The organism is Pseudomonas shirazensis (assembly GCF_014268785.2).
Taxonomy (GTDB): Bacteria; Pseudomonadota; Gammaproteobacteria; order Pseudomonadales; family Pseudomonadaceae; genus Aquipseudomonas; species Aquipseudomonas shirazensis.
Window position 1 is genome coordinate 115,343 of sequence record NZ_JABWRD020000003.1, and the last position, 55,723, is coordinate 171,065.

Genomic DNA, 55,723 nt, shown 5'->3' on the forward strand with positions numbered 1-55,723 from the left:
TGACATCCGGTTCCTGTTGATACAGCTGCGCGAGTATTTCGCGGGTAACAATTTGTTCGAGCAAGGCAGACCGTGGGCACGCTGCATGATCAAGCTGGATCTGCAGACCGGCAAGTTTGCGGCAGACTTCAAATACGAATGATTGGGGGCGGTCGGTACGTCATCTGCAAACGGATCAAGGGGGCTTAACCGGTGCGGGATGAGTTTTTCCAGTCAATGATCGACAACCTTGGTGAAGCCACCTCACGTCGCGAGGTGCCTGCCGCGAGCATCGACAAATACCAGTCAAGACTGCCCGCTGCATTGCTGGGTTACTGGCGCGAAGACGGCTGGTGTTCCTACGCTGATGGCTTGTTCTGGATCGTAGACCCAGATGCGTACAAGGCCACGCTGGATATGTGGCTGCAAGGCAGCGGCCTGGCCGAGATCGATAATTACCACGTGATTGCCAGGGATGCGTTCGGTTCGCTGTATGCCTGGGGCGAGCGTTATCAGCGCAAGATCACTGTATCGAGTTTGGCTGGCGGCATTGTCGCGCTGAAAAACCAGCTGCAAAAACCCAACCCACAACCAGACCGCAGCCTCGGTATCTTTCTCGGCGCTACCCAACGTGACAGCCTGGACTTTGACGACAACCAGGGCAAGCCGCTGTTCCAGCGTGCACTCGCCAAGCTGGGGCCGGTTGCCGAGGACGAGATGTATGCTTTCGAACCTGGGTTGTGCATTGGCGGCAAGGCTGACCTTGAGCATATGGTGAAGGTGAATATGGTTGAGCACCTGATGCATCTGGATCAGGCGCGTCGGTGAGGTGAGGGCTGGGAATACTGATACCAGATGATGCGCGGCCCCTGTAGGAGCACCTTGTGTCGCGAAAGGGCTGCACAGCGGCCTCAGATATCAGCTCCGCCGCTGATATCGCTGGGCCCGCTCTGCGGGCCTTTCGCGACACAAGGCCGCTCCTACAGGGGGGGCTTGGCGATAGATTTGCGGGTGTTTGCGTAAGACGTTTCCGAACCTGAAACCAAATGCTTCTAATCGGGGTAGCTTGGGAATTATCCTACGCGACTTGCGGAAGCAGCTCTGTTGTCGGGGAAATGTCTCAGGGATAAAGTCACGGGGTCGCCAGGTTTGGTGACCGGGTGTGAGAAACCCGACCAGTACTGTTAGGCAATGCTTCACGGCAGCCGTGCGCGGGCAGACTTCGGTCTGGCCGGGTTTCCAGTACCTCGGTTTTCTCACCCCGTGTACGGCTGCCACCCAAATCCGTGAGAAAGGTTCGAGTGGTCGCTTCCGTTTACGTACTGGAAATCGACTATGAAAAAGATCGTCCCCGACCCCCCAATCTCCTACTTCTCAGTCATCAGCGACCTGAGCCGCGAAGAGGCTCTCATCCAGGTTTCCAAGTTGATGGACTGCATGAACCGCACTCTCGAAGCTTACCTCGGCACCGAACCCATCGGCGTCGACAGTTACCTGCTGGAAAACGTCGAGATACTTAACCAGCTGATGCGCGCCTTGATCGCCCACGCCGTGGCCGGGGAGGCAACGCCATGACGGACGAAGCCACTCAATCCACCAACGCTGGTAGCGGGGGCTGCGGTCTGTGTAGGAGCGGCCTTGTGTCGCGAAAGGGTCGCGTAGCGGCCCCAGATTTCAGCTCCGCCGCTGATATCGCTGGGCCCGCTTCACGGGCCTTTCGCGACGCAAGGTCGCTCCTACAGGAGGGCGCGCAAGATCAATGTCTGGCGTTGTTTGCCGTGCAGGGCGATGTGCCGTTCGAGCAGGCTTTCTCGGAGTTGTCGGTCATGCTCGGTTGCATCCGCCATCTGACCACCGAGGCAGAGATGGAAAACGACCGGCAGGCGGGGAGTGCGGCGCGCATTCTCAGCGGTTTGGCCAAAACACTGATCGACGATATGGAGTTGGGAGTGCGCAAGGCTCTGGTCAGCCGCAAATAATCTGATTCTTGCCCAGACGCTTGGCCTGATACATCGCCGCGTCCGCGCGGGCGAACAGGCTGTCCAGGCTGAGGTCGTCGTCGCGCAGGCTGGTCAGGCCCTGGCTGATGGTCACGCCGAAACGTTCCTGACCATGGCTGAAGCTCAGGCGCTGGATCTCGCGCTGCAGGCGTTCGGCGATCTGCTCGGCGACCTCGGCCTCGCAGCCGGGGAACACTGCAGCAAACTCTTCACCACCAATCCGCCCGAACACATCGCCGCGGCGCAGTACGGCCTTGCCGCTGTCGGCGATGTGCTGCAGCACCTGGTCACCTTGCTGGTGGCCGTAGGTGTCGTTGATCAGTTTGAAGTCATCGATGTCCAGCAGCAGAAACGACAAAGGGGTGCCGTCTTCGCGGGCGGCGGTGAAGGCCTGGTTGGCACATTCGAAGAAGTGCCGGCGGTTGCTGCTCTGGGTCAGCACGTCGGTGGTGGCCAGACGCTGCAGTTCGCCTTCGAGCTGCTTCTTTTCGGTGATGTCTTCGGCGATGCCGACCACGATCACGCGGTCGCCGTCCTGCTGCTGGTTGATATAGCACTTGTCGCTCAGCCAGCGGATTTCGCCGGCGGCGTTGATGATGCGGTACTCGCGGTCTTCTACAGCGCCCTGCAGCAGCACCTGGGCCAGGCTGCGCTCGGCGTATTCGAGGTCGTCGGGGTAGATGCTGTCGCGCCATTCGTTGAAGTCAGCCAGCACCCGGCTGACCTGGCGGCCGAAGATGCGCTCGAAGGCGGGGCTGACATAGAGCACCTGGCGAGTTTTCCAGTCGAACGCCCAGAGCACTGCGTTGACGGTTTCGAGCAGGGAACTGAACAGCTGCTCGCGCTCGCTCAGGCGCGCCACTTCACCTTGCGCATGAAACAGCGCGAGCAGGGTTTGCGCAGCGGCAGGTGGCGGGTCGCGGGGCTGTATATGTTTGGCCATGTGCACGGAGCGATTCTCGGCTGAGGGCGTGCGGCCACGATCCGGCCCGCCACGCGGGCGATGTGCGGATTTGAGTAAGCAGGTGGGGTGAAGTTCCGCTCGGCACGCCCCAGAACAGGGCGTGCCGATCAACGGAGATCAGGCGGTTGGGCGCAGCGAGTAGGTTTTCAGCTGACTGGCAAAATCGCGCAGCGATTGGATGCCGCTGGCCTCGGCTTCGTGGACCCAGTCTTTCATGGCGGCGAGCATGTCGTGGCCATTGGCGCTGGTACGCGCCCAGATCTGCTGCAGCGCCAGGCGCTTCTCGTAGATGGTCTTGAGCGCCTGGCTGTGGGCGAGCATCGACTCGATCCGCACGTGGTGGCGGTCTTGCAGCAGGCTGGTTTCCCGCGAGAGCAGGCGCTTGGCGCGGCGGAAGCGGTGGCGCAGCGAGGCATCGACCACATCCAGCTCCTGCTTGACCAGTGGCGCGATGACCAGCTTGCGGTACTGGGCCATGATCTGGAAACGGTTGTTGAGGATCGCCATGGCCGTGTCCATGTCCAGGCTGGCTTTGCCCTCGACGCGGTGGGCAATCGGCGCGACCCGTTGCACCTTGGCCAGGCGCAGCAGGCTCAGCACCCGTATCCAGGCCCAGCCCATGTCGAACTCCCAGCGCTTGACCGACAGCTTGGCCGAGTTGGGGTAGGTATGGTGGTTGTTGTGCAGCTCTTCGCCGCCAATGATGATGCCCCACGGCACCAGGTTGGTGGCGGCGTCGCGGCACTCGAAGTTGCGGTAGCCAACGGCATGGCCAAGGCCGTTGACCACGCCTGCGGCCCAGAACGGGATCCACATCATCTGGATCGCCCAGATGGTGATGCCGATGGTGCCGAACAGCAGCAGGTCGAGCACTGCCATCAAGGCAATGCCGCCCAGCTTGTAGCGCGAATAGAGGTTGCGCTCGATCCAGTCATCCGGGCAGTTCTTGCCGTAGATGCGCAGGGTTTCGGGGTTTTGCGCCTCTTCGCGGTAAAGCTCGGCGCCTTTGCGCAATACGGTGCTCAGGCCTTTGATGACCGGGCTGTGCGGGTCATCGACGGTTTCGCACTTGGCGTGGTGTTTGCGGTGAATGGCGGTCCACTCGCGGGTGTTCTGCGCCGTGGTCAACCACAGCCAGAAGCGGAAGAAGTGTTTGAGGCCGGCGTTCAGCTCAAGCGAGCGGTGCGCCGAATAGCGATGCAGGTAGATCGTGACGCTGATGATGGTCACGTGGGTCATCAGCAGGGTGACCGCGACCAGTTGCCAGGCCGACAGGTCGAGTAAGCCGTAGTACCACATAAATGTAAAAGCCCTCGGAAACGCGGGGGGGAACTGCGCTTTGCATTATCCATTGACCGGGAAATAAAACCAGAGCGGGAATGCATCAAGACATGTTTCGGGCCCTATAATGCCCCAATTTTTTTTAAGGGCATTAGTACCCGACATGACTGGTTCTGTTCGCGACGCCTTGCGCATGGCCGCGCTGTACGTGGTGTTATCGATCCTGTGGCTGGTGCTCAGTGAGCAGCTGTTGCAACAGTTGTCCGATGATCCGCTCGCGTTGTACCTGGGGCGCTGCATCAATGTGCTGGTATGGGTGTTGCTCAGTGCGCTGGTGATTTTTATCTCACGGGCGCGCCTGCTCAACTTCATCGGTATCGGCGCGCGCCTGCGCAGTGAGGACCGCGAGCGCCTGCGCATGGCGGCGGCGGTGTTCGACAGCACTCTGGAGGGCGTGCTGGTGACGGACCGGCAGGGCCTGATCGTGCACGTTAACCGCGCGTTCATGCGTATTACCGGCTATCAGCAGGGCGAAGTGCTCGGCCAGCGCCCGAGCAAGTTCAAGTCGGGGCGCCATGGGGCGGACTTCTATCAGCAGATCTACGCCACCTTGCGCGAGCAGGGGCAGTGGAGCGGCGAGATCTGGAACCGGCGCAAAAGCGGCGAAATCTACCCGCAATGGCAGACGATTTGCGCCGTACGCGACGACAGCGGCGAGCTCAGCCATTATGTGGCAGTGTTCAGCGACATCAGTGCGATCAAGCATTCCGAGCAGGAGCTGGCTTACCTCGCCCACCACGACCCGCTGACCGGCTTGCCCAACCGGCTGCTGTTCAACGACCGCGCCGAGCAGGCCTTGGCGGCGGCGCAGAGCCACAAGCGCGGCTGTGCGCTTTTGCTGCTCGACCTGGATCATTTTCAAAGCATCAACGATGGCCTTGGCCACCCGGTTGGCGACCAATTGCTCAAATTGGTTGGCGAACGCCTGCGTGCGGCCCTGGGCAAGGGGCTGACTCTGGCCCGGCTCGGCGGCGACGAGTTCGCCGTGCTGCTGGAGAACTGCCAGCAGGTCGGCCAGGCGGCAACCCTGGCGCAGACGCTGATCGAGCAGATGCGCGAGCCGTTCAGTTGCGAGGGGCACAGCCTGTTCATTGGGGTGAGCGTCGGCATTAGCTTGTTCCCCAGCGATGCCCTCAGCGCCGCGCAGCTGCTGCGCAATGCCGATGCCGCGCTGTTCAAGGCCAAGAGCAACGGCCGCGGTGGTTATGCGTTGTACACCGAAGAGCTGACTGCGCATGCCCAGCAGCGGGTGGAAATTGCCACCGAGCTGCGCCGGGCACTGGAGCAGGAGGAACTGCGGCTGTTCTTCCAGCCGGTGCATTACCTGGCCAGCGGCGAGATGGTTGGGGTTGAAGCGCTGGTGCGCTGGCAGCACCCCGAGCGCGGGCTGGTGCCACCGGGCGAGTTCATCCCGATTGCCGAGGCCAGCGGGCTGATTGCCGAGATCGATGGCTGGGTGCTGCGCCAGGCGTGTCGGCAGATGGTCGAATGGCAGGCCGCGGGGCAGTTGCTCGAATTCATTGCGGTGAATATCTCCAGCCGGCTGTTTGCTCAGCGGGATTTGTATCTGCAGGTGGCCAAGGTGCTGCACGACACCGGCCTGAACCCGGCGCTGCTGGAGTTGGAAGTGACCGAAAGCGCGGTGATGGAAGACCCCGAGGTGGCGCTGGAGCAGCTGCATCGCTTGCGCGAGCTGGGCTTGCGCCTGGCCATCGATGATTTCGGTACGGGCTATTCGTCGCTGCTGCGACTCAAGCGCTTGCCGGTGCAGAAGCTCAAGATCGACAAGGGGTTCGTTTCAGGGTTGCCGCAGGATGAGGATGATGTGGCGATTGTACGGGTGATCATTGCCCTGGCCCGGAGCATGGGCATGCAGGTGCATGCCGAAGGAGTCGAGCAGGCGGAGCAGGCGCTGTTCTTGTTGGCGCAGGACTGCCAATTGGGGCAGGGCTACTGGTTTGGGCGGCCGGTGCCGGCTGCGGATCTGGGGTGGGGTTGAGATTTTTGGGCCCGCTTTGCGGGCCCAATCCGGTCAACGCTTGTTCAGCCCGCGGGCCAACCGATCCCCGCCCAACTGAATCACCGCGACCAATACCACCAGCATGGCGATCACAGTCAACATCACCTGGCTGTCAAACCGCTGATAGCCATATCGGTAGGCAATATCGCCCAAGCCGCCAGCACCAATCGCGCCTGCCATGGCCGACGAGTTGATCAACGCCACCACGGTAATGGTGAACCCGCCAACAATCCCCGGCAGCGCTTCGGGCAGCAACACATGCCAAACGATATGCCAGCGCCGGCACCCCATCGCCTGCGCCGCTTCGATCAAGCCATGGTCAACCTCGCGCAGACTGACCTCGGCAATCCGCGCAAAAAACGGTGTGGCGGCGATGGTCAGCGGCACCACGGCAGCCCACACGCCATAGGTGGTGCCGACCACCAGCCGGGTGAAGGGGATCAGCGCCACCATCAGAATCAGAAACGGGATCGAGCGGAACAGGTTAACGAAAGCGCCCACCACCCGGTTGAGCAACGGCGCCTGGTAAATCCCGCCCTTGTCGCTGGTGACCAGCAGCACCGCCATCGGAATACCCAGCAGCAACGCCACCAGCGATGACACGCCCACCATCAGCAAGGTGTCCCACAAGCCTTGCAGCAATCGCTCAGTCCACATAGCCCAACACCTCCACATCATCTGCCCAACGCCGTGCGCGCTCGAGCACGCCATGGGTGTCATGCGCTGAACCCCGCACTGACACGATCAATCGCCCCAGCGCATGTTCACCGATGGTTTCAACGCCGCCCTGGAGCAGGCTGACCTGACCGCCAAGGTCGGCGAACAAGCCAGATAACTGCGGCTCGCCAAACACCACCAATTTGAGCACCAGGGCCGCATCGCGGTTGCTTGCAGTCGGCAGCAAACTGCCTTGCAATGCTGCCGGCAACTTACCCTGCAACGGCGCGAGCAAGGTGCGGGTCACTGCATGCTGCGGGCTGCCGAACACCTGCCAGACTTTGCCTTGCTCGACTACCTGGCCGCGCTCCAGCACCACCACGCGCTGGCAGATATCGCGGATCACCGCCATTTCATGGGTGATCAGCACCACGGTCAGGCCGAGACGCTGGTTGATGTCGCGCAGCAGTTCGAGGATCGACGCGGTGGTTTCCGGGTCGAGGGCCGAGGTGGCTTCATCACAGAGTAGAATTTCCGGGTCATGCACCAGCGCCCGGGCGATCCCGACGCGCTGCTTCTGCCCGCCGGAGAGTTGCGCCGGGTACACCTGATGCTTGTCGGCCAGGCCGACCAGATCAAGCAGTGCGCGAACCTTTTGCTGGCGCTCGGCCTTGGCTACGCCGGCAACCTTGAGGGGCAGCTCGACGTTGTCCCACACGGTTTTCGCCGACATCAGGTTGAAGTGCTGAAAGATCATGCCGATGCGCCTACGCAGGGCCACCAGGCGGTCTTCGTCGAAAGGGGCGATGTCGACCTGATCGATCAGCACCCGGCCCTGGCTCGGCTGTTCCAGGCGGTTGATGGTTCGCAGCAGCGACGATTTGCCGGCGCCGCTGCGGCCAATGATGCCGAAGATTTCGCCCCGGCGGATGTTCAGGTCGATGCCTTGCAGGGCAGGCTGGGCCTGGCCTGGGTAGGTTTTGCCCAGGCCGATGAAGCGCACATGGGCCTGATTGACCTCGGGCCGCAACGCCTGCTCGCGGGCGGGCGCCGGGACGGCTGGGGCAGTGGGCACCCTGAGGGCGCTGGCGCTGCTCATGTCAGCCTTCCCAGCCGGCCTGGTAGAGGCTGCCGTGTGCCTTGTCCAGCGCAGCCTTTACCGCAGGCGAGTGCTGGTAGATGTCGACGAACCTGGCCAGGCGTGGGTCGTCCTTTTCCTGCGGGCGGATAACGAACTGGATCACGTATTCCTTGTTTTCCAGGCCGTCGAACAGCAGTGCCGAGGTGGCATCGAAGGTGTTCGCCAGGCGGATATAGGCCGGTTAGCCCTGGACCAGATCGGCATCGTCGTAGGCGCGCACCAGCTGCACTGCTTCAACCTGCAGAATCTTCAGTTTTTTCGGGTTGGCGACGATGTCGTCCTCGGTGGCCTTGTAGCCAACGCCGGGTTTGAGTGTGATCAGCCCGGCCTTGGCCAGCAGCTGCAAACCACGGCCGCTGTTGATCGGGTCGTTGGCGATGGCCACGCTGGCGCCGGTCGGAAGCTCGGCAAAGCTTTTGTACTTTTTCGAGTACAGGCCAACGTTATTGATGATCCCCGGCTTGTACGGCACCAGGTCAAAGCCGGCAGCGGCCTTGGCGTTTTCCAGGAACGGGATGTGCTGGAAGTAATTGACGTCGATGTCGCCGCTGTTGAGGCTGACGTTGGGCGCGATCCAGTCGCTGAACTCGATCAGCTTCACTTCCAGGCCTTGCTTGTGCGCCTCTTCGACAGCGGCTTCAAGGGGAATGGCAAAGGCTGCGGTGGTGCCGACTTTAAGCGGCTCGGCAGCGAACACGTTGGCGCTGATGGCCAGTGACAGTACGGCGGCCGCGACGGGCCGGCACAGTTTATCAAGCATGGTGCAGGGCTCCAGTCGGGGCAGGGGTTGGGGTCGTATTGCGGTAGCGGGCGCCGGGATGGTCGGCAGGCAGGTGCGGCAGGTCGCTGGCGAACAGCTTTTCGCGCAGGCTGCCGTCCTGGTAGGCGGTCTTGTAGCGACCGCGGCGTTGCAGTTCGGGGACGACCAGGTCGATGAAGTCTTCGAAGCTTTCCGGGGTCACGGTGCGGGTCAGGTTGAAGCCGTCGAGTCCGGTTTCGTCAATCCAGCCGATCAGCTCATCGGCGACCTGCGCGGCGGTGCCGATCAGGGTCACGTAGCGGCCGCCGAGGCTGTGCTGGTCGAGCAGGCGGCGGCGGGTCCAGGCGCTGTCCTGCAACTGGCGGGTCGCGGACTGGATGGCGTTGCCTTTGGCGAAGCCGATCGGCTCGTCCAGCTCGAAGGCGGCGAAGTCGATCCCGGTCGAGCTGGCGAAGTGGGCGACGCCGGCCTCAGGGCTGGCGTAGCGCACATATTCGGCATGCTTGGCCTGGGCTTCGGCTTCGCTGGCGGCGACGATTACGGTAATGCCCATGAATACCTTGATTGCCTGCGGATCACGCCCGGCCGCCTTGGCTGCGGCACGCACCTTGTCGACTTGAATACGGGTGGAGGCTTTGTCCTGGCCGCTGATGAATACGCATTCGGCGTGGTTGCCGGCAAAGCTCAGGCCGCGCGGTGAGCTGCCAGCCTGGAATAGCACCGGCGTGCGCTGCGGCGAGGGTTCGCAGAGGTGGTAGCCCTCGACCTTGTAGAACTCGCCGTGGTGCTCGACCTTGCGCACTTTGTCGGGGCGGGCGTAGACCCGCTGCTCGCGGTCGGCGACCACCGCGTCGTCATCCCAGCTGCCTTCGAGCAGCTTGTACAGCACTTGCAGGTATTCGTCGGCCTGGTCGTAACGGCGGTCGTGCTCGGGCTGTTGCTCCAGGCCCATGGCGCGGGCGGCGCTGTCGAGGTAGCCGGTGACGATGTTCCAGCCGACCCGGCCGTTGCTCAGGTGGTCAAGGGTCGACAGCCGGCGGGCGAACAGATACGGCGCCTCGTAGGTGAGGTTGGCGGTCAGGCCAAAACCCAGGTGGCGGGTGACGGCAGCCATGGCCGAGACCAGCAGCAGCGGGTCGTTGACCGGCAGCTGGATCGACTCCTTCAGCGTTACATCGACCGACTGGCCATAGACGTCGTAGGTGCCGACGATATCGGCGATGAACAGGCCATCGAACAACCCGCGCTCAAGCAGCTTGGCCAGGTTGGTCCAGTAGTCCAGCGTCTTGTACTGGGTCGAGGTGTCGCGTGGGTGGGTCCACAGGCCATGGTTGATGTGGCCGACGCAGTTCATGTTGAAGGCGTTGAGGAGGATTTGCTTGCTCATCAGATCGTCCCCCGCCGCGGTGGGTTGACGTCGTTGAGGTAGTAGTTGCCGATGGCGTGATACTTCCAGCGCACCGGGTCGTGAAGGGTGTGCACGCGGGCGTTGCGCCAGTGGCGGTCGAGGTTGTGTTCGGCCAGGGTGGCCTGGCTGCCGGCCAGCTCGAACAGCGTGGTGCTGGCGGCGAGGGCGATTTCGGTGCTGATGGCACGGGCCTCGGCGACGGCAATCGAGGCTGCGGCCACTCGCTCGGCGGCTGTCTCCGGCGTGGCTGCCGCGGCCTGGTCGAGGAATTCGCCAGCACGTTCCAGCAGTGCTTCGCTGGCATGCAGGCGGATCGACAGCTGGCCGAAGCTCTTCAGGGTCAGCGGGTCGTCGACGGCCTTGTCGTGGCCCGAATCGACCCATGGCCGGCTGCGGGTACGCACGAAGTGCAGCGCGTCTTCGAAGGCAGCGCGGGCGATGCCGGTATCGATTGCAGCGTGGAGGATCTGCGCCAGTGGGCCGACCGGTGTCGGCCGCTCGAATGCGCTCTGGAACGCCACCACGTCGGCAGCGGCTACCCAGACGTTATCGAACACCACCGAACCGCTACCGGTGGTGCGCTGGCCAAAGCCGCTCCAGTCGTCGATCACTTGCAGGCCTGGCGCATCAGCCGGCACGAAGGCCAGCCGCTGAATGCCGTCGTCATCGATCACCGAAGTGGGGATACGCTGCGCATACAGCGCGCCGGTGGAGTAGAACTTGCGGCCATTGATGCGATAACCGTCGCCCTCGCGGCTGAGCCGGGTGGAGCGGTCGTGGGCGGTCTTGGTACCGAGTTCGGCCAGGGCGTTGCCGAAGCGCCGCCCGGCCAGCACTTCGGCGTACAGCCGCTGCTGTTGCTCGGGCGTGCCATTTACCCGCAGCACTTCCAGGGCGTAGAAGTGGTTCTGCGGGATCTGCCCCAGCGAGCCGTCGGCCTGGGCGATTCGGGCGATGACCTGGGCCAGGGTGACATACGACACGCCGGCACCACCAAAGGCCTTGGGCACGCTGATGGCCCACAGCCCGGAGCGGCTGAACAGCTCCAGCTCGGCGTGCGGCAGGCGCCGCTCGCGGTCGCGCAGGGCGCTGTCGCGGCGCAGTTGCTTGGCGAGTTCGTCAGCGACGGCCAGGGCCTCGCCGTCAGTGCGGATGACAGTTGCGTTCATTGTGTTCTCCGGAGCCTTGGGGCCGCTTCGCGCCCCTTCGCGGGTAAACCCGCTCCTACAGGTGACTGAGCTGAACCTTGTGGGAGCGGGTTTACCCGCGAAGGGCCGCGAAGCGGCCCCAGAGGCCCTCAAATCCAGGAATGTCGGGCAGGCCGGGTGCCGTTCAGGTGCCAGGCGCCTACGGCGTGGTACTTCCAGCGCACCGGGTCGTGCAGGGTGTGCACGCGGGCATTGCGCCAGTGCCGGTCGAGGTTGAACTCGGCGAGGGTGGCGCGGCTGCCGGCCAGTTCGAAGAGCTTCTCGCTGGCCTGCAGGGCGATCTCGGTGGTGAGCACCTTGGCTTCGGCTACCGCAATCGAAGCGAGCGCGGCGGCGTCAGCATCGATGGCCCCAGCGTTGACCTCATCCAGCACCCGCGCGGCCTTGCGCAGCAGCGCCTCGGCGGCGTGCAGCTCGAGCTTGAGCCGGCCGATGTCGGCGATCACGTAAGGGTCATCGCTGGCGCGCTCGACGTTGGCGTCGATAAACGGCCGGGACTTCTCCCGCACAAAGCTGATCGCGTCATCGATGGCTGCTTCGGCGATACCGGCGTCGATGGCTGCCTGAATCAACTGCGACGCCGCGCCCTGGATGTTGGGCAGGTCGCGCTGGCGCCAGTTGTCGATCACCAGCTCTGCCTCCACCGGTACTTGGTCGAGCAGCACGGTGCCGCTGGCGGTGGTGCGCTGGCCAAAGCCTGACCAGTCGTCAACGATGCGCAGGCCCGGGCTGCCACGGCGGACAAAAGCCAGGCGTTGGCGGCCTTCGTCATCCAGCGCCTTGACCGCAACCCAGTGGGCGAACAGTGCGCCAGTGGAATAGAACTTCTCGCCGCTGATGCGATAGGCGTCGCCGTCACGGCTGATCCGCGCCTTCAGGGTGAGGGTGTCTTTGCTGCCGCGCTCGGGGCCGGCATTGCCGATCCGCCAGCCGTTCAGCACCGAGCCGAAAATCAGCGCCTGCTGGGCTTCGCTGGCAGTCAGGCGCAGCAGCTGGAGCATGCCGAACTGGTTCTGCGGGATCTGCCCCAGCGCCGGGTCGGCAGCGCTGATGACGCGAAACACCTCGGCGACCGTGACAAAGGACACGTCTGCACCACCGAAGGCTTTGGGGATGCTGATGCTGCCCAGTCCGCTGCGGGTGAACAGCTCGATCTCGGCCCACGGCAGCTTGCGCTGCTGGTCGCGTTTGGAGGCGTTTGCGCGAGCGACTGCGGCCAGCTCATGGGCGGCTTGCAGGGCTTCGGCGTCGTTGCGCAGGACCTTGGCCGGCAGCAGTGCTGGCGGGCTGTCGAGGTCGCTGGCGTGAAGGGTTTGTGCTTGGCTGGACATTAGTACCGCTCCTTGGCTGTACTCAATGCCCTGGCGTTATGCACTGGGGTGATTGCATTCCTGACCATTCCTGACCTCACAAAAAAGTGGCGGCGGCGCTTGGTGGTTGCGCTGCGCATGTGCTGGTCCGGTGGTCCGGTGTATATACCCTAAAGGCTTATCAAATAATTTAGAACGATCATTTTGGAATATGGATAGAAGTGCTGAGGCGGGCGGCGAGGGCGGCCTGAGGCTGCGCCGAGCGGCGCAGCGGCCAAACAGGGAGGATATTAAGAGCCGCTAGTGCCGAGAAACTTGCGCAAGAACTGCCGGGTACGCTCTTCTTTGGGATTAGCGAACAGCGCTTTAGCCTCACCTTGCTCGACGATCACCCCTTTGTCGAAGAAGATCACCCGATTGGCGACATCCCGGGCAAAGCTCATCTCGTGGGTGACGATGATCATGGTGCGCTGCTCTTCGGCCAGGCCACGAATGGTCTCCAGCACTTCACCCACCAGTTCCGGGTCCAGCGCTGAGGTTGGCTCGTCGAACAGGATCACATCCGGCTCCATAGCCAACGCCCGAGCAATCGCCACGCGCTGTTGCTGGCCACCGGACAAGCGCCGTGGGTAGGCGTCTTCTTTGCCGGCCAGGCCGACCTTGGCCAGCAAACGTCGGCCCAGCTCCAGGGCTGTGGCGCGCGGGGTCTTCTTGACCACCAGCGGCCCTTCGATGACGTTATCCAACGCCGTGCGATGGGGGAACAGGTTGAAGTTCTGGAAGACAAACCCGGCCTGCTGGCGCAAGCGGCGGATGGCGCTCTGCTGGTTACCCAGCGAGCGGTTGGCGTCGATGCTGATGTCGCCGATCTGGATGCGTCCGGCGTCGGGGGTCTCGAGCAGGTTGAGGCAGCGCAGAAAGGTAGTCTTGCCCGAACCGCTGGGGCCGATGATGGCGATCACTTCACCGGGCTGGACGGTCAGGTTGATGCCGTCGAGTACGGTCTGGCCGTTGAACCGCTTGGTCAGGCCTTCAACTACGATCATGCTCAACGCTCCTGGTCATGCTGGTTGACCCGTGCTTCCAGGCGGTTCTGGAAGTGGGCGAGGATGCTCGCCAGGATCCAGTAGATAACCGCAACGGCCAGGTACATGGTGAACACTTCGAAGGTCCGCGCGGTGACCAGCTGCGCCTGACGGAACAGCTCCGGTACCTGAATGGTGGCCGCCAGGGCGGTGTCCTTGACCAGCGAAATAAAGCTGTTGCCCAGCGGCGGCAGGGCGGTACGCATGGCTTGCGGCAGGATCGCCCGGCGCATGGCCTGGGCGCGGGTCATGCCGATGCTGGCGCAGGCTTCCCACTGGCCGCGCTCGATCGACGAGATCGCCGCCCGCAGGATTTCGCAAACGTAGGCTGCCATGTTCAGCGACAGGCCAATCAGCGCTGCCGGGATCGGGTCAAGCTCAAGGCCGATCTGTGGCAGGCCGAAGTAGATTACAAACAGCTGTACCAACAGCGGCGTGCCGCGGAAGAACGACACGTAAATACGCGCCAGCCAGTCCAGCGGCAGCACCTTGGACAAGCGCATCAACGCCAGGGCAAAGCCCAGCAGCAAGCCGAAGAACATACCGCCGACACTGAGCAGGATGGTATAGCCAGCGCCCTTGAGCAGAAAGGGCGCGGAGTCGGCTACCAGTTGTAGGCTCTCTTCAATCATTTAGTCACGTCAGCGCCGAAGTACTTCTCGGATAGCTTGGCCAGGCTGCCGTCGGCGCGCAGCTTGTCCAGGGCCTGATTGATGGCCGCGAGCAGTTCCGGTTCACCCTTGCGCAGGGCAATGCCCGACTCGAGACGCGAGAAGGCGTCCCCTGCAGCAACGGTATCCTTGGCTTTTTTGGCGTACTCAAGCGCAGCCAGGCGGTCGATCAGGATAGCGTCGGTGCGGCCCACGCGCAGGTCCTGGAACTTGGTCGGGTCGTCTTCATAGGTGCGTACGTCGGCGGTCGGCACGTTGGCCTTGACCCATTGCTCGTAGTTGGTGCCCAGACCGACACCGACCTTCTTGCCGGCCAGGTCGGCTGCAGACTTGATGTTCAGATCTTTTTCTTTTTTCTTCAGCACTAGTGCCTGAATGCCGGAGACGGTGTACGGCTCGGAGAAGTCGTACTTCTTCTTGCGCTCGTCGGAGATGGTCACCTGGTTGACGACCACGTCCAGGCGCTTGGACTCCAGCGCCGCGAGGATGCCGTCCCACTTGGTCGGCTGGACCTTGGCCTTGACCCCAAGCTCCTTGGCGATCAGCTCCGACAGCTCTACCTCAAAGCCCGACAGCTTGCCGCTGTCATCGACAAAGCTGAACGGCGGGTAGGTGCCTTCGACGCCGACGTTGAGCACGCCCTTGTCCTTGATGGTCTGCAGCTGCTCGCCGGCAAACGCCTGGCTGAACAGACCGGTGCCAAGCACGATGGCAAGGCTGGCATTGAGTAGCGGTTTGGCAAAGATCGACATGGCAAGGCCCCGCGCTTTTGGTGGAAGTAGTGGGTGGCGACTATAAGGGTGGGCTGTTTAGCTCATGAAATAATAAAAACGTATTTTGTTATTCCATTTGTGTGCATTGAGCCGTTGGCCGGCTGCGTTGAGGGTAGCCCGTCAGCGTGGCTTATGCCCGACTTAGCGCAGGATGGAATAAAGCGTTGTTTTTTCCAAGGGCTGGATTTGTCGTAGAGTGGATCTATACGACAGTCAGGAGCACATCGTGAGCGAACAATCATCCCCCGGCAAATGGCAGTTGCAGGCGATCGTGACCGGCCTGCGCGGCGCCCGTGAGCAATGGCGCACGCAAAATGGCCGCAGCAGCGGCGAGAAGGGCGGCCGCGAGCTGCCGTCGCGTGAAGCAATGCAGCGCATTCTCGAGCAACTGTGTGGGGCTTTGTTCCCGATGCGCCTAGGCCCGGTCGACCTGCGTGAAGAGAGCGAGGATTTCTACGTCGGCCACACCCTCGACACGGCCCTCACTGCACTGCTCGCGCAAGCACGGTTGGAGCTGCGCTATGCCGCACGGCAGAGCCAGACTGACCAAGCCAACGCCGACAGCGAGGCCTTGCGCCTGATCCAGGGCTTCGCTGCGGCCCTGCCAGAGATGCGCGTGCTGCTCGACACCGACGTGCTCGCCGCCTACCACGGCGACCCGGCTGCGCGCAGCGTGGATGAAGTGCTGCTGTGCTACCCAGGGATCCTGGCGATCATCCACCACCGCCTGGCTCACCATCTGTATCTGGCCGGCCTGCCATTGCTGGCGCGAATCAGCTCGGAGCTGGCGCATTCGGCCACCGGCATCGATATCCACCCCGGCGCACGGATTGGCCCGAGCTTCTTCATTGATCACGGTACTGGCGTGGTGATCGGCGAAACCGCGATCATCGGCGAGCGCGTGCGCATCTATCAGGCGGTAACCCTAGGCGCCAAACGCTTCACCGCCGACGAGACCGGCAGCCTGCACAAGGGCCAGCCGCGTCACCCGATCGTCGAAGACGATGTGGTGATCTATGCCGGCGCGACCATCCTTGGGCGGATCACCATCGGCAAGGGTTCGACCATCGGCGGCAACGTCTGGCTGACCCGCAGCGTGCCGGCCGACAGCAACATCACCCAGGCCAATCTGCAGCTCGACTGCCAGGCAAAAAAATAGCAAAAGCGCCGAGCAAAAGCCGTTGTCAGCTCCTCTATATACCTGCCCCGCTCAGCGGGGCAGGTCGCATCGAAGGCCAATCCATGTTTAACTTGAACGCTTGTTCAACATAAAAACGCTGGTCGCTGCCGGTGTTCAACAGGAGGATATGCCTTTGCTGAACCCGTTAAATCCTATGCCTGATTCCCACAGCGGGGTGCAGGTTGCATGAGTAGTCCCACCCCTGAACTTGCTGACAGCAAGATGCGCATGAATGCCCCGGTGTTCTACTTCGCCGCCAGTTTTATCCTGCTCTTCGGGCTGGTGGTCATCGTCAACCCCGAGGCTTCCGGTGCCTGGTTGCTGGCCGCGCAAAACTGGGCTGCCAACACGGTGGGCTGGTACTACATGCTGGCCATGACCCTGTATCTGGTGTTCGTGGTGGTCACCGCCTTGTCGGGCTACGGCAAGATCAAACTCGGTGCCGACCATGACGAACCCGAGTTCAGTTACCTGTCCTGGGCCGGCATGCTGTTCGCCGCCGGTATCAGCATCACGCTGTTCTTCTTCTGCGTCTCCGAGCCGCTGACGCACATGCTGCAACCGCCCCAGGGCGAGGGCGGCACCGCCGAAGCCGGGCGCGAAGCAATGAAGCTGCTGTTCCTGCACTGGGGCCTGCATGGCTGGGGCGTATTTGCCTTTGTCGGCATGGCGCTGGCGTACTTTGCCTACCGCCACAACCTGCCGCTGGCGCTGCGTTCGGCGCTGTACCCGCTGATCGGCAAGCGTATCAACGGCCCGATCGGTTACGCGGTGGATGGCTTCGGCATCATCGCCACGGTGTTCGGCCTGGGCGCCGACATGGGCTTTGGCGTGCTGCACCTAAACTCCGGCCTGGATTACCTGTTCGGCATCCCGCACAGCCAATGGGTGCAGGTCGCGCTGATCACGCTGATGATGGGCGCCGCAGTCGCGGTAGCCGTGGCCGGGGTCGAGAAGGGCGTGCGGGTGATGTCCGACATCAACCTGTTCCTGGCCTGCGCCCTGCTGCTGTTCGTGCTGTTTGCCGGGCCGACCCAGCACCTGTTCAATACCCTGATCCAGAACCTCGGTGACTACCTTGGCGCCTTGCCAGGCAAGAGCTTCGACGTCTATGCCTACGGCGAGAACCGCGACTGGCTGGGTGGCTGGACGGTGTTCTACTGGGCCTGGTGGATTGCCTGGGCGCCGTTCGTGGGCCTGTTCATCGCGCGGATCTCCCGTGGCCGGACCATTCGTGAATTCGTCTTCGGCGTGCTGTTGATCCCGCTTGGTTTCACCCTGGCATGGATGTCGATCTTCGCCAACAGCGCGATGGACCAGGTGCTCAACCACGGCCTGGTCGCGCTCGGTCAGTCGGCGCTGGAAAACCCGTCGATGAGCCTGTACCTGCTGCTCGAAACCTATCCGTGGAGCAAGGCGGTGATCGCCGTGACGGTGTTCATCAGCTTCGTCTTCTTCGTCACCTCGGCCGACTCCGGCACCGTGGTGTTGTCGACCTTGTCGGCGAAGGGCGGCAGCCCTGACGAAGACGGCCCGAACTGGCTGCGGATCTTCTGGGGGGCGATGACCGCGTTGATCACCAGTGCCTTGCTGTTCGCTGGCAGCATCGACTCGCTGAAGTCGGCGGTGGTGCTGACCTCATTGCCGTTCTCGCTGATCCTGCTGTGCATGATGTGGGGCCTGCACAAGGCGTTCTACCTTGAGTCGCAGCGGCGTATTGCCCAGTTGCACTCGCTGGCACCGGTCGCGCAGAGCCGCCGTGGTCGCGGCGGCTGGCGTCAGCGCTTGAGCCAGGCTGTGCACTTCCCATCGCGCGATGAGGTGTACCGCTTCATGGATGACGTGGTGCGCCCGGCGATCAATGACGTGCGCGAGGTGTTCGAGCAGAAAGGCCTGGTGCTGATCACCCAGGACGACCCGAGCCACGACAACGTCAGCCTGAAAGTCGGCCATGGTGAAGAGCAGCCGTTCATCTACCAGGTGCAGATGCGCGGTTATTTCACACCTTCATTCGCCTTGGGCGGGTTGGGCGCGCAAGAGCTGAAAAACCGCCGCTATTACCGCGCCGAGGTGCATCTGTCCGAGGGTAGCCAGGATTACGATCTGGTCGGCTACAGCAAGGAGCAGATCATCAACGACATCCTTGACCAGTACGAACGGCACATGCAGTTCCTGCACATGGTCAGGTAGTTGCGTGAGGGGCTGCCGGGCAGCCCCTTGCCTGCGCTAGAACGGCGCGTCGCCAAGGATGGTGGCGCGGTGCATGACCCGCCGCTGCGGGCGGTAGTCATCGACGGCGTAATGCTGGGTCACGCGGTTGTCCCAAAAGGCCACGTCGTTTTCCTGCCAGCGCCAGCGGATGCTGTACTCCGGCCGCGTCGCATGGGCAAACAGCAGCTTGAGCAGGGCCTCGCTTTCCTGCTCGTTGAACTCGTTGATGCGCGTGGTAAACCCTTCATTGACGAACAACGCCTTGCGCCCGCTGACCGGATGCGTACGCACCACAGGGTGCGTCAGCGGCGGGTTGTTGCGCCGGCTAGCTTCCCAGCGGGCGAGGTCCTCGGCGGTGGTGCCGAAGCGCTCCAGCGGGAATGACTTGGTGAAGTCATGGGTGGCGGTGAGGCCGTCAAGCATCGTCCGCAGGGGCGCCGACAAGCCTTCGAATGCCGCTACGCCACTGGCCCACAAGGTATCGCCGCCGTAGGCCGGCAACTGCTTGGCACTCAGTACCGCGCCCAGCGCCGGGGTCGGCAGGAAGGTCACGTCGGTGTGCCACACGGCATTGTCGCGCACGTCGGTGACGGCGGTATCGAGGATCAGCACTTGTGGCGTTTCCGGCACATTGGGGTAGATCGGGTGGATATGCAGATCACCAAAACGTGCGGCGAAGCGGGCTTGCTGCTGCGGATTGAGCGGCTGCTCGCGGAAGAACAGCACTTGATGCTTGAGCAGCGCCTGCTCGATGGCGTCGCGTTGTTCGGCTGTGATTTCACGGCTGATGTCGACGCCAGTGATCTGCGCGCCGAGGGCCGGGCTTAACGGAGTGATGGTCAGGCTCATGGCAGTCTCTTTGTCGGGCGCCGGAGTGCCGGCGTGGTCAGTCGTGGTCAGTGGGTCTGGCCGTGCCAAGGCACCAGCTTGCGTTGCAGGGCGCGCAGGCCCATTTCCAGGGCGAAGGCGATCAGGGCAATCAGCAGGATCCCCAGCACCACCACGTCAGTGACCAGAAACTGCGCCGCTGACTGGACCATGAAGCCGAGGCCGCTGGTGGCGGCGATCAATTCCGCTGCAACCAGGGTCGACCAGCCGACGCCCAGGCCGATACGCACGCCGGTGAGGATGTCGGGCAGGGCGCTGGGCAATACCACATGGCGAATCAGCTGGGCCTTTGTGGCGCCCAGCGACTGCGCTGCGCGCAGTTTGGCCGGGTCGACGGTGCGTACGCCGGTGGCGGTGGCGATGGCAATCGGGGCGAAGATCGCCAGAAAGATCAGCAGCACCTTGGACAGCTCACCGATGCCGCACCAGATCACGATCAGCGGCAGGTAGGCCAGCGGCGGAATTGGCCGGTAGAACTCGATCAGTGGGTCGAAAATGCCCCGGGCAATGCGGTTGGAGCCGATGGCAATGCCGATCGGGATCGCCGTGAGGATGGCTGCGCCGAGCGCCAGGCCAATCCGCCCAAGGCTTGCACCCAGGTGCTGCCACAGGCTGGCGTCCATGTAGCCTTGAGTAAGCAGCACCCAGGCTTTGCCGAGGATGTCTGCCGGTGGTGGTAGAAACAGCGGTTCGACCAGCTCGGCGGCGGTGACCGCCCACCACAGCAGTAACAGGCTGGCCAGGGTCAGGGCGCTGATCCAGCGGGTCGACAGTGGTTTGCGCGGCAGCGGTTTGAGGTTGGCTGGTTTGGCGGCCAGCGGCAGTTCGACAGTGCTCATGCTGAGTGCTCCCGGCGGGCGTCTTCGCGTTGCGAGAAGACTCTCGCCAGCACGTGTTCGCGTGTTTCGATAAAACGCGGGTCGGACTTGATCGCCCGCGCCGATTCGCCGGCGGCGTAGCGTTGGCCGAAGTCCAGTTGCAGGCGTTCGACGACACGGCCCGGGTTGGGCGCAAGCAGCACCAGCTCGCTGGCGAGAAACACCGCCTCTTCGATGTCATGGGTAATCAGGAATACCGGTTTGGCTGTGCGTTGCCACACCTGCAGCAACAACTCCTGCATCTGCTCGCGGGTAAACGCATCGAGGGCGCCGAACGGCTCGTCCATCAACAGCACACGCGGGTTGGCGGCCAGGGCGCGAGCCAGGCCGACGCGCTGCTTCTGGCCGCCCGAAAGCTGCCAGATGCGCCGCTCGGCGAAACCTGCGAGGTCGACCAGTGCGAGCATTTCGCGCGCCTTGGCTTCGCGCTCGGCACGGCTTACGCCGGCCAGCTCCAGGCCAAAGGCGACGTTGCCGAGCACGTTTTGCCAGGGCAGCAGGGCGTCGTCCTGAAACACCACGCCGCGCTCGGCACTCGGGCCTTGCACCGGCACGCCGTCGAGGCTGATACGGCCAGCACTGGGAGGCACGAAGCCGGCGATCAGGTTGAGCAGCGAGGTCTTGCCGCTGCCCGATGGCCCAAGGGCCACCAGCAGCTGGCGCGGGCCCAGGCTCAGGTTGATATCGGCCAGCACCGGGGTGTCGGCACCGGGGTACTGTGCGCTGATGCGCTCCAGCTCGAGCAAGGCCATGACGGGCTCCGGATCAGTTGGGCAGGTATTTGGCGGTGACGTATGGGGCGTAGTCAGGCAGAACGGCGTCGACCTTGCCTTGCTCCTTGAGGAAGGCTGCGGTGTTGCTCAGGGCCTGGGTGGTCGGCGCGCCGAGGGCGCGGGTCTGGTCGGCGGCCAGCGGGTAGACGTTGCCTTGCAGCAGCACCGGGATATCGCTGCTCTTGGCGCCCGAGAGCTTGGCCAGCTTGGCGACGTTGTCCGGGTTGGCCAGCCAGGCTGCCGGGTCCTTGCGGTAGTCGGCGTAGGCATCCAGGGTGACCTTGGCGAAGGCCTTGACCACGTCCGGGTGCTTGGCGGCAAAGTCTTTGCGTACGATCCAGGCGTCGAAGGTCGGCGCGCCTTTTTGTGCCAGCTCACCGGAGGTGATCAGCACCTTGCCGTTCTCCTTGGCGACGCCCAGCGCTGGGTCCCAGACATAGGTGGCGTCAATATCGCCACGCTTCCAGGCGGCGATGATGGCCGGCGGGGCGAGGTTGAGGATCTGCACCTTGGACGCATCGATGTTCCACGCTTTGAGCGCAGCGAGCAGGCTGTAGTGGCCGGTCGAAACGAACGGTACGGCGACCTTTTTGCCGATCAGGTCCTGCGGGGTCTTGATGCTGTCGCGGGCAACCAGCGCTTCACCGGCGCCGATCTGGGTGGCGATCAAAAAGGTTTCGACCGGCAGCTTGCGGGTCGCGGCTGCGGCCAGCGGGCTGGAGCCGAGGTAGCCGATCTGTACATCGCCCGAGGCCACGGCAGTGATCACGTCGGCGCCGTTATCGAATTTGCGCCAGTCGATATCGGCCTTGCTGGCTTTTTCGTAGGCGCCATCGACTTGGGCCACCTTGGCTGGGTCAACGGTGGTCTGGTAGGCCACGGTGAGGTCAGCGGCCTGGGCCAACCAGCTGCTGCTGGCGAGGGTCAGGGCGGCGAACAGGCGCAGCGGAGCGTGCGGGATCATGGGTTTGCCTCTCGTCAGCAATCTGGGTAGTGGATGATGAGAGACTAAATGATCTAAGAATTGTCAAATAAATAACTTTTTTGCATTAGCTTAGGCTCCAGAAGTTCCGCAGCCAGTGACCCACGGCTGGCGCATCACCTATTCACTGCTACGCTTGCCCGGCCTAGAGCAAAAGGAAATAAGGTTATGAGCAAACGTTTGCAAATAACCTAAAGCTCTTAAGGGCCCCTGCCGATACCGCAAATGGTAGTAAAGGTTCCTATGATATGCCGCAATAGTCTTAGCGATTCATAAAACAGTCATTTTGGATTTATAGGATTGTCATTATCCTGTAGCCCAGGGGGGCGGCTTAGACCTTAGTCGTGAAACGTTCGGAAATGATTGACTGGACGGTCACGCTCTGCGACTAAATCGCCAGTCCATGGTGAGTGGGGCAATAGACCTCGCCGCCACTGATATACAAAAATTAGAACGTAGAGGAGCAAAACATGTACAAGTCAAGCCTGGCTCTGGCCGTGGCACTGGGGGTTCTCGCCCAACAAGCAGGTGCTGCTGGCTTCGTCGAGGACAGCAAGCTGTCCGTAAGCTCGCGTACCATGTACTTCAACAACGATAACCGTGAAGCCGGCGGCAACAAGCCACGTCCTGACAACCGCGAGTCGGGTCAGGGCTTCAAGCTTGACTTCATTTCCGGCTTCACCGAAGGCACCGTTGGTTTTGGTGTAGATGCTCAGGCGCTGTGGGGCATCCACCTGGACGGCGGCAAGGGCTACCATCCTGATGGCAGCAGCTTCTTCCCAAGCGACTCCGACGGTTCGTCCGAGAAGCAATGGGCACGCTTCGGCGCCAACGCCAAGGCTCGTTTCTCCAAGACCGAAGCTCACTTCGGTAGCGCGCTGGCGCCAGCCTTGCCGATCCTGGTTGCCAACGATGGCCGTCTGCTGCCGCAGACCTTCGAAGGTGCCACCATTTCCTCCAAGGAAATCGACAACCTGACCATCAACGCTGGTCAGATGACTCACGCCATGGGCCGTGCGTCCAGCAACCGGACTGGTCTGTCGGTCAACGGTGCTACCGCTGACAGCAACAAGTTCCGCTACGGTGGTCTGGACTACAAGCTCACCCCAGACCTGACCCTGCAGTACTACTACTCGAACCTGGAAGACTTCTACAAGCAGCACTTCCTGGGCGCGACTCACGTCTTCAAGATCGCTGACGACCAGTCGTTCAAAACCGACCTGCGCTACTTCGACAGCAGCAGCGACGGCAAAAACGGCAACGGCGGTGGTTACAACTTCAACAACAACAGTGGCTACGCCAAGAACGTAGGCGAGGTCGACAACAAGACCTGGTCTGCCATGTTCACCTACTCCCTGGGTGGTCATGCCTTCTTGCTCGGTCATCAACGCGTCAGCGATGACGGCGGTTTCGTCTGGTTGAACCAAGGTTCGGTACGTGATGGCAATGGCCGTCCGGAAGGCGCAGGTGGCGCGAGCTTCTACCTGTTCACCGACAGCATGATCAACCAGTTCGCCAAGGCCGGTGAAAACACCACCTTCGGTCAGTACTCGTATGACTTCGCGCGCGTTGGCGTGCCGGGTCTGAAAGCGGCTGTTTCCTACCTGCGCGGTGAAGATGGCCGCAACGCCAACGGCAACGGCACCTTCTCTGAATGGGAACGCGACGCCCGGATCGACTACGTGATCCAGCAAGGCACCCTGAAAGGCCTGGGCGCTACCCTGCGCCATGGTATGTACCGCGGCACTGGCACCAGCTCGCTGGCTGACCAGGACCAGACCCGCTTCATCGTCAACTACACTTACGCTTTCAAGTAAGTCGTAGCTGCACCGAAAAGAGCCTCGCCTAGTGCGAGGCTTTTTTATGCCTGTAATTCGTAATGCATTCTAGTTATAAATAAATCAATATTTATTCTTTTTAATCCTTTTCGATTGCAGGCACATTGGACCCATAACGCAGACACAGGAGCCGTACCATGAGCCTCAAACTCGGCGACATCGCCCCCGATTTCGAACAGGATTCCAGCGAAGGCAAGATTCGCTTCCATGAGTGGCTGGGCAATAGCTGGGGCGTGCTGTTCTCGCACCCTGCCGACTTCACCCCGGTGTGCACCACCGAGCTGGGCCTGACCGCCAAGCTCAAGGACGACTTCGCCAAGCGCGGGGTCAAAGCCATCGCCCTGTCGGTCGACCCGGTCGATTCGCACCACAAGTGGATCGATGACATCAATGAAACCCAGAACACCGTGGTCAACTTCCCGATCATTGCCGATGCCGATCGCAAGGTCTCCGACCTGTACGACCTGATCCACCCCAACGCCAACGACACCCTCACCGTGCGCTCGCTGTTCGTCATCGACCCGAACAAGAAGGTGCGCCTGACCATTACCTATCCGGCCAGCACCGGGCGCAACTTCAACGAAATCCTGCGGGTGATCGACTCGCTGCAGCTGACCGACAACTACAAGGTCGCCACGCCAGGCAACTGGCAGGATGGCGACGAGGTAGTGATCGTGCCCTCGCTCAAGGATGAAGCTGAAATCAAGGAACGCTTCCCCAAAGGCTATCGCGCCGTGAAGCCCTACCTGCGCCTGACACCGCAGCCCAACCGCTGAATACAGAATCCTCGTTGCACATGCTCTTAGCCAAGCAGGGATATTCGGGCCGCTCATGCGGCCCTTTTTTATTCGCCCCACGTACGGCCGCTCCTACATAGAATTGTGCGAGGCTTGGCTTTATATTCATTAAAAGAATAAACAAATGAAAAAATATGATTTATAGATATATGTGAACTGCTGTTAAGGTCACTTACATCAAGCGGGACCACTACTGAACAGGCCCCGCCACGAATCGAAGGAAGCGTTGCTCATGTTGGTTGTCTCGGTAGGTGGTAGCCCAAGTACCCGTTCCCGCTCCGGCGTGTTGCTGGAGCGTTCACGCCAGTGGCTGCAAGAGCGTGGGGTCGAGGTCGTGACCTTTCAGGTCCGCGAGTTTGCCGCCGAAGACCTCCTCCATGCGCGCTTCGACAGCCCGCAGGTGCAGCACTTTCAGCAGCTGGTAGCGCAGGCCGATGGCCTTATCGTCGCTACCCCGGTGTACAAGGCGTCGTTTGCCGGCGCCCTGAAAACCCTGCTCGATCTGCTGCCCGAGCGCGCTCTGGAACACAAGGTGGTGCTGCCAATCGCAACCGGCGGCAGCATCGCCCATATGCTGGCGGTGGACTACGCCCTCAAGCCCGTGCTGTCGGCACTCAAGGCGCAAGAGACCCTGCAAGGGATCTTCGCCGACGACAGCCAGATCGCCTATGGCGAAGGCAGCGCCCCGGCGCAGCTCGCGGCCAGCCTCGAAGCGCGCCTGCTGGACTCGCTCGACACGTTTCACAGCGCCTTGGTTCGCCGGCCACAACCGGTCGCCCCAGGCGTGCTCAATGAACGCTTGATCAGTGCTCGCTGGAGCATCTGAAGCCACACGTTTTTCCACCTTACTCGCCCGTCAACGAGGCAAGCAGGTGCAACCCGAACCCTATACGTCTTGGAGAGCGCCATGCGCACAGTCTTCTTGCGTCGCGGTCTGGTCGCCCTGTTTGCGGCGGCTGTATCCTTCGGCGCCATTACTCAAGCCCAGGCCGAGAGCCTGCGCATCGGTTATCAGAAATACGGCACGCTGGTGCTGCTCAAGGCCAAGGGCACGTTGGAAAAGCGCCTGGCCGAGCAAGGAATTCAGGTGCAGTGGACCGAATTCCCCGGCGGCCCGCAGTTGCTTGAAGGGCTCAACGTCGGCTCGATCGACTTTGGCGTCACTGGCGAAACGCCGCCGGTGTTTGCCCAGGCCGCCGGCGCCGATCTGCTCTACGTCGCCTACGAGCCGCCAGCGCCGCACAGCGAAGCGATCCTGGTGCCAAAGGGCTCCACGGTGCAGTCGGTAAAAGACCTCAAGGGCAAGAAAGTCGCCCTCAACAAAGGCTCCAACGTGCACTACCTGCTGGTGCGTGCGCTGGAAGATGCCGGCCTCAAGTACAGCGATATTCAACCGGTTTACCTGCCGCCCTCAGATGCCCGCGCCGCGTTCGAGCGTGGCAGCGTCGACGCCTGGGTGATCTGGGACCCGTACCAGGCCGCCGCCGAAAAGCAGCTGCAGGCGCGTACCCTGCGTGACGGCCAGGGCCTGGTCGACAACCACCAGTTCTACCTGGCGACTCGCGACTATGCGACCCAGCACCCGGCGGTGATCAACACCTTGATCGAAGAAGTCCGCGCGGTGGGCCAGTGGTCCCAGGCCAATCCGCAGGAGGTCACCGATCAGGTCGCACCGCTGCTGGGCCTGCCGGCCGACATCACCCTGACCTCGGTCAAACGTCAGGGCTACGGCGCAGCGCCGCTGACCCCTGAAGTGGTCGCCGCACAACAGAAAATTGCCGACACCTTCCAAACGCTCAAGCTGATCCCCAAGCCGCTGAGCATCAAGGACGTGATCTGGACACCCCCGGCCAAGGTCGCAACTGCGCCTTGATTGATCTGCCTGCGCCGGGGCGCCGCTCCGGCTTGAGCCACCCTTGAGGAGACAACTCCAGTGAGCCTTAATATTTTCTGGTTCCTTCCAACCCACGGTGACGGCAAGTACCTGGGTACTTCCGATGGCGCCCGTGCGGTCGACCACGGTTACCTGCAACAGATTGCCCAGGCGGCGGACCGCCTTGGCTTTGGCGGCGTGCTGATCCCGACCGGACGCTCCTGCGAAGACTCCTGGCTGGTGGCCGCGTCGCTGATCCCGGTCACCCAGAACCTGAAGTTTCTGGTCGCGCTGCGTCCCGGCATCATTTCGCCGACCGTGGCGGCGCGCCAGGCAGCCACGCTGGATCGGCTGTCCAATGGCCGGGCGCTGTTCAACCTGGTCACTGGCGGTGATCCGGACGAGCTGGCCGGCGATGGCCTGCACCTCAACCACCAGGAGCGTTACGAAGCCTCGGTCGAGTTCACCCGTATCTGGCGCAAAGTGCTCGAAGGCGAAAACGTCGACTACGAAGGCAAACACATTCAGGTCAAGGGCGCCAAGCTGCTCTACCCACCGATCCAGCAACCACGTCCGCCGCTGTACTTCGGCGGCTCTTCGGAGGCAGCGCAGGACCTGGCTGCCGAGCAGGTCGAGCTGTACCTGACCTGGGGCGAACCGCCTGCAGCAGTAGCCGAGAAGATCGCCCAGGTGCGCGAGAAGGCCGCCGCGCAGGGCCGCGAAGTACGCTTCGGCATCCGCCTGCATGTGATCGTGCGGGAAACCAACGACGAAGCCTGGGCCGCCGCCGACAAGCTGATCTCGCACCTGGACGACGCCACCATTGCCCGTGCCCAAGCCTCGCTGGCGCGCTTCGACTCGGTTGGTCAGCAACGCATGGCCGCTCTGCACGGCGGCAGCCGCGACAACCTCGAAGTCAGCCCCAACCTGTGGGCTGGGGTTGGCCTGGTGCGCGGCGGTGCTGGCACTGCGCTGGTCGGCGATGGCCCGACCGTGGCAGCGCGGGTCAAGGAATACGCAGCGCTGGGCATCGACACCTTCATCTTCTCTGGCTACCCGCACCTGGAAGAGTCATACCGCGTTGCCGAGCTGCTGTTCCCGCACCTGGATGTACAGCGCCCGGAGCAACCGAAAGCGGGTGGCTACGTCAGCCCGTTTGGCGAGATGGTCGCCAACGACATCCTGCCCAAGTCCGTGTCGCAGAGCTGAGGACCGGACCATGAGTCGTGCAACCTCATCCACCCTGGCTCAGCGCCTGGCCCCCTGGGCACTGCCGGTACTGCTGCTGGCGATCTGGCAACTGGCGGTCAGCGCTGGCTGGCTGTCGACGCGCATCCTGCCGGCACCCAGCGCAGTTGTCAGCGCCGGTGTCGAGCTGGTGCGCAGCGGCGAGATCTGGACTCACCTGGCCATCAGCGGCTGGCGTGCCGGGCTGGGCTTTGTCATTGGCGGCAGCATCGGCCTGGTGCTGGGCTTTATCACCGGCCTGTCGAACTGGGGTGAACGCCTGCTCGACAGCTCGGTGCAGATGATCCGTAACGTGCCGCACCTGGCGCTGATCCCACTGGTGATCCTGTGGTTCGGTATCGATGAGTCGGCGAAGATCTTTCTGGTTGCGCTGGGCACGCTGTTCCCGATCTACCTGAACACCTATCACGGTATCCGCAACGTTGATCCAGCCCTGGTGGAAATGGCCCGCAGCTATGGCCTGTCCGGCTTCAGCCTGTTCCGCCAGGTGATCCTGCCGGGTGCGCTGCCATCGATTCTTGTCGGTGTGCGCTTTGCTCTGGGCTTCATGTGGCTGACCTTGATCGTCGCCGAAACCATCTCGGCAAACGCCGGCATCGGTTACCTGGCGATGAACGCCCGGGAGTTTCTGCAGACCGACGTGGTGGTGTTGGCAATCGTGCTCTACGCCGTGCTCGGCAAGCTCGCGGACCTCGCCGCCCGCGGCCTGGAACGTGCCTGGCTGCGCTGGCACCCGGCCTATCAAGTGGCCAAGAAGGAGGGCGCATGACCGTGCTCAAGGAACAACCGCCACGCTTGCTGCGTGGCATCCCGCTGGCCACCCAGGGTGTGCGCAAGACCTTTGGCCAGCGCGAAGTGCTGCGCGGCATTGATCTGCACATCCCGGCCGGGCAGTTCGTCGCCATCGTTGGCCGCAGTGGCTGCGGCAAAAGTACTTTGCTGCGCTTGCTGGCGGGTCTCGACCAGCCCACCGGCGGTCAGTTGCTGGCCGGCGCTGCGCCGCTGGCCGAGGCCCGCGAAGAAACCCGTTTGATGTTCCAGGATGCGCGCCTGCTGCCGTGGAAAAAGGTCATCGACAACGTCGGCCTCGGCCTCAAGGGCGACTGGCGGCAAAAGGCGCTGGACGCACTGGAAGCCGTTGGCCTGGCCGACCGCGCCAATGAGTGGCCAGCGGCGTTATCTGGCGGGCAGAAGCAGCGTGTGGCCCTGGCCCGCGCACTGATTCACCAGCCACGCCTGCTGCTGCTCGACGAGCCACTTGGCGCGCTGGATGCGCTGACCCGGATCGAGATGCAGCAACTGATCGAACGCCTGTGGCGCCAGCATGGCTTCACCGTGCTGCTGGTCACCCATGACGTCAGCGAGGCGGTTGCAGTGGCCGACCGGGTGATCCTGATCGAAGACGGTGCGGTCGGCCTCGACCTCAACGTCGAGCTGGCGCGGCCTCGGGTACGCGGCTCGCACCGTCTGGCCGCACTGGAAAGCGAAGTTCTCAACCGAGTTTTGTCTGTACCGGGCGCTGCGCCCGAGCCGGACCCAGTAGCACCTTTGCCCACGCAGTTGCGTTGGGCTCACTGAACCCCTGAAACCAGCACAAAGGAATCACACCATGACTATCAAAGCGATCAACGTCCGCAACCAGTTCAAAGGCACTGTGAAAGAAATCCTCGAAGGCCCGGTATTGTCGGAAATCGACGTGCAGACCGCCTCCGGTGTGGTCACCTCGGTGATCACCACGCGTTCGGTAAAAGAGTTGGAACTGCAGGTGGGCAGTGAAGTGATTGCCTTCGTCAAATCGACCGAAGTATCTATCGCCAAGCTGTGATGATTGTTGGTGTACTGGGGCCGCTTCGCGGCCTTCGCGGGCAAGCCCGCTCCCATAGGTTCATGAGCTGCGCCCCAAATGTTGGACAGTCAGTTAGCCTATCCCAGCCTGAGCCCTGTAAGCCACAGGGCTCAGGCCTTTCAGCTTCATTTTGATTCGGTCATGGTTGTAATAATGGATGTATTCGTCCAGCCCCGCCTTAAGCTCAGCGACACTCGCGAAGCGTTCACGGTAGAAATACTCACACTTGAGCGTCCCGAAAAAGCTTTCCATCGCGGCGTTGTCCAGGCAGTTGCCCTTGCGTGACATGCTCTGTTCAAGCCCTGCTTCTTTCAACCGCTTGCAGTAGCCAGGGTAGCGATAGTGCCAGCCTTGATCCGAGTGCAGGAGCGGCCGGCGATCAGCTGGAAGCCCTTTGATTGCTGTCTCCAGCATGTCGCCTACCAGGGTAAAACGTGGTCGGGTGTCGGTGTGATAAGCGACGATCTCGCCGTTGTATAGATCCATGATCGGAGAAAGGTACAGCTTCTCGCCTGCCACTTTGAACTCGGTGACATCCGTTACCCACTTCTGATTTGGATGATCGGCATGGAAGTCACGCTTGAGGATGTTGGGTGCGGCTTCGCCCATCAGTCCCCGATAAGATTTGTACTTCTTGGGGCGCACCGTGCATTTCAGGTCCAGCTCGGCCATCAGGCGGCGCACCTTCTTACTGTTAACCAATTGCCCTTCGCTGCGCAGCGTAGAGGTGACCCGTCGATAACCGTAGCGGCCACTGTGCCGATGGCTGATGTTCTGGATTGAGGTTTTGAGTGAGGCACACCGATCCCCGGCCTCAAGCACGCCAAGCTGATAGTAATAAGTGCTGCGCGGCAAATGAGCCGCTTTGAGCAGCCAAGTAAGCGAGTAGCGCTTACGCAGTGCCGCGACTAGCCGGGTTTTTTCTTGGCTATCTTCTTCCTCGCCTTCTCCTCGTCTAGCTCCTCGAGCTTTTTTAGGTAGGCGTTCTCCGCTTCAAGCTGGGCCAGCCTTGTCAGCAGCTGCGCACGAGTGAGTTTCTCAATGGGCATGGATGAAGTGTCTGCAGGTTTGCGTGGTGCTTTAGGCATCGCGGTGATCACTGGCTTTCTACGGGGCGGGCGGGGTTGATGTCCGCCACTGTAATACTGTTCTTCCCAGCTGCGAACCAGCGTGGAGTTGCCGAGGTTATAAAGCGCTGCCGTGGCGCGTAACGAAAGGTCTTCGCGCCATTTGTGGTGAAGAACGGAGAGTTTGAATTCGGCGCTGTAATGGCGGCCTGCCTTCTCCAGGCTGGCCTCACCGTGCGTGCGATAGGCCACAACCCAGCGGCGAAGAAGCGTCGGATCCATCTGAAGCTGCGCGGCAATGTGGCGAAAGCCATAACCGCGATCGAGAAAGGCTTGGATAGCCGACAGCTTGAACTGCTTTGAATACTTGCTCATAAAAACCCCAAAAGTGGACGGGTGTCCAACATTTGGGGCGCAGCTCATCAGGCGGCGCTGCAAACCTTGTGGGAGCGGGCTTGCCCGCGAAGGCCGCAAAGCGGCCCCAAAACTATCAGCGTTTAGGCAGGAACGGTGGCAGGTACAATCCCAGATACGCATCACAAACCCGCTTGCCTTCCTCGGCCATGCGCGGGGTGATCTGCTCGTGCAACTGCACCGAACGGGCATAGACCCGGTCGCTCAGCTCCATCGCCAGGGCAAACACATCGACGTCGTGCGGCATTGCCGGTAGCTGGAAATGCTGATCGAACAGCTTGTGCATCAGCTCGCCCAACTCCAGATCATGCTTGCGATCCGCCTGGGTCACTTCGCTCAAGCCATGCTGGGCCAGAATTAACTGCCGCGCTGCGGCATCCTCCTGATAGATCTCCAACATCCGTTGCTCGATCAGCCGCGACAGGTCATGCCAGGTGCTCAGCGCGCTGCTGTCGATCGGCGCGCGCAGTGCCTCACGAAAGGCCCGGTGCACATCTGCCGTCAGCGCTTCGAGCAGGGCCGGCACGCTGGCAAAGAAGTGGTACACCGACGACGGCGGGATCTGCGCGTGTTCAGCCACGCTGTAGATCGACAGCCCGGCCACACCGTGCGCCGCAAGCAACTCGCGGGCTGCCGCCAGGATCGTGACGATCCTGGCCTGGCTGCTGGCGCGCGGCTTACGTGGTGTGGGCGTGCGGGTCATCAGTTGCTGATGGCCAGGATGCTGGCCTGGTAGGCACCGACGAACAGGTCGAAGTCACCCACCTCGTCCTGCTCCAGGCGCGCCTGCTCGGCCAGCGAGTCACGTGCCAGCGTCTCGAAAGCTTGTTGGCGCTCGGGGCTCAACGGCTGCTCACGGAAGGTTTCGGCATGCAGACGGCTCTGACGCATGGAGAATTCGACAAAGCTCTCATCGTGCTCGGTCATGCGCGCCAGCACCTGCGCCGACGGCGTCAGTTCGGGATCATCGACCTTGGCCTGCTGCGCATCAACAGCTTTGACATGCGCATTACCGCCGTTGGCTTGATCGAGCAACGCGGCCAGCGGCGCGATACGCTCGAGCAGCTCGCCGGCCCACTCCTTGAGCGTCACCGGTTGGCCATTGCGCTGCAGCTCCAGGCCCGGCTTGCGGCCTTGCTTGACCACGCTGAGGAAGTTGCTGGTGCACTGGCCGCATTCGCCGTTGCTCAGCTGCGGGCTGTCGTCCAGCGCGCACAGCAGCAGGAATGCATCGAGGAAACGCGACTGCTGCAGGTCGATACCGACCGGCAGGAACGGGTTGATGTCCAGGCAGCGCACTTCGACGTACTGCACGCCGCGCGAGGCCAGCGCCTGGATCGGCCGCTCGCCGGTGTAGGTCACGCGCTTGGGGCGGATGTTCGAGTAGTACTCGTTTTCGATCTGCAGGATATTGGTGTTGAGCTGAACCCACTCGCCATCCTTGTGCGTACCGATCTCGACATATGGCGGGTACGGCGTGCCAACCGCCTTGCGCAGGCTGTCGGTGTAGCTGGCGAGGTCGTTGTAGCACGGCGTCAGGCCGGCCTGGGCGTTGCTCTGGTAACCCAGGTCGCTCATGCGCAGGCTGGTCGCGTAGGGCAGATACAGGGTGTCGGGGTCGAGCTGTTCGAGCTGGTGCGCACGGCCACGCATGAAGCCTGCATCCAGCGCCGGGGAAGCGCCGAACAGGTACATCAGCAGCCAGCTGTAGCGGCGGAAGTTACGAATCAGGGCGATGTACGCCGCCGACTGGAAGTCACGGTCGCTGTCAGCGCCGCCTTCCTTGTCGCGCAGCAGAGGCCACAGTGCCTCGGGCAGCGAGAAGTTGTAGTGAATACCGGCAATGCACTGCATGGTACGGCCGTAACGCAGGGCCAGGCCCTTGCGGTAGACATACTTGAGCTGGCCGATATTGGAGGTGCCGTAATAGCCGATCGGAATATCCTCTTCGGCCGGCAATGCGCAGGGCATCGACGGGCTCCACAGGTATTCGTTACCCAGCTTGGACTGGACGAAGCGATGCACCTCTTCGAGGTTATCCAGCACCGCAGCCGGGTCGGCCAGGGCCGGAGTGATGAACTCCAGCAGCGATTCTGAATAATCGGTGGTGATCTGCTCGTTGGTCAGCGCCGATCCCAGGGCCTCGGGATGCGGGGTCTGGGCCAGGCGACCTTGATCGGTCACGCGCAGGCATTCGCGCTCAATACCGTGCAGGCACTGCTTGAGCAAGGGGAGATTGGCACTGAGCAGGCTCAGGCGGCTGTTGAGGAGTTCGCTCAAGATGTATTCCTTCACGCGTCAGTCGCCCCAATATGGGGGTAGAAATAACGGTCTACAAGGGTAGGGACAAAGGAACTGGCGTTGTCGCCTGGTTACGCGGTTTCGGCAGTGCCATCACACTGCCGAAAATACCGCAGATAGCGCTTTGTGAGCTAGAGAACCGCGAAGGTTCCCTGAGCTTTCGCAACCAGCTTGTCGCCTTGGACTACGTCGGCGTCGACCACCAGTGTGCGCCGGCCCGCGTGCAGCACGCGCGCGGTGCATAGCATCTCGCCGTCGCTGACCGCGCGCATGTAGTTGATCTTGCACTCGATGGTCACGCTTTGCTGGTCAAAGCCATGGCTGGCCGAGCAGGCCAGGCCCATGGCGATGTCGACCAGGCTGAAGATCGCCCCGCCGTGCAGCTTCTGGCCACGGTTACGCAGCTGTGGCGTCAATGTCAGGGCCACCGTCGCAACACCCTCTTCAAGGCGCTGCAGGCGGCAGCCAAGCAACTGGCTGAAGGCACTTTCGACGTATTCGCTGGGCAGGTCGGTCATTTCTTCTTCAACTGCTTGGCGTTGGCGAACAGCGAGGCCATGGCGTTGTTGGCTGGCGCGGCCGTAGCCGTCTCACGCGGGCGCGCTGGCTGCTGCGGGCGGTTGCCGCCATTGGCCCGGCCACCACCGCGGTTGCCTTCGACCTTCTCGCCGGGGGTGTCGCCCATGCGCATCGACAGGGCGATACGTTTGCGCGGGATATCCACCTCCATCACCTTGACCTTGACCACATCACCGGCCTTGACTGCTTCACGCGGGTCCTTGATGAACTTCTCCGACAGCGACGAGATGTGCACCAGACCGTCCTGATGCACGCCGATATCGACGAAGGCACCGAAGTTGGTGACGTTGGTGACCACACCTTCGAGGATCATCCCAGGCTCGAGGTCCTTGAGCTCTTCGACGCCGTCCTGGAACGAGGCGGTCTTGAACTCCGGGCGCGGGTCACGGCCGGGCTTGTCCAGCTCTTGCAGGATGTCGGTGACGGTCGGCAGGCCGAAGGTCTCGTCGGTGAAGTTTTTCGGGTCGAGGCGCTTGAGAAAGGCGCTGTCGCCGATCAGCGAGCGGATGTCGCGGTCGGTGCCGGCGGCAATCCGCTGCACCAGCGGGTAGGCTTCCGGGTGCACGGCGGAGGCGTCCAGCGGGTTGTCGCCGTTCATCACGCGCAGGAAGCCGGCGGCCTGCTCGAAGGTTTTTTCGCCGAGGCGGCTGACCTTTTTCAGTGCTGCGCGGGTGGCGAACGGGCCATTGGCGTCGCGGTGGGCGACGATATTCTGCGCCAGGGTCGCGTTCAGGCCAGAGATGCGCGTAAGCAGCGCCACCGAAGCGGTGTTGACATCGACGCCGACGGCGTTCACGCAGTCTTCCACCACAGCATCGAGGCCGCGGGCGAGTTTGAGCTGCGAGACATCATGCTGATACTGGCCGACGCCGATCGATTTCGGGTCGATCTTGACCAGCTCGGCGAGTGGGTCCTGCAGGCGCCGGGCAATCGACACCGCGCCACGGATCGATACATCCAGGTCCGGGAACTCGCGTGCTGCCAGCTCCGAGGCGGAGTACACCGAAGCGCCGGCTTCGGAGACCATCACCTTGGTCATCTTCAATGCTGGGTATTTTTTGATCAGCTCAGCAGCCAGCTTGTCGGTCTCGCGGCTGGCGGTGCCGTTGCCGACCGCGATCAGCTCCACCGAATGCTTGGCGCACAGCGCTGCCAGCACGGCAATAGTACGGTCCCAGTCGTTGCGCGGCACGTGCGGGTAAACCGTGGCGGTGTCGAGCAGCTTGCCGGTGGCATCCACCACCGCAACCTTGCAGCCGGTACGCAGGCCCGGGTCGAGGCCCAGGGTAGCGCGCGGGCCTGCCGGGGCGGCGAGCAGCAGGTCGTGCAGGTTATGCGCGAAGACGTTGATCGCTTCGCTCTCGGCGGCTTCACGCAGCTCGCCGAACAGGTCGGTTTCAAGGTGGGTGTAGAGCTTGACCTTCCAGGTCCAGCGCACCACTTCGCCGAGCCATTTGTCGGCCGGGCGGGCGCGGTTTTCCACGCCGAAGTGCTGGCCGATCATCATCTCGCACGGGTGCAGGGTGCCCGGCAGCTCTTCGCCGACTTTAAGCGCTGCGCTGAGCACGCCTTCGTTGCGGCCACGGAAGATCGCCAGCGCACGGTGCGATGGGGCGCTGCGCAGCAGCTCGTCATGGGCGAAGTAATCGCGGAACTTGGCGCCTTCCTCTTCCTTGCCCGGTACCAGGCGGGCACTGAGTACGGCTTCCTGCTTGAGGAAGTTGCGCAGTTTTTCCAGCAGGCCGGCGTCTTCGGCGAAGCGCTCCATGAGGATGTACTTGGCGCCTTCCAGCGCGGCCTTGACGTCGGCTACGCCCTTGTCGGCATCGACGAAGCGCGCGGCTTCGGTTTCCGGGGTCAGCTGCGGGTCGTTGAACAGGCCGTCGGCCAGCTCGCCGAGGCCGGCTTCGAGAGCGATCTGGCCCTTGGTGCGGCGCTTTTGCTTGTACGGCAGGTACAGGTCTTCGAGGCGGGTCTTGGTGTCGGCCAGCTTGATCTCGCGGGCCAGCTCCGGGGTCAGCTTGCCTTGCTCGTCGATGCTGGCAAGGATGCTCGCGCGACGGTCATCCAGCTCGCGCAGGTAGCGCAGGCGCTCATCCAGGTGGCGCAGCTGGGTGTCGTCGAGGCTGCCGGTGACTTCCTTGCGGTAACGGGCGATGAAGGGCACCGTCGAGCCTTCGTCCAACAGGGCCACGGCCGCCTCGACCTGTTGCGGGCGAACGCCGAGTTCTGCGGCAATACGGCTGTTGATGCTGTCCATGAAAACCACCTGACAATATGTGAATACTGGAGGCCGCAGGTGGGCATTCGTGCCCGGCGGCGCTGGGTGAAAGGCGCGCATTATACCCATCGCGCCGAGCTTGCGGTGATAGCGCCGCGCCATCGGCGGCCGCGTGGAAGTGGCGCCCGGGGAAAAATCTGCTAACAATGCACACGGCACGCGCTGCAATGGCTACGCCATAATGCGCAGCGATCTCAGAGGAGTTATTGATGACCAGCACGCCTAACACAGTTGAAGGTGACAAGATTCTCATCGTCGACGACGATCCGGGGCTCAGCAGCCTGCTGGAGCGTTTTTTCACCAGCAAGGGCTACCGCACCCGGGCAGTACCCAATGTCGAACAGATGGACCGGCTGCTGGCCCGTGAGGTGTTCAACCTGGTTGTACTCGACCTGATGCTGCCTGGCGAAGACGGCTTGTCTGCCTGCCGCCGCCTGCGCGCAGCGAACAACCAGATCCCGATCATCATGCTTACCGCCAAGGGCGACGAGTTGAGCCGGATCAAAGGCCTGGAACTGGGCGCCGACGATTACCTGGCCAAGCCGTTCAACCCCGACGAGCTGATGGCGCGGGTCAAGGCCGTGCTGCGCCGTCAGTCGGCGCCGGTGCCTGGTGCGCCTGGCAGCGAAGACGAGACCGTGACCTTCGGTGACTACGAGCTGTCGCTGGCCACCCGCGAGCTCAAGCGTGGCAATGAAGTGCACATGCTCACCACCGGCGAATTCGCCGTGCTCAAGGCGCTGGTGATGCACGCCCGCGAGCCGCTCACCCGCGACAAGCTGATGAACCTCGCCCGTGGCCGCGAGTGGGACGCGCTGGAGCGCTCTATCGACGTGCAGATCTCGCGTCTGCGCCGCATGATCGAACCGGACCCGTCCAAGCCGCGCTATATCCAGACGGTCTGGGGCGTGGGCTACGTGTTCGTGCCGGACGGAAACGCCGGCAAATGAGTCTGCAGGCTTGCCACTACGCTGCAGGGCGACCCGAACGGGCCGCCCTGTTTGCGTCTGTGGCCAGCCGGCAATCTGGCGGGCTCTGCTCGCGCCTGTTCTGCAGTAGATGTCCTCGATGAAAACCCCTGTTTGGTTCCCGCAAAGCTTCTTCGCCCGCACCCTGTGGCTGGTGCTTATCGTCGTGCTGTTCTCCAAGGCGCTGACCCTGGTTTACCTGCTGATGAACGAAGACGTGCTGGTCGACCGTCAGTACAGCCATGGCGTGGCCCTGACCTTGCGCGCCTATTGGGCAGCCGATGAAGAAAACCGCGAGAAGATCGCCGAAGCGGCCGGCCTGATCCGGGTAACCGGGGCCGGCGTGCCGGAAGGCGAGCAGCACTGGCCTTACAGCGAAATTTATCAGCGGCAGATGCAGGCCGAACTGGGCGAGGACACCGAAGTGCGCCTGCGCGTGCATGCGCCGCCGGCGCTGTGGGTCAACGCGCCGAGTCTGGGCCCGGGCTGGCTTAAGGTGCCGCTGTACCCGCATCCGTTGCGCGGGCAAAAAATCTGGAACGTACTCGGCTGGTTCCTGGCCATTGGTTTGCTGTCGACAGCGTCGGCGTGGATCTTCGTCCGTCAGCTCAACCAGCCGCTCAAGCGCCTGGTGTTTGCCGCCCGTCAGCTTGGCCAGGGGCGCAGTGTGCGCTTGCCGGTCAGCGACACGCCAAGCGAAATGGCCGAGGTGTACCGCTCGTTCAACCAGATGGCTGAAGACGTCGAACAGGCCGGGCGCGAGCGTGAGCTGATGCTGGCGGGGGTCTCGCATGACCTGCGTACGCCGCTGACGCGCTTGCGCCTGTCGCTGTCACTGATGGACAACGACAACGACCTGACCGACGACATGGTTCGCGACATCGAAGACATGGACGCGATTCTCGATCAGTTTCTGGCGTTTATCCGTGATGGCCGTGACGAGCCGTTGGAAGAAATCGACTTCTCCGACCTGGTGCGTGAGGTGGTTGCGCCGTACAACCAGCCGGAAGAGCGCGTGCGCTTGTGCCTGGAGCCTATTCCGCCGTTCCCGCTGCGCCGTGTTTCGCTCAAGCGTATGCTCGGCAACCTGATCGGCAATGCCTTGCACCATGCGGGGCAGGGCGTTGAAGTAGCAGCTTATGTATCGGGCGACGACAGCGCGCCGTATGTGGTGTTGAGCGTGCTCGACCGCGGCGCGGGGATCGACGAGTCGGAGCTGGAGACCATCTTCAACCCCTTCATCCGGGGCGACCGTGCGCGTGGTGGCAAGGGTACGGGGCTGGGCCTGGCCATCGTCAAACGGATTGCGGCGCAGCATGGCGGCAATGTCGAGTTGCGTAACCGCTCTGGCGGCGGCATTGAAGCGCGAGTGCGTTTGCCGTTGGGCTTGCTGCTACCGCGCAACGCAGTGTGATTGTCGGGGGCCGCGTCGCGGCCCCGGCAATATTAGCCCTTACCCTTGGTGCGGGTCTGATTCGGCCCGCCGTTCTTCTCCAGGTGCTCGATGATCATCCCGGCAACGTCCTTGCTGGTGGTGACCTCGATGCCTTCCAGGCCTGGCGATGAGTTGACCTCCATCACCAGTGGGCCGTGGTTGGAGCGCAGGATGTCGACGCCGGCCACGCTCAAACCCATGACCTTCGCCGCGCGAATGGCGGTGATGCGCTCTTCCGGGGTGATCTTGATCAGGCTGGCAACGCCGCCACGATGCAGGTTGGAACGGAATTCACCCGGCTTGGCCTGACGCTTCATCGAGGCAATTACCTTGTCGCCAACCACGAAGCAGCGGATATCGGCGCCGCCGGCTTCCTTGATGTATTCCTGAACCATGATGTTCTGCTTAAGGCCCATGAACGCCTCGATCACCGATTCGGCGGCCTGAGTGGTTTCGCACAGCACCACGCCAATGCCCTGGGTGCCTTCCAGCACCTTGATCACCAGGGGCGCGCCGTTGACCATCTGGATCAGGTCGGGAATATCGTCCGGCGAGTGGGCAAAGCCGGTAATCGGCAAACCGATACCGCGCCGCGACAGCAGTTGCAACGAGCGCAGCTTGTCCCGCGAGCGGGCGATTGCCACCGATTCGTTGAGCGGATTCACGCCCATCATCTCGAACTGGCGCAGCACTGCGCAGCCATAGAAGGTAACGGACGCGCCGATCCGCGGGATCACCGCATCAAAGCCCTCCAGCGGCCGCCCACGGTAGTGGATCTGCGGCTTGTGGCTGGCGATGTTCATGTAGGCACGCAGGGTATCGATCACAACCATCTCGTGGCCACGCTGGGTACCGGCTTCAACCAGGCGGCGGGTGGAATACAGACGCGGGTTCCGCGACAGCACAGCGATCTTCATGCAGCACCTGTGACAGGGAGAGGGTTGACCGGAAAGGCCGGTTTTTCCTGAACGTATTTCGAGCTTGGGTCCACTACCAGTTGGCCGTGGATCAATGCCTTGGAACCGAGCAGCAAGCGGTAGCGCATGGCCTTGCGACAGGCCAGGGTGAATTCGACCTCCCAGACCCGGTCTCCCAGCGCCAGCGGCGTGCGGATCACATAGCGGACCTGGGCATGGCCGTTGGAGCTCTTGATGCTTTTCATGGTCACCAGCGGGGCTTCACAGCGGCGATGGCGCAGCTGCACCACGGAGCCGAGGTGTGCAGTAAATCGGACCCACTGCTCACCGTCGCGTTCAAACGGCTCGACATCGGTGGCGTGCAGGCTTGAGGTGCTGGCGCCGGTGTCGATCTTGGCGCGCAGGCCGGCCAGCCCGAGTTCGGGCAGCGCCACCCACTCGCGCAGGCCGATCACACTCAGATGGTCAAATGTCTTCACTAATCACACCCTGGGGATAAGGTGGTGAACTTTAAGCACCGCGCAGAATTTTTGCATCCGTCAGTGACGGTAGTACAGTTCGGTTAAAGACAGAATTCGAGGTAAAGAGATGGCACAAAAGTCGGAAGAAGACGACAAGGTACGCCTGGACAAATGGCTGTGGGCCGCGCGGTTCTACAAGACCCGCGCCCTGGCCAAGGCGGCCATCGAAAGCGGCAAGGTGCACTGCCGCGGCGAGCGCTGCAAGCCCGGCAAGGAGCCACGGGTGGGCGACGAGTTCGTCCTGCGTACCGGCTTTGACGAGCGCACCATCGTTGTCAAGGCGCTGTCGGTGGTACGCCGCGGCGCGCCTGAGGCGCAGCTGCTGTATGGCGAAACCGAAGAGAGCATCCGCCGCCGCGAGCAGGCCGCGCAGCAGCGCAAGGATGGCGCCTTGGGGATGACGACCGATGGTCGGCCCAACAAGAAACAGCGCCGGCAGATCCACCAGCTGCACGGCAGCTTCGACTGATCTGTGCTGTTTTAAGAGGATGAGACAGGGAGCGCCTCATGCGTGGGCCGTACCAGGCCTGTTAATATGTGGACATTATTTTTCCAGATAGCCAAAACCTTATGAGCGACCTCCCTGCTACCGATTTCACTCAACGTTTCCTGTTCGACGACCGCGACGTGCGTGGCGAGATGGTCGGGCTGGAGCGCAGTTATGCCGAAGTGCTGGCCAAGCACCCCTATCCGCACCCGGTCGCGCTCCTGCTCGGTGAGTTGATGGCCGCCGCCGCGCTACTGGTGGGCACCCTCAAGTTCGACGGCCTGTTGATCCTGCAGGCGCGCTCTGAAGGCCCAGTGCCGTTGCTGATGATCGAATGCTCCAGCGAGCATGACATCCGTGGCCTGGCCCGCTATGAGGCGGACCAGATTGCCGCCGATGCAACCCTCACCGAGCTGATGCCAGATGGCGTACTGGCCTTGACCGTCGACCCGATCAACGGTCAGCGCTACCAGGGCATGGTCGACCTGCACGGCAAGGACCTGTCGGAGTGCTTCACCAACTACTTCGTCATGTCGCAGCAGATCAACACCACCATCACCCTGGCTGCCGACGGCTCGCGTGCCCGTGGCTTGCTGGTGCAGCAGTTGCCTGCCGACCGTCAGAAAGACAGCGATGAGCGCGATGAAAGCTGGAACCACGTCAAGGCTTTGGCGAACACTGTCAAAGCCGAGGAATTACTGGGCCTGGACAACGAAACCATGCTCCAGCGCCTGTACCACGAAGAGGCTGTGCGCCTGTTCGACTTGCAGCCGTTGCAGTTCCGCTGCAGCTGCTCGCGGGAACGTTCAGGCAATGCCTTGGTCAGTCTCGGTCAGGAAGACGCTCAGCAGCTGGTAGTTGAACATGGTGGCCAAATCGAGGTCGATTGCCAGTTCTGCAATCAGCGTTATCTGTTTGATGCGACCGACGTTACGCAATTGTTTGCTGGCGGCGGCACAAGCGGCGCAGCAGAAACACGTCACTGAAGCGTTTAATTGCAGTGAATTCTCCTGTCGTTCTGCGATAAACCGCAGTTCTGACAGGAGGGGTCTACTTTTTTTGGGCTTTTCTGGCATAATCCGGCCACTTTTTTCGCTGTAGTCGTTTTTTTCGGACCACTACAAAACGTTTGGAGCACTCGGCCTCGGGCCGGATGGGGTATCTCATGACGCAAGCCAACAACACCGTGTACACCGACCTGAGCGTCGATGAGCTGGTAAAAGAAGCGCTGTCCCGCGGTGAAGGCGAGCTGGCCGATACTGGCGCGCTGGTCGTGAAAACCGGTCACCGCACCGGCCGTTCGCCAGCGGACCGTTTCATCGTCGACGAACCCAGCACCACCGAGGCAATTGCCTGGGGCCCGATCAACCGCAAGTTCCCGGCCGACAAGTTCGATGCTTTGTGGGCTCGCGTTGAAGCGTTCAACAACGCCCAGGACCATTTTGTGTCCTATGTTCATGTAGGTGCTGCCGCCGAGCACTACCTGCCAGTGCGCATGACCACCCAGACTGCCTGGCAGAACCTGTTCGGTCGTTGCCTGTTCATCAACCCGGAGCAGTACAACCCGGCCGGTCGTGATGAGTGGCAAGTGCTCAACGTTGCCAACTTCGAATGCTCGCCTGAGCGCGATGGCACCAACTCCGACGGTTGCGTGATCATCAACTTCGCCCAGAAGAAAGTCCTGATCGCTGGCATGCGTTACGCCGGCGAAATGAAGAAAGCCATGTTCTCGGTGCAGAACTTCCTGCTGCCGGCCGCTGACGTACTGCCTATGCACTGCGCAGCCAACATCGGCGAAGAAGGCGATGTAACCCTGTTCTTCGGCCTGTCCGGCACTGGCAAGACCACTCTGTCGGCCGATGAAAGCCGTTACCTGATTGGTGACGACGAACACGGCTGGGGCGAAGGCGTAGTCTTCAACATGGAAGGCGGCTGCTACGCCAAGTGCATCGACTTGTCCGAGAAGAACGAGCCGGTCATCTGGAAAGCCATCAAGCACGGCGCAGTTCTGGAAAACGTGGTCATCGACGACGCTTCCAAGCACGCCGACTACGCTGATGTCAGCCTGACCCAGAACAGCCGCGCAGCCTACCCGCTGGAGCACGTTGCCAAGCGTTCCGAAGCGAACCTGGGCGGCGAGCCAAATGCCGTTATCTTCCTGACCTGCGACCTGACCGGCGTGCTGCCGCCAGTGTCGATCCTGAACAACGAGCAAGCGGCCTACCACTTCCTGTCGGGTTACACCGCGCTGGTCGGTTCGACTGAGATGGGTTCGGGCGGCGGCATCAAGTCGACCTTCTCCACCTGCTTCGGCGCGCCGTTCTTCCCGCGTCCTGCTGGCGAATACGCTGAGCTGCTGATCAAACGCATCAACGGCTTCGGCTCCAAGGTCTACCTGGTCAACACCGGCTGGACCGGCGGCGGCTACGGCGTTGGCAAGCGCTTCAGCATCCCGACCACCCGTGCTGTGATCGCTGCGATCCAGAGCGGCGCGCTGGTGGGTGCCGAAACCGAACACCTGGACATCATCAACCTCGACGTGCCGAAAGCCGTTGAAGGTGTTGATACCAACCTGCTCAACCCACGTACCAACTGGGAAGACAAGGCTGCCTACGACGAGGCTGCCAAAGGTCTGGCCAAGCTGTTCATCGAGAACTTCAAGAAGTTTGACGTTTCCGACGCAATCAAGGCTGCCGGGCCGAAGCTGTAAGCTTTAACCGGTACGCTGGATAGAAGCCGCCCTTAGGGGCGGCTTTTTTTTGCGTCAGATTTGTCATCTTGACGCATGTACAAAGTGTCGTACAATGATTCGCGTCTGATCATGCGCTCCACGAGCGTTTGTTGAAGCGAAACACCTTCTGAAACACCTGCTCCAGGCGCTGCCTGGAAAGGATTGACCAATGCATGTATTGACCTTTAGCCAAGCTCGCGCCGACCTGAAGCAGACGATGGATGACGTCTGTCGAGATCACGAGCCAGCAGTCATCACCCGCCAGCGCGGTGAGCCCGTTGTGATGATCTCTTTGGACGATTACAACGGCATGCGCGAAACCATGTACCTATTGGGATCATCTGCAAACGCCAAGCGTCTGCGCTCCTCTATCGCTCAGATCCGTTCCGGTAAGGCGATTACCAAGGAACTGACCATCAATGAGCACGAAGTCCAAGCAACGCAACAAGACTGAGGCCCGTAATACCGCAAGCATCGCGTTTACCTCGGAAGGCTGGGAAGACTACAACCACTGGCTTTCGAACGATGCCGATGTCTTTCAGCGGCTGGACGCCTTGATTGCCGATTGTCTGCGTAGCCCATTCAAAGGAATCGGCAAGCCTGAGCCGCTGAAAGGTGACTTGTCTGGGTTCTGGTCTCGGCGCGTCACCCGCGAGCATCGCATAGTCTATTTTTACGAAAGCGGCACGCTAACCATCCTGCAATGTCGTTTCCACTACGATGACTGAAGCGGCTTCATGTAATCAACCTGCGTGGTAATCCATGACCGAATCCCCCCTGCGCTCCGACTTCAACCACTTCCACCCAATCCTCACCCGTCCGCAAGACAACGACGTCAACGGCCACATCGCTGGCGCCACTGTGCATGGCTTTTTTGAAACCGCGATACAGGCATTTCTGGTGGAGCAGGCCGAGCTCGACCTGCGCGACGGCGCGCTGGCGGGTCTGGTGATCAGTTCGGCAGCCGACTTCTACGCCTTGCCGGCGTTTCCGGATGTGCTCGAGGTAGGCCTGGGCGTGACGCGGCTGGCTGGCAGTACCGTGGAGTACCGTTTGGCGCTGTTCCGCCCAGGCGAGACCCAGGCGTGTGCGGCCGGCAGCCTGGTGCAGGTGTTCATCGAGCGCAGCTCAGGCCAGCCTGCCGTGCTGCCTGAGGCCATGCAGGCGACCCTGGCAGGCCTGCGGCCCAACCTTTAAAGGGCACAAATGCAAAGGCCCCGCCGGGAGGGGCGGGGCCTTTTGATGCCTGGGCAAAGCCCTTGGCTATCAGTGACGCCAGTGGCGCTTCTGTTTGTGCTTGCGGTGGCCATAGTGGTGGCCGCGGTCGTAGTGACGACGGTCATCGTAGCCGCGACGGTAACGACGGTCGTCGCGCTCGTCTTCATCGGCCTTGTTGCCCATGTAGTTACCCAGCGCGCCACCTGCGCCGCCGCCAGCGGCTGCACCGATGTAGCTGCCATTGGTGCCGCCGACGCTGCGGCCAATCACGTTACCGCCGGCTGCGCCCAGGGCACCACCGATTGCGGCTTCACCGCGTTGACGTTTATCGGCACCGACCGCACTGCCGGCTGCGCCGCCCAGGCCTGCGCCAATCGCGCCGCCGGTGCTGCCGCCAAGCTGCTGGCCGACCACTGAGCCGAGTACCCCACCCAGTGCGCCGCCAATACCTGCTTCAGTCGTGCCGCCTGCCATGGCAACGCCGCTGAGCAAGCCAAAAGACAACAACAGAATCGAGGAGTACTTCTTCATCAAGAGAACCTCAGAGGGATGACGAGGGCGAATTTGAGGCTCGGCGAGCACTCTGGCAATTGAAATCCGACGAGTAACACGAGTTGTACACAATTCTCTAAGTTACTGTTTTCAGTATGAAACTTAATCGTTTTTTGCCTGTCATACGTTACTTGAGACAAAGCCCTGACCATTGCGGACAGGGCTTTTTTTTGGTCTCCAGAAAGCCGATGAGGCTATGCCGTCAGAGGATCCGACCGGTGTCGCTGGCACGTTCCAGCTTGATCGCGATGAACTTGGAAGTCGGCGTGTGGCTGCCGTCGCCAATGCTCTCCAGCGGCACCAGCGGGTTCACCTCTGGATAGTAGGCCGCCGCCTGCCCAGCCGGAATATCGTAGGCCAGCAGAGTGAAGCCACGTACCCGGCGCTCGATGCCATCGTCCCACAGCGACACGATATCGGCCTTCTGCCCAGGCGCGAAGCCCAGACGAATGATGTCGGCTTCGTTGACGAACAGCACGTCGCGCTGCGCCTTGACCCCGCGGTAACGGTCATCCAGGCCATAGATGGTGGTGTTGTACTGATCGTGCGAGCGCATCGATTGCATGATCAGGTCCGGCAACTGGCCGCTGGCGCGTACGCGCTCATCGAGCAGCGAGTCGGGCAGCAGGTTGGCCTTGAAGTTGGCGCGCCCGTTCGCGGTTTGCCATTTGCGGCTGCCAGCGCTGTTGCCCAGGTAGAAACCGCCCGGGTGTTTCAGGCGCTGATTGAAGTCGGCAAAACCGGGGATGGTGTCGGCGATCAGCTGGCGAATCCGGTCGTAGTCAGCCACCAGCCAGTGCCAGTCGACCGGGCGCTTGCCCAGCGTTGCCGCGGCAATACCGGCAATCACTGCAGGCTCGGAACGCATCTGTTTCGACAGCGGCTTGAGCTGGCCATTGGAGGCGTGGACCATGCTGAACGAGTCTTCCACCGTGACCGCCTGCGGGCCATCGGCCTGCATGTCGATGTCGGTACGGCCCAGGCACGGCAGGATCAACGCCTGCTTGCCATGCATCAGATGGCTGCGGTTGAGCTTGGTACTGATCTGCACCGTCAGGTCGCAGTTGCGCAGCGCCTGAGCGGTGCGCGCGGTGTCTGGCGTGGCTTGGGCGAAGTTGCCACCCAGGCCGATGAATACCTTGGAACGGCCATCGAGCATCGCGTGGATCGCCTCGACGGTGTTGTGGCCGTTGGCGCGCGGCACCGGGAAGGCGAAGCGTTGTTGCAGGGCATTGAGCAGCGCTGCTGGCGGCCGCTCGTTGATGCCCATGGTGCGGTCGCCCTGCACGTTACTGTGGCCGCGCACCGGGCACAGGCCAGCACCGGGCTGGCCGATGTTGCCGCGCAGCAGCATCACGTTGACCATTTCCTGAATGGTCGGCACCGAGTGGCGATGCTGGGTGATGCCCATCGCCCAGCACATGATCACGCGCTTGCCCTTGCAGTACATGCGCGCAGCCTGTTCGATCTCGGCCAGATCCAGGCCCGACTGGGCCTGCAGCTGATCCCACGGGGTGGCATCAACCACCGCCAGGTACTCATTGATGCCGTGGCCGTGCTCGGCAATGAACACATGATCGAAGATCGCCGGCTCGCCCTTGGCCTGGGCCTCGCGCTCCCACTGCAGGAGGAACTTGGCCATGCCGCGCAGCAGTGCCATGTCGCCGCCCAGGGCAGGGCGGAAGTACGCCGAGTTGGTTGGGCGGTCGCTGTTGGTGAGCATCTCCAGCGCATTCTGCGGGTGCTGGAAGCGCTCCAGGCCACGCTCCTTGAGCGGGTTGACGCAGATCACCTGTGCGCCGCGTTTGACCGCATCGCGCAGCGGGTCGAGCATGCGTGGGTGGTTGGTGCCGGGATTCTGGCCCCAGACGAAGATCGCATCGGCGTGCTCGAAGTCATCGAAGGTCACCGTGCCCTTGCCGACCCCGACACTCTGGCCCAGGGCCACGCCGCTGGCTTCGTGGCACATGTTCGAGCAGTCCGGGAAGTTGTTGGTACCGAACGCGCGGACAAACAGCTGATACAGGTAGGCCGCTTCGTTGCTGGCCCGGCCCGAGGTGTAGAACTCGGCATGATCCGGGCTGGTGAGGCCGTTCAGGTGCTGGGCGATCAGGGCGAAGGCGCTGTCCCAGTCGATCGGCTGGTAACGGTCGTTGGCCGGGTTGTACAGCATCGGCTCGGTCAGGCGGCCCTGGTACTCGAGCCAGTAGTCGCTTTGCTCAAGCAGCGAGGTCACGCTGTGGCGAGCGAAGAAGGCCGCATCGACACGGCGCTTGGTGGCTTCCCAGTTGACTGCCTTGGCGCCGTTCTCGCAGAACTTGACCATGCCGCTTTCAGGCGAGTCGCCCCAGGCACAGCCCGGGCAGTCGAAACCGCCGTTCTGGTTGGTCTTGAGCAGGGCGCGGATGTTCTTTAGTGCGTTGTCGCTGCCAACCCAGGCCTTGGCCACACTGCGCAGCGCACCCCAGCCGCCGGCGGCGCCGTTGTAGGGCTTGTAGCGAGGTGGAGTTTGTTCTTGCGGAAGCTTCTGATGCGAGGTCACGGCGATTTCGACTCCGCCACGGGGCTGAACACCCGTGGTGCACTGTGTTTGGGCAAATGAATAAGGTTGAGCTGATGCTTGCGCGCCCATTGCAGGGCAAGGCCGGTGGGCGCCGACAAACTGACCAGGGTCTGGATGCCTGCGCGCAGCACTTTCTGGATCAGTTCCAGGCTGCAGCGGCTGGTGACGATGGCCAGGCCGCCCTGGGTGTCGATCTGCTCGCGCAGCAAGGCGCCGATCAACTTGTCCAGCGCGTTGTGTCGGCCGATGTCTTCACGGCCGAGCAACAGCTCACCTTGGCTATTCATGAACAACGCCGCATGGACTGCACCGCAGTGCTGGCCCAGCGGTTGAAACTGATCGATGCGCCGGCGCAGGTCGTGCAGCCACTCGACCGGCGGCAGCGGCGCGCCGGGCAGGCTGGCCAGTTCTGGCAGCGCTTGCTCCAATGCTTCGACACCGCACAGGCCGCAGCCACTGGTACCGGCCAACTGGCGGCGCTGGTTTTTCAGGTTCCAGAACGCCCGGCTGGCAATCTCCAGGTCGGCATACAGCGCCGAGCCACTGCCAGAAAGCTTTACGTCGTAGATTTCATTGGTGCTTTCGACGATGCCGCTGCCGACACTGAAACCGACGGCAAAATCTTCCAGATCGGTCGGGCTGACCAGCATCACGGCCTGGCTCAACCCGTTGTAGGCGATCGCCAGCGCGACTTCTTCGGCAAGCGGCGTGCTGGCACGCTCGGCATCGCTGAGTTGGACGTAGTCGTAGGTGTTGCTGGCGGCAGGCAGGGACAGTGCAGTGGACGCCGCGCAGACCGGAGGTTTGCTGTTCATCGGGCGCAGTACCGTCTGGCTCATTAGTGCACAAGCCTAGGCTTGTGCGTCGGCGACGTCTAATCGCAAGGTTCTATGCCGTGATAGAGCGCGTCGATTGGTCGCACCCGGGCGGGTTGGGCAAACCTGTCCTAGACTTGCCGTTCCGAGGATTTATCAACAAGGAGCGCGCAATGAGCCTATTCAGTTTCGTGAAGGAAGCCGGCGAGAAGTTGATCGACCTGCTCACGCCTGGCAATGCCAAGGCCCAAGAGCAGATCAAGGAGCACGTGAGCAAGGTGGGGCTAGGTAACCCTAATATCACCGCTACGGTTGATGGGGACAAGATTACCCTCACGGGCGACGTGGCCAGCCAGGAGGAGAAGGAAAAGATCATCCTCGCGGCGGGCAACATCGAGGGTGTGGCCAGCGTTGACGACCAGATTACCGTGACCGGGCCGGTGGTTAAGGCGGCTGTTTTCGTTACTGTCGTGAAGGGCGATACGTTGAGCGCGATTTCCAAGCGGGTTTATGGTGACGCGAACAAGTACAACAAGATCTTTGAAGCGAACAAGCCGATGCTTTCGCATCCGGACAAGATCTATGTGGGGCAGGTGTTGCGGATTCCCGAGTAAGCCAGTTCCGGCCGGGTGCAGGGGCTGCGCTGCGGCCCCTGCATTCTTGCGTCCAGCTCAGAGCCCCGCCAACAACTCCCGATAATCCTCTACCGCCGCAAACTCCTGAGTATCCCGCGGCGCTGCCTTGCTGTCCGGCTGGCGTACCGCGAGCAAATGCCCGACCCCATACCGCTGCGCACTGCGCAAAATCGCCAGAGTGTCATCAATGAACAAGCTGCGCGCCGGATCAAAACCAATATCGGCCTGCAGCGCATCCCAGAACAGCGGACTTTCCTTGGGATAGCCGTAATCATGCGAGCTGATCAAACGCTCGAAATACCCCGCCAGCTCCACCCGCTCCAACTTCAGCGACAACGAATCACGGTGGGCATTGGTGATCATCACTACACGCTTGCCCGCTTTGCGAATCGCCGCTAGAAACGTATCGGCATCCGGGCGCAGGGCAATCAGGTCGGCGATCTCTTGCTTCAGCTCGCGGATCGGCAGGTTCAGCTCCTGGCTCCAGAAGTCCAGGCAGTACCAGTTCAGCGTGCCGGCGTTACGCTCGAACAGCGGCTGCAGCTCAAGTTCGGCCATCGCCCGGCTGATACCGTGCAGCTCGGCGTAGCGCTGGGGCAGGTGTTGTAGCCAGAACTGGTTGTCGTAGTGCAGGTCGAGCAGGGTACCGTCCATGTCGAGCAGAACGGTGTCGATGGCAGACCAGGGAAGAACAGGCATGGGAAACTCTCGATCAGTCGGCTAGCCACGGTATAGTAACCCGTTCACGCCAAGGAGCTGCCCCATGCGCCAGAAACCCACCGTCCTCAGCCGCGAAATCGTCGCCGATAGCCGTTTGTTCCGGGTCGAATCCGTCGAGCTGCGCTTTTCCAACGGTGTCGAGCGGACCTACGAACGGTTGGTCGGGCGCGGTAATGGCTATGGCGCGGTGATGATCGTGGCGATGCTCGACGCCGAGCATGCAGTGCTGGTCGAGGAATACTGCGGCGGCACCGACGAATACGAGCTGTCGCTGCCCAAGGGCTTGATCGAACCGGGCGAGGATGTGCTGGCAGCGGCTAACCGCGAGCTCAAGGAAGAGGCCGGTTTTGGCGCACGCCAGCTGGAACATTTGACCGAGCTATCGCTGTCGCCGGGCTACATGAGCCAGAAGATCCAGGTGGTGCTGGCGACCGACCTCTACGAAGAACGCCTCGAAGGCGACGAGCCGGAGCCGATGGGTGTCGACAAGGTAAACCTGCGCGAGCTGTCGGCCCTGGCGATGCACCCGCAGTTCAGCGAAGGCCGCGCACTGGCGGCGCTGTACCTGGTACGTGACATGCTCACCCAGCGCGGGTTGCTCAGCGTATGAACGATCAACAACTGATGCACGAAGTGGTCAAGCTGGCGCTGGCTGCCGGCGAAGCGATCCTGCCGCACTGGCGGGCTGATGTGGCGGTTATGTCCAAGGCGGATGATTCGCCGGTCACCGCGGCCGATCTGGCGGCCCATCACGTCATCGCTGCAGGCTTGCAGGCGCTGGCGCCGCAGATTCCGGTGCTGTCGGAAGAAGACTGCGACATTGCCCTTGCCGAACGCGCCGGCTGGAGCCGCTGGTGGCTGGTCGATCCGCTGGACGGGACCAAGGAATTCATTGCCGGCAGCGAAGAGTTCACCGTCAACATCGCCCTGATCGAGCAGGGCGAAGTGGTATTTGGCGTGGTCAGCATGCCGACCAACAACCGCTGCTACTTTGGTGGCCGCGAGCTGGGCGCCTGGCGCGCCGATCAGGATGCGCCAGCTGCGCCGATCCAGGTGCGCACTGCGCCGCCTGCTGACGCCCAATTCACGGTGGTCGCCAGCCGCCGTCACTCCAGCCCACAGCAGGAAGCGCTGCTGGCTGGCTTGAGCGGTGCGGTGGGTGAGCTGGACTTGGTCAGCGTCGGCAGCTCGCTGAAGTTCTGCCTGCTGGCAGAGGGTGAAGCCGATTGTTATCCGCGCCTGGCACCGACCTCGCAGTGGGACACCGCTGCCGCGCAAGGCGTGCTCGAAGGCGCTGGCGGTGAGGTGATCGGTCTGGACGGCCAGCCGTTCCGTTACCCGGCGCGGGAGTCGCTGCTCAACCCCTTCTTCCTGGCTTTGCCCAGCGCCGCCCCGTGGCGCCAGGCACTGATCAAGCTCGCCTCAACGATGTAGCACGTACTGCCCACTGAACGTGACGGCGGGCTCAGTGCTGCCGCTGTTGCTGACCACCGTATCCAGCGTCAGGCGCGCTCGCCCTCGGCGCTGGTACATCGTCACGAAGCGCTCCCAGGCTTTGTCTTGCGGCGGCTGGCAGCGGGCAACCGCGGCGCCGGTGACCGGCAGCGGATAGCTGATCTGGCCTTCCTGAATGACGATATGGCCGTCATCGATGCCCGCCTCGCGCAAGCGCAGGTGCAGCCAGCCCCAACCGACCAGCACCGCTGCGCAGTACAGGCTGCCGCCAAACATGGTGCTCTTGTGATTGACGTTGGCCTCCAGCGGCAGCTGCAGTTGCAGGCACTGGTCTTGCCAGCTGAGCACTTGCAGGCCCATCTCGCGGGTCAACGGGATGTCGCTGTGCAGTACTTCCTCCAGATATTGGCGGTCGTCGCTCATGGGCGCGAGTCCTCGTGATCGTCAGCGCCGCCGGCATGATCAGCAAAGCTCAGGCCGTGCTTGCGCAACTTGTCGTGCAGAGTCTTGCGCGGCACGCCCAACGCCTCGGCCAGGCTGCGCATGGAGCTGTGTGGCTGGGTCAGTTCGGCAGCAATCAGCGAGCGTTCAAACTGCTCGACCTGATCGCTGAGGTTGCCGCTGAGCAGCGGCGTGGCGCTGGCCGTGGCGGGCGGCTGCTGGCCGTCGAGGGCCAGTTCCAGGCCGAGGGCAAAGCGTTCCGCAGCGTTTTGCAGCTCGCGGACATTACCGGGCCAGTCATGGCGCAGCAGCAGTGCCCGTTGCGCCGGTTGCAAGCTGTGCGGGGCGAGGCCGTGGCGCTGGCTGGCGGCATCGGCGAAGTGCTGGAACAACACCAGGATATCGTCGCCGCGCTCGCGTAGTGCAGGGATGCGCAGCGGTGCAACGTTCAGGCGGTAATACAGGTCAGCACGGAACCGGCCCTGATCAGCAGCCTGGCGCAGGTCTTCCTTGGTGGCGGCGATCACGCGGATATCCAGCGGTATCAGCTGATTGCCGCCCAGGCGTTCGACCACCCGCTCCTGCAGCATGCGCAGCAGTTTCACCTGCACATCCAGGCTCATGCTCTCGATCTCGTCGAGGAACAGCGTGCCGCCATTGGCGAATTCGAACTTGCCGATGCGGCGCTTCTGCGCGCCGGTGAACGCGCCGGGCTCGTGGCCGAACAGCTCGCTCTCGACCACTGACTCTGCCAGGGCGCCGGCATTGATTGCCACAAACGGGCCATCGCGGCGGCTCGACAGATCATGCAGGGCGCGGGCGACGACCTCTTTGCCGGCGCCGGTCTCACCAAGAATCAGCACATCGGCGCGGGTGCCGGCGAGGGCGCCGATCTGGTCGCGCAGGCGCTGCATCGACGGCGACTGGCCCACCAGGCGGGTCGACAGTTGCTGGCGATCACTCAAGGCCAGACGCAGGCTGCGGTTGTCCAGCACCAGTCGGCGCAGGGCCAGGGCACGGCGCACGCTGTCGAGCAGGGCGTCGCTGGCGAAGGGTTTTTCAAGGAAGTCGTAAGCGCCGGCGCGCATCGCCTGCACCGCCAGCGGCACGTCGCCGTGGCCGGTGATCAGCAGCACCGGCAGCTCCTGATCGCGGCCACGCAGGTGCTCGAGCAGTTGCAGGCCGTCGATCCCGGGCATGCGGATATCGCTGACGACGACGCCCGGCCAGTCTGGCTCGATGCGCTCGGCCAGGCCCTGGGCATCGGCCAGGGTGACTACCTTGAGCCCGGCCAGGTCGAGGGTCTGGCCCAAGGCCTGACGCAGGTGCGGGTCATCGTCGACCAGGATCACCTGGGTACGGCTGTCGATCAGTGTCGTCTCGGGCGTCATGCCGAGGGGTCCTCCGAAGTGGGCAGGGTCGCGCCGGGCTTGGCCACGCGCATGCGCAAGGTCAGCAGGGCGCCACCTTCAGGGTGGTTGCCGAGCAGCAGTTCACCGTCCAGCGCCAGCATCAGGCTCTCGCAGATCGCCAGGCCCAGGCCGAGGCCTTGGGTGCGGGTCTTGGTGGTGAAGAACGGCTCCTTGGCGCGCTCCAGCGCCTGGCGGGTAAAGCCTGGGCCGTTGTCGCGAATGTACAGGTAGACGTGCTCGTCGCGCCGTTCGGCACTCAGCCACAGCTTGCGCGGGTTGGCTTTTTCGGTGAGCGCATCGAGGGCGTTGGCGAGCAGGTTGCCGAGCACCTGGCGCAGGCGCGTTTCGCCGGCCTGAACCCACAGCGGCGCGTCCGGCAGGTCGCGAACCAGCTCCACCGCCATCGCCCGGCGACGCTTGGCCAGCAGGGCCAGGGCGTCGTCCAGCGCCGGTTGCAGGGCGACGCTTTCTGGCGCATGGCGATCACGCCGGGCAAAGGCGCGCAGGTGGGCGATGATCGAGGCCATGCGCCCGGTCAGCTCGCCGATCAGCTTGAGGTTGCCGCGGGCGTCTTCGGTGCGTTCATGGTCGAGCAGCACTTCGGCGTTTTCGGCGTAGCTGCGGATCGCCGCCAGCGGCTGGTTGAGCTCGTGGCTGATGCTTGCCGACATGGTGCCGAGCACCGACAGCTTGCCGGCCTGGACCAACTCGTCCTGAGCGCGGACCAGTTCCTGCTGGGCGCTCTCGCGCTCGAGCACGGCGCTTTTCAGTAGGGTATTAAGGCCTTCGAGGTCGGCGGTCCGGGCCACCACGCGGTTTTCCAGGTCTTGCCGGCCGCGGGCTTCGAGATCGATGCGGTCGATATAGTGGCGCCGGCGCTGCATTACCAAACCGGTCAGCAGGATCAACACCAGCAGCGCGCCGGCGCCAATTGCCATGACCGTCTGCACCGAGCGGTCGATGAGGATGTGCGGGGCAAGGATGCTCACCTGCCAGCCGGTTTCCTTGATGTCGCGGGTCTGGATCAGCCAGGCCTCGGGGTTGAGGTTGAGCGGCTGCGGTGCCTGGGTCGGGTAGGGCTGAATGGCGAGCATCGCCGAGCGCTCCGCCGGGGTCAGCGGGCGGGTGGCACGGAAGCGCCAGTCCGGGCGCGAGGTCAGCACCACCACGCCGTTCTGGTCGGTCAGTAGCAGTTGCTCGGGGGTGTTGCCCCAGAGGGTTTCGGTGTGGTCGAGGTCGACCTTGACCACCAGCACGCCGATCACCCGCTCGCCATCGCGCACCGCAGCCGCGAAGAAGTAGCCGCGCTTGGCTGAGGTCGTGCCTTGGCCAAAGAAGCGCCCCAGGCGGCCTTCCATGGCTTCGATGAAATACGGCCTGAAGGCGAAGTTACGACCGACGAAACTGTCGCGTTTATCCCAGTTGGAGCCGGCCAGGGTGTTGCCGCTGACGTCCATCAGGTACATCACCTCGGCGCCGGTCTGGCGGGTGATGTCCTTGAGCAGGCGGTTGGCGTTGGTGATTGCTTCGATCTTGAACGGATCGGCCAACGCCTGGCGCAGCGCCGGCAGCTCGCCGAGGATCTGCGGCAAGGTTTCGTAGCGGTGCAGGGTGCCGAGCAGGTTGGCCACGTACAGGTCGAGGGTCTGGCGATTCTGCGAGGCGAGCTGGTCCTGGTAATAGCGTTCGGCCAGGTGATGCAGCGGCCACAGCAGCGGCGCCAGGCACACTGCCAGAAGGGCCAGGCTGCGCCAGCGGGGGCGTCGCGGGGAGGTCGGGGTGTGCATCATGTGCCAACTGCGCCAGAAAGAGTCTGGCGCAATTATGCGCTAGTTCAGGCAGTCGTTGAGCGCGTCCAGCCAATGCGCCTGGCTGACGTGCCACTGTTGCGCCAGAAGCGAGCAGTCCAGCCGCGAATTGGCTGGGCGCTGCGCAGGGGTTGGGTACTCACTGGAGCTGATCGGGATAAGCTCGGCGCAAGGCAGGCCGCGCGCCTTGAGCTGCGCGGCGATCGCCTCGGCAAAGCCGAACCACGAGGTTTCACCTTGGGCGCTCAGGTGGTAAGTGCCCCAGGCGCCCGCATCGCCGGCCTGCCAGCGCTCGAACAAGGCCAGGGTGCTGGCGGCAATGGTGCCGGCCCAGGTGGGCGCGCCGATCTGGTCGGCGACTACCCGCAGTTGCGGTTTCTCCTGCAACAGGCGTTGCATGGTCAGCAGAAAGTTGCGCCCGTGCTGCGAGTAGACCCAGCTGGTGCGCAGGATCAGGTGCTGGCCGCCAACAGCGGTGATCGCCTGTTCACCGGCCAGCTTGCTGCTGCCGTACACGCCCAGAGGGTTGGGCGCGTCCTGCTCGGTGTAGGGCGTGGCTTTGCTGCCGTCGA

55 protein-coding genes and 1 pseudogene (2 of these 56 cut by a window edge) are annotated in these 55,723 nt (G+C 62.6%); 26 read left to right on the forward strand and 30 right to left on the reverse strand.

All coding sequences use genetic code 11. The annotated features are described in order from the left end of the window. From HU736_RS16450 to HU736_RS16465, 4 genes are all read left to right on the forward strand, one after another. On the forward strand, positions 1–142 hold the 3' end of the coding sequence (locus HU736_RS16450) for a hypothetical protein (protein WP_186701402.1). The gene continues 191 nt to the left of window position 1, outside the view; only the last 142 of its 333 coding nucleotides appear in the window; the start codon falls outside the window, past its left edge; it ends in the stop codon at positions 140–142. Between the two features lie 74 nt (positions 143–216). Next, complete coding sequence (locus tag HU736_RS16455; protein ID WP_186701401.1) at positions 217–807, forward strand: GAD-like domain-containing protein; 591 nt, start codon at positions 217–219, stop codon at positions 805–807. Between the two features lie 507 nt (positions 808–1,314). Then, a complete protein-coding gene (locus HU736_RS16460) occupies positions 1,315–1,554 on the forward strand; it encodes a hypothetical protein (RefSeq protein ID WP_186701400.1) in 240 nt (79 codons plus the stop codon). Positions 1,555–1,742: 188 nt separating this feature from the next. Then, the gene (locus tag HU736_RS16465; RefSeq protein WP_186701443.1) at positions 1,743–1,958 is read left to right on the forward strand and encodes a DUF3077 domain-containing protein; all 216 of its coding nucleotides are present in this window, start codon (positions 1,743–1,745) and stop codon (positions 1,956–1,958) included. On the opposite strand, the gene HU736_RS16470 is transcribed toward HU736_RS16465, so the two are convergent. Both HU736_RS16470 and desA read right to left on the reverse strand, forming a co-directional pair. Further along, positions 1,945–2,922 (reverse strand): GGDEF domain-containing protein, encoded by a 978-nt coding sequence (locus HU736_RS16470; protein WP_103435342.1) that lies wholly within the window; start codon positions 2,920–2,922, stop codon positions 1,945–1,947. The two genes, HU736_RS16465 and HU736_RS16470, sit on opposite strands and share 14 nt — an antisense overlap. Positions 2,923–3,060: 138 nt before the next feature. Continuing rightward, positions 3,061–4,242 (reverse strand): delta-9 fatty acid desaturase DesA, encoded by a 1,182-nt coding sequence (desA, locus tag HU736_RS16475; RefSeq protein WP_101322580.1) that lies wholly within the window; start codon positions 4,240–4,242, stop codon positions 3,061–3,063. A 145-nt stretch (positions 4,243–4,387) separates the two neighbouring features. Between desA and dibA the strand changes: the two genes are divergently transcribed. Further along, on the forward strand, positions 4,388–6,283 hold the full coding sequence (gene dibA, locus HU736_RS16480) for a phosphodiesterase DibA (protein ID WP_186701399.1): 1,896 nt from the start codon (positions 4,388–4,390) through the stop codon (positions 6,281–6,283). A 33-nt stretch (positions 6,284–6,316) separates the two neighbouring features. Here the strand turns inward: dibA and HU736_RS16485 are convergent, their stop codons facing one another. The 9 genes and pseudogenes from HU736_RS16485 to tcyJ form a co-directional block, all read right to left on the reverse strand. Then, complete coding sequence (locus HU736_RS16485) at positions 6,317–6,961, reverse strand: methionine ABC transporter permease (protein ID WP_101322578.1); 645 nt, start codon at positions 6,959–6,961, stop codon at positions 6,317–6,319. Further along, positions 6,951–8,060, reverse strand: coding sequence for a methionine ABC transporter ATP-binding protein (locus HU736_RS16490; RefSeq protein WP_186701398.1), 1,110 nt, complete (start codon positions 8,058–8,060; stop codon positions 6,951–6,953). Before HU736_RS16490 ends, HU736_RS16485 begins: the two co-directional genes overlap by 11 nt. Position 8,061: 1 nt before the next feature. After that, positions 8,062–8,862 (reverse strand): annotated as a pseudogene (locus tag HU736_RS16495) (MetQ/NlpA family ABC transporter substrate-binding protein). Then, the gene (locus HU736_RS16500; RefSeq protein WP_186701397.1) at positions 8,855–10,249 is read right to left on the reverse strand and encodes an LLM class flavin-dependent oxidoreductase; all 1,395 of its coding nucleotides are present in this window, start codon (positions 10,247–10,249) and stop codon (positions 8,855–8,857) included. Before HU736_RS16500 ends, HU736_RS16495 begins: the two are co-directional and overlap by 8 nt. Further along, complete coding sequence (locus HU736_RS16505) at positions 10,249–11,439, reverse strand: SfnB family sulfur acquisition oxidoreductase (protein ID WP_186701396.1); 1,191 nt, start codon at positions 11,437–11,439, stop codon at positions 10,249–10,251. Before HU736_RS16505 ends, HU736_RS16500 begins: the two co-directional genes overlap by 1 nt. A 128-nt stretch (positions 11,440–11,567) precedes the next feature. Continuing rightward, the gene (locus tag HU736_RS16510; protein ID WP_186701395.1) at positions 11,568–12,809 is read right to left on the reverse strand and encodes an SfnB family sulfur acquisition oxidoreductase; all 1,242 of its coding nucleotides are present in this window, start codon (positions 12,807–12,809) and stop codon (positions 11,568–11,570) included. A gap of 269 nt (positions 12,810–13,078) precedes the next feature. After that, complete coding sequence (tcyN, locus tag HU736_RS16515; RefSeq protein WP_103435336.1) at positions 13,079–13,834, reverse strand: L-cystine ABC transporter ATP-binding protein TcyN; 756 nt, start codon at positions 13,832–13,834, stop codon at positions 13,079–13,081. 2 nt (positions 13,835–13,836) lie between these two features. Beyond that, positions 13,837–14,505: a cystine ABC transporter permease gene (gene tcyL, locus HU736_RS16520; RefSeq protein ID WP_101322571.1), complete on the reverse strand. Its 669-nt coding sequence runs from the start codon at positions 14,503–14,505 to the stop codon at positions 13,837–13,839. Then, complete coding sequence (gene tcyJ, locus HU736_RS16525) at positions 14,502–15,296, reverse strand: cystine ABC transporter substrate-binding protein (RefSeq protein WP_103435335.1); 795 nt, start codon at positions 15,294–15,296, stop codon at positions 14,502–14,504. Before tcyJ ends, tcyL begins: the two co-directional genes overlap by 4 nt. A 247-nt stretch (positions 15,297–15,543) precedes the next feature. Here tcyJ and epsC point away from each other — a divergent pair, with 247 nt between their 5' ends. Together epsC and betT are read left to right on the forward strand one after the other, a co-directional pair. Continuing rightward, positions 15,544–16,476 (forward strand): serine O-acetyltransferase EpsC, encoded by a 933-nt coding sequence (gene epsC / locus HU736_RS16530; protein WP_103435334.1) that lies wholly within the window; start codon positions 15,544–15,546, stop codon positions 16,474–16,476. Positions 16,477–16,683: 207 nt separating this feature from the next. Continuing rightward, entirely contained in the window at positions 16,684–18,687 is a 2,004-nt protein-coding gene (betT, locus tag HU736_RS16535) for a choline transporter BetT (protein ID WP_264081802.1), read from the forward strand. Between the two features lie 36 nt (positions 18,688–18,723). On the opposite strand, the gene tauD is transcribed toward betT, so the two are convergent. Genes tauD through tauA form a run of 4 tightly spaced genes read right to left on the reverse strand, consistent with a single transcriptional unit; the run spans position 18,724 to position 22,211 of the window. Next, a complete protein-coding gene (tauD, locus tag HU736_RS16540; protein ID WP_186701394.1) occupies positions 18,724–19,557 on the reverse strand; it encodes a taurine dioxygenase in 834 nt (277 codons plus the stop codon). Between the two features lie 47 nt (positions 19,558–19,604). Next, on the reverse strand, positions 19,605–20,435 hold the full coding sequence (gene tauC, locus HU736_RS16545) for a taurine ABC transporter permease TauC (RefSeq protein WP_186701393.1): 831 nt from the start codon (positions 20,433–20,435) through the stop codon (positions 19,605–19,607). After that, entirely contained in the window at positions 20,432–21,226 is a 795-nt protein-coding gene (gene tauB / locus HU736_RS16550) for a taurine ABC transporter ATP-binding subunit (protein WP_101322565.1), read from the reverse strand. The genes tauC and tauB overlap by 4 nt, the downstream gene beginning before the upstream one ends. A 13-nt stretch (positions 21,227–21,239) precedes the next feature. Further along, on the reverse strand, positions 21,240–22,211 hold the full coding sequence (tauA, locus tag HU736_RS16555; RefSeq protein WP_186701392.1) for a taurine ABC transporter substrate-binding protein: 972 nt from the start codon (positions 22,209–22,211) through the stop codon (positions 21,240–21,242). A 488-nt stretch (positions 22,212–22,699) separates the two neighbouring features. On the opposite strand from tauA, the gene HU736_RS16560 reads away from it, so the two are divergent. The 8 genes from HU736_RS16560 to HU736_RS16595 all read left to right on the forward strand — a co-directional run bounded on the left by HU736_RS16560 (position 22,700) and on the right by HU736_RS16595 (position 29,810). Then, positions 22,700–24,046 (forward strand): OprD family porin, encoded by a 1,347-nt coding sequence (locus HU736_RS16560; protein WP_186701391.1) that lies wholly within the window; start codon positions 22,700–22,702, stop codon positions 24,044–24,046. Positions 24,047–24,204: 158 nt separating this feature from the next. After that, positions 24,205–24,843 carry a peroxiredoxin gene (locus HU736_RS16565; protein WP_101322562.1) on the forward strand — a complete coding sequence of 213 codons (639 nt, stop codon included), beginning with the start codon at positions 24,205–24,207 and terminating at the stop codon, positions 24,841–24,843. Positions 24,844–25,096: 253 nt separating this feature from the next. Then, positions 25,097–25,690 carry an NADPH-dependent FMN reductase gene (gene ssuE / locus HU736_RS16570; RefSeq protein ID WP_101322561.1) on the forward strand — a complete coding sequence of 198 codons (594 nt, stop codon included), beginning with the start codon at positions 25,097–25,099 and terminating at the stop codon, positions 25,688–25,690. An 81-nt stretch (positions 25,691–25,771) separates the two neighbouring features. Beyond that, complete coding sequence (locus HU736_RS16575) at positions 25,772–26,737, forward strand: sulfonate ABC transporter substrate-binding protein (RefSeq protein WP_186701390.1); 966 nt, start codon at positions 25,772–25,774, stop codon at positions 26,735–26,737. 60 nt (positions 26,738–26,797) lie between these two features. Further along, on the forward strand, positions 26,798–27,946 hold the full coding sequence (gene ssuD, locus HU736_RS16580; protein ID WP_181089023.1) for an FMNH2-dependent alkanesulfonate monooxygenase: 1,149 nt from the start codon (positions 26,798–26,800) through the stop codon (positions 27,944–27,946). Positions 27,947–27,956: 10 nt separating this feature from the next. Beyond that, positions 27,957–28,754, forward strand: a complete 798-nt coding sequence (ssuC, locus tag HU736_RS16585; RefSeq protein WP_103435326.1) for an aliphatic sulfonate ABC transporter permease SsuC — start codon at positions 27,957–27,959, stop codon at positions 28,752–28,754. Continuing rightward, a complete protein-coding gene (gene ssuB / locus HU736_RS16590; RefSeq protein WP_103435325.1) occupies positions 28,751–29,563 on the forward strand; it encodes an aliphatic sulfonates ABC transporter ATP-binding protein in 813 nt (270 codons plus the stop codon). Before ssuC ends, ssuB begins: the two co-directional genes overlap by 4 nt. A gap of 31 nt (positions 29,564–29,594) precedes the next feature. Continuing rightward, complete coding sequence (locus HU736_RS16595) at positions 29,595–29,810, forward strand: TOBE domain-containing protein (protein ID WP_101322556.1); 216 nt, start codon at positions 29,595–29,597, stop codon at positions 29,808–29,810. Between the two features lie 93 nt (positions 29,811–29,903). Here the strand turns inward: HU736_RS16595 and HU736_RS16600 are convergent. The 5 genes from HU736_RS16600 to HU736_RS16620 all read right to left on the reverse strand — a co-directional run bounded on the left by HU736_RS16600 (position 29,904) and on the right by HU736_RS16620 (position 36,452). Next, positions 29,904–31,273 (reverse strand): IS3 family transposase gene (locus HU736_RS16600; RefSeq protein ID WP_437180464.1). Its coding sequence is split into 2 segments (ribosomal slippage): positions 29,904–30,791 and positions 30,794–31,273, totalling 1,368 coding nucleotides; the frame shifts between segments, so codons are not numbered across the junction. A 115-nt stretch (positions 31,274–31,388) separates the two neighbouring features. Continuing rightward, positions 31,389–32,015 (reverse strand): TetR/AcrR family transcriptional regulator, encoded by a 627-nt coding sequence (locus tag HU736_RS16605; RefSeq protein ID WP_103435324.1) that lies wholly within the window; start codon positions 32,013–32,015, stop codon positions 31,389–31,391. Further along, complete coding sequence (gene gshA / locus HU736_RS16610; protein WP_189691747.1) at positions 32,015–33,592, reverse strand: glutamate--cysteine ligase; 1,578 nt, start codon at positions 33,590–33,592, stop codon at positions 32,015–32,017. The genes HU736_RS16605 and gshA overlap by 1 nt, the downstream gene beginning before the upstream one ends. Before the next feature lie 152 nt (positions 33,593–33,744). Beyond that, positions 33,745–34,131 (reverse strand): PaaI family thioesterase, encoded by a 387-nt coding sequence (locus HU736_RS16615; protein WP_186700535.1) that lies wholly within the window; start codon positions 34,129–34,131, stop codon positions 33,745–33,747. After that, positions 34,128–36,452 (reverse strand): Tex family protein, encoded by a 2,325-nt coding sequence (locus HU736_RS16620; RefSeq protein WP_186700533.1) that lies wholly within the window; start codon positions 36,450–36,452, stop codon positions 34,128–34,130. Before HU736_RS16620 ends, HU736_RS16615 begins: the two co-directional genes overlap by 4 nt. A gap of 230 nt (positions 36,453–36,682) precedes the next feature. Between HU736_RS16620 and ompR the strand changes: the two genes are divergently transcribed. Together ompR and HU736_RS16630 are read left to right on the forward strand one after the other, a co-directional pair. Further along, positions 36,683–37,423, forward strand: a complete 741-nt coding sequence (gene ompR, locus HU736_RS16625; protein ID WP_103435320.1) for an osmolarity response regulator transcription factor OmpR — start codon at positions 36,683–36,685, stop codon at positions 37,421–37,423. Between the two features lie 118 nt (positions 37,424–37,541). Continuing rightward, positions 37,542–38,855: an ATP-binding protein gene (locus tag HU736_RS16630; protein WP_178080802.1), complete on the forward strand. Its 1,314-nt coding sequence runs from the start codon at positions 37,542–37,544 to the stop codon at positions 38,853–38,855. Positions 38,856–38,887: 32 nt separating this feature from the next. On the opposite strand, the gene rimK is transcribed toward HU736_RS16630, so the two are convergent. Both rimK and rimB read right to left on the reverse strand, forming a co-directional pair. Continuing rightward, positions 38,888–39,793, reverse strand: coding sequence for a 30S ribosomal protein S6--L-glutamate ligase (rimK, locus tag HU736_RS16635; protein ID WP_101322549.1), 906 nt, complete (start codon positions 39,791–39,793; stop codon positions 38,888–38,890). Further along, complete coding sequence (gene rimB, locus HU736_RS16640; RefSeq protein WP_101322548.1) at positions 39,790–40,272, reverse strand: retropepsin-like aspartic endopeptidase RimB; 483 nt, start codon at positions 40,270–40,272, stop codon at positions 39,790–39,792. Before rimB ends, rimK begins: the two co-directional genes overlap by 4 nt. Before the next feature lie 109 nt (positions 40,273–40,381). On the opposite strand from rimB, the gene HU736_RS16645 reads away from it, so the two are divergent. From HU736_RS16645 to HU736_RS16670, 6 genes are all read left to right on the forward strand, one after another. Then, complete coding sequence (locus HU736_RS16645) at positions 40,382–40,783, forward strand: RNA-binding S4 domain-containing protein (RefSeq protein ID WP_101322547.1); 402 nt, start codon at positions 40,382–40,384, stop codon at positions 40,781–40,783. 101 nt (positions 40,784–40,884) lie between these two features. After that, the gene (gene hslO / locus HU736_RS16650) at positions 40,885–41,787 is read left to right on the forward strand and encodes an Hsp33 family molecular chaperone HslO (protein ID WP_186700530.1); all 903 of its coding nucleotides are present in this window, start codon (positions 40,885–40,887) and stop codon (positions 41,785–41,787) included. Between the two features lie 179 nt (positions 41,788–41,966). Continuing rightward, positions 41,967–43,511, forward strand: a complete 1,545-nt coding sequence (locus tag HU736_RS16655; RefSeq protein WP_103435319.1) for a phosphoenolpyruvate carboxykinase — start codon at positions 41,967–41,969, stop codon at positions 43,509–43,511. 190 nt (positions 43,512–43,701) lie between these two features. After that, a complete protein-coding gene (locus HU736_RS16660) occupies positions 43,702–43,986 on the forward strand; it encodes a type II toxin-antitoxin system Phd/YefM family antitoxin (RefSeq protein WP_103435318.1) in 285 nt (94 codons plus the stop codon). Next, positions 43,952–44,260, forward strand: a complete 309-nt coding sequence (locus tag HU736_RS16665; RefSeq protein WP_186700528.1) for a Txe/YoeB family addiction module toxin — start codon at positions 43,952–43,954, stop codon at positions 44,258–44,260. Before HU736_RS16660 ends, HU736_RS16665 begins: the two co-directional genes overlap by 35 nt. A 34-nt stretch (positions 44,261–44,294) precedes the next feature. Next, on the forward strand, positions 44,295–44,729 hold the full coding sequence (locus tag HU736_RS16670) for an acyl-CoA thioesterase (protein ID WP_101322544.1): 435 nt from the start codon (positions 44,295–44,297) through the stop codon (positions 44,727–44,729). Positions 44,730–44,798: 69 nt separating this feature from the next. Here the strand turns inward: HU736_RS16670 and HU736_RS16675 are convergent, their stop codons facing one another. The 3 genes from HU736_RS16675 to fdhD form a co-directional block, all read right to left on the reverse strand. Further along, positions 44,799–45,281 carry a glycine zipper domain-containing protein gene (locus HU736_RS16675; RefSeq protein WP_186700526.1) on the reverse strand — a complete coding sequence of 161 codons (483 nt, stop codon included), beginning with the start codon at positions 45,279–45,281 and terminating at the stop codon, positions 44,799–44,801. A 223-nt stretch (positions 45,282–45,504) separates the two neighbouring features. Continuing rightward, complete coding sequence (locus tag HU736_RS16680; protein WP_367615298.1) at positions 45,505–47,844, reverse strand: FdhF/YdeP family oxidoreductase; 2,340 nt, start codon at positions 47,842–47,844, stop codon at positions 45,505–45,507. Beyond that, positions 47,841–48,680 carry a formate dehydrogenase accessory sulfurtransferase FdhD gene (gene fdhD, locus HU736_RS16685; RefSeq protein ID WP_103435314.1) on the reverse strand — a complete coding sequence of 280 codons (840 nt, stop codon included), beginning with the start codon at positions 48,678–48,680 and terminating at the stop codon, positions 47,841–47,843. Before fdhD ends, HU736_RS16680 begins: the two co-directional genes overlap by 4 nt. Before the next feature lie 173 nt (positions 48,681–48,853). Here fdhD and lysM point away from each other — a divergent pair, with 173 nt between their 5' ends. Beyond that, positions 48,854–49,294, forward strand: coding sequence for a peptidoglycan-binding protein LysM (lysM, locus tag HU736_RS16690; protein WP_103435313.1), 441 nt, complete (start codon positions 48,854–48,856; stop codon positions 49,292–49,294). A gap of 57 nt (positions 49,295–49,351) precedes the next feature. Here lysM and yrfG read toward each other — a convergent pair whose 3' ends face one another. Continuing rightward, complete coding sequence (gene yrfG / locus HU736_RS16695; RefSeq protein ID WP_186700522.1) at positions 49,352–50,014, reverse strand: GMP/IMP nucleotidase; 663 nt, start codon at positions 50,012–50,014, stop codon at positions 49,352–49,354. A 64-nt stretch (positions 50,015–50,078) separates the two neighbouring features. Here yrfG and nudE point away from each other — a divergent pair, with 64 nt between their 5' ends. Together nudE and cysQ are read left to right on the forward strand one after the other, a co-directional pair. After that, positions 50,079–50,645, forward strand: a complete 567-nt coding sequence (gene nudE / locus HU736_RS16700; protein WP_103435311.1) for an ADP compounds hydrolase NudE — start codon at positions 50,079–50,081, stop codon at positions 50,643–50,645. Next, positions 50,642–51,469: a 3'(2'),5'-bisphosphate nucleotidase CysQ gene (cysQ, locus tag HU736_RS16705; protein ID WP_186700519.1), complete on the forward strand. Its 828-nt coding sequence runs from the start codon at positions 50,642–50,644 to the stop codon at positions 51,467–51,469. Before nudE ends, cysQ begins: the two co-directional genes overlap by 4 nt. Here cysQ and HU736_RS16710 read toward each other — a convergent pair. The 4 genes in view from HU736_RS16710 to rfbD are tightly spaced (at most 39 nt apart) and all read right to left on the reverse strand, a layout consistent with a single transcriptional unit that may run on beyond the window. Continuing rightward, positions 51,458–51,913, reverse strand: coding sequence for a YiiD C-terminal domain-containing protein (locus HU736_RS16710; protein WP_103435309.1), 456 nt, complete (start codon positions 51,911–51,913; stop codon positions 51,458–51,460). The genes cysQ and HU736_RS16710 overlap by 12 nt on opposite strands. Then, positions 51,910–53,322, reverse strand: a complete 1,413-nt coding sequence (locus HU736_RS16715; protein WP_101322534.1) for a sigma-54-dependent transcriptional regulator — start codon at positions 53,320–53,322, stop codon at positions 51,910–51,912. The genes HU736_RS16710 and HU736_RS16715 overlap by 4 nt, the downstream gene beginning before the upstream one ends. Then, positions 53,319–55,133 carry a sensor histidine kinase gene (locus HU736_RS16720; RefSeq protein WP_101322533.1) on the reverse strand — a complete coding sequence of 605 codons (1,815 nt, stop codon included), beginning with the start codon at positions 55,131–55,133 and terminating at the stop codon, positions 53,319–53,321. Before HU736_RS16720 ends, HU736_RS16715 begins: the two co-directional genes overlap by 4 nt. A gap of 39 nt (positions 55,134–55,172) precedes the next feature. Next, positions 55,173–55,723, reverse strand: partial view of a dTDP-4-dehydrorhamnose reductase gene (gene rfbD, locus HU736_RS16725; protein ID WP_103438670.1) — the 3' portion only. It continues 310 nt past the right edge of the window; only the last 551 of its 861 coding nucleotides appear in the window; its start codon lies beyond the right edge, outside the window; the stop codon is at positions 55,173–55,175.

Excerpts from the sequence above, each read along its gene's own strand:
- tcyN (WP_103435336.1), bottom strand. The coding sequence starts at position 13,834 with ATGATCGTAGTTGAAGGCCTGACCAAGCGGTTCAACGGCCAGACCGTA.
- tauC (WP_186701393.1), bottom strand. The coding sequence starts at position 20,435 with ATGAGCACTGTCGAACTGCCGCTGGCCGCCAAACCAGCCAACCTCAAA.
- HU736_RS16710 (WP_103435309.1), bottom strand. The coding sequence starts at position 51,913 with ATGAGCGACGACCGCCAATATCTGGAGGAAGTACTGCACAGCGACATC.
- HU736_RS16470 (WP_103435342.1), bottom strand. The coding sequence starts at position 2,922 with ATGGCCAAACATATACAGCCCCGCGACCCGCCACCTGCCGCTGCGCAA.
- betT (WP_264081802.1), top strand. The coding sequence starts at position 16,684 with ATGAGTAGTCCCACCCCTGAACTTGCTGACAGCAAGATGCGCATGAAT.
- HU736_RS16660 (WP_103435318.1), top strand. The coding sequence starts at position 43,702 with ATGCATGTATTGACCTTTAGCCAAGCTCGCGCCGACCTGAAGCAGACG.
- cysQ (WP_186700519.1), top strand. The coding sequence starts at position 50,642 with ATGAACGATCAACAACTGATGCACGAAGTGGTCAAGCTGGCGCTGGCT.
- dibA (WP_186701399.1), top strand. The coding sequence starts at position 4,388 with ATGACTGGTTCTGTTCGCGACGCCTTGCGCATGGCCGCGCTGTACGTG.
- yrfG (WP_186700522.1), bottom strand. The coding sequence starts at position 50,014 with ATGCCTGTTCTTCCCTGGTCTGCCATCGACACCGTTCTGCTCGACATG.
- HU736_RS16490 (WP_186701398.1), bottom strand. The coding sequence starts at position 8,060 with ATGAGCAGCGCCAGCGCCCTCAGGGTGCCCACTGCCCCAGCCGTCCCG.
- HU736_RS16605 (WP_103435324.1), bottom strand. The coding sequence starts at position 32,015 with ATGACCCGCACGCCCACACCACGTAAGCCGCGCGCCAGCAGCCAGGCC.
- HU736_RS16670 (WP_101322544.1), top strand. The coding sequence starts at position 44,295 with ATGACCGAATCCCCCCTGCGCTCCGACTTCAACCACTTCCACCCAATC.
- hslO (WP_186700530.1), top strand. The coding sequence starts at position 40,885 with ATGAGCGACCTCCCTGCTACCGATTTCACTCAACGTTTCCTGTTCGAC.
- HU736_RS16620 (WP_186700533.1), bottom strand. The coding sequence starts at position 36,452 with ATGGACAGCATCAACAGCCGTATTGCCGCAGAACTCGGCGTTCGCCCG.
- HU736_RS16665 (WP_186700528.1), top strand. The coding sequence starts at position 43,952 with ATGAGCACGAAGTCCAAGCAACGCAACAAGACTGAGGCCCGTAATACC.
- HU736_RS16615 (WP_186700535.1), bottom strand. The coding sequence starts at position 34,131 with ATGACCGACCTGCCCAGCGAATACGTCGAAAGTGCCTTCAGCCAGTTG.
- ssuC (WP_103435326.1), top strand. The coding sequence starts at position 27,957 with ATGAGTCGTGCAACCTCATCCACCCTGGCTCAGCGCCTGGCCCCCTGG.
- HU736_RS16720 (WP_101322533.1), bottom strand. The coding sequence starts at position 55,133 with ATGATGCACACCCCGACCTCCCCGCGACGCCCCCGCTGGCGCAGCCTG.
- tauB (WP_101322565.1), bottom strand. The coding sequence starts at position 21,226 with ATGGCCTTGCTCGAGCTGGAGCGCATCAGCGCACAGTACCCCGGTGCC.
- ompR (WP_103435320.1), top strand. The coding sequence starts at position 36,683 with ATGACCAGCACGCCTAACACAGTTGAAGGTGACAAGATTCTCATCGTC.
- fdhD (WP_103435314.1), bottom strand. The coding sequence starts at position 48,680 with ATGAACAGCAAACCTCCGGTCTGCGCGGCGTCCACTGCACTGTCCCTG.
- ssuB (WP_103435325.1), top strand. The coding sequence starts at position 28,751 with ATGACCGTGCTCAAGGAACAACCGCCACGCTTGCTGCGTGGCATCCCG.
- tcyL (WP_101322571.1), bottom strand. The coding sequence starts at position 14,505 with ATGATTGAAGAGAGCCTACAACTGGTAGCCGACTCCGCGCCCTTTCTG.
- HU736_RS16455 (WP_186701401.1), top strand. The coding sequence starts at position 217 with ATGATCGACAACCTTGGTGAAGCCACCTCACGTCGCGAGGTGCCTGCC.
- HU736_RS16630 (WP_178080802.1), top strand. The coding sequence starts at position 37,542 with ATGAAAACCCCTGTTTGGTTCCCGCAAAGCTTCTTCGCCCGCACCCTG.
- HU736_RS16485 (WP_101322578.1), bottom strand. The coding sequence starts at position 6,961 with ATGTGGACTGAGCGATTGCTGCAAGGCTTGTGGGACACCTTGCTGATG.
- HU736_RS16565 (WP_101322562.1), top strand. The coding sequence starts at position 24,205 with ATGAGCCTCAAACTCGGCGACATCGCCCCCGATTTCGAACAGGATTCC.
- HU736_RS16460 (WP_186701400.1), top strand. The coding sequence starts at position 1,315 with ATGAAAAAGATCGTCCCCGACCCCCCAATCTCCTACTTCTCAGTCATC.
- HU736_RS16505 (WP_186701396.1), bottom strand. The coding sequence starts at position 11,439 with ATGAACGCAACTGTCATCCGCACTGACGGCGAGGCCCTGGCCGTCGCT.
- HU736_RS16675 (WP_186700526.1), bottom strand. The coding sequence starts at position 45,281 with ATGAAGAAGTACTCCTCGATTCTGTTGTTGTCTTTTGGCTTGCTCAGC.
- HU736_RS16560 (WP_186701391.1), top strand. The coding sequence starts at position 22,700 with ATGTACAAGTCAAGCCTGGCTCTGGCCGTGGCACTGGGGGTTCTCGCC.
- HU736_RS16655 (WP_103435319.1), top strand. The coding sequence starts at position 41,967 with ATGACGCAAGCCAACAACACCGTGTACACCGACCTGAGCGTCGATGAG.
- HU736_RS16500 (WP_186701397.1), bottom strand. The coding sequence starts at position 10,249 with ATGAGCAAGCAAATCCTCCTCAACGCCTTCAACATGAACTGCGTCGGC.
- HU736_RS16510 (WP_186701395.1), bottom strand. The coding sequence starts at position 12,809 with ATGTCCAGCCAAGCACAAACCCTTCACGCCAGCGACCTCGACAGCCCG.
- HU736_RS16715 (WP_101322534.1), bottom strand. The coding sequence starts at position 53,322 with ATGACGCCCGAGACGACACTGATCGACAGCCGTACCCAGGTGATCCTG.
- HU736_RS16645 (WP_101322547.1), top strand. The coding sequence starts at position 40,382 with ATGGCACAAAAGTCGGAAGAAGACGACAAGGTACGCCTGGACAAATGG.
- HU736_RS16575 (WP_186701390.1), top strand. The coding sequence starts at position 25,772 with ATGCGCACAGTCTTCTTGCGTCGCGGTCTGGTCGCCCTGTTTGCGGCG.
- HU736_RS16595 (WP_101322556.1), top strand. The coding sequence starts at position 29,595 with ATGACTATCAAAGCGATCAACGTCCGCAACCAGTTCAAAGGCACTGTG.
- tcyJ (WP_103435335.1), bottom strand. The coding sequence starts at position 15,296 with ATGTCGATCTTTGCCAAACCGCTACTCAATGCCAGCCTTGCCATCGTG.
- desA (WP_101322580.1), bottom strand. The coding sequence starts at position 4,242 with ATGTGGTACTACGGCTTACTCGACCTGTCGGCCTGGCAACTGGTCGCG.
- nudE (WP_103435311.1), top strand. The coding sequence starts at position 50,079 with ATGCGCCAGAAACCCACCGTCCTCAGCCGCGAAATCGTCGCCGATAGC.
- tauD (WP_186701394.1), bottom strand. The coding sequence starts at position 19,557 with ATGAGCCTGACCATCACTCCGTTAAGCCCGGCCCTCGGCGCGCAGATC.
- rimK (WP_101322549.1), bottom strand. The coding sequence starts at position 39,793 with ATGAAGATCGCTGTGCTGTCGCGGAACCCGCGTCTGTATTCCACCCGC.
- lysM (WP_103435313.1), top strand. The coding sequence starts at position 48,854 with ATGAGCCTATTCAGTTTCGTGAAGGAAGCCGGCGAGAAGTTGATCGAC.
- ssuE (WP_101322561.1), top strand. The coding sequence starts at position 25,097 with ATGTTGGTTGTCTCGGTAGGTGGTAGCCCAAGTACCCGTTCCCGCTCC.
- tauA (WP_186701392.1), bottom strand. The coding sequence starts at position 22,211 with ATGATCCCGCACGCTCCGCTGCGCCTGTTCGCCGCCCTGACCCTCGCC.